The sequence below is a fragment of the Nocardia sp. NPDC055002 genome (assembly GCF_053608825.1).
The window spans coordinates 1-57,671 of sequence record NZ_JBSGWE010000009.1 but is presented as its reverse complement, the minus strand read 5'-3'; the positions used below and the strand labels follow the sequence as shown (position 1 = coordinate 57,671).

Annotated in this window: 48 protein-coding genes (1 of these 48 running past the window's edge); 23 read left to right on the top strand and 25 right to left on the bottom strand. The window is 68.7% G+C overall.

Annotation, left to right across the window (positions count from 1 at the left end):
* A protein-coding gene (gene ileS, locus ACWF99_RS28965; protein WP_452537933.1) for an isoleucine--tRNA ligase crosses the window boundary here: on the top strand, window positions 1–2,351 show its 3' portion. The gene continues 784 nt to the left of window position 1, outside the view; 2,351 of the gene's 3,135 nt are visible here — the last part of the coding sequence; the start codon falls outside the window, past its left edge; the stop codon is at window positions 2,349–2,351.
* Between the two features lie 60 nt (window positions 2,352–2,411).
* On the opposite strand, the gene ACWF99_RS28960 is transcribed toward ileS, so the two are convergent.
* Window positions 2,412–2,825 carry an organic hydroperoxide resistance protein gene (locus tag ACWF99_RS28960; protein ID WP_378636713.1) on the bottom strand — a complete coding sequence of 138 codons (414 nt, stop codon included), beginning with the start codon at window positions 2,823–2,825 and terminating at the stop codon, window positions 2,412–2,414.
* Between the two features lie 110 nt (window positions 2,826–2,935).
* Here ACWF99_RS28960 and ACWF99_RS28955 point away from each other — a divergent pair, with 110 nt between their 5' ends.
* Window positions 2,936–3,469, top strand: coding sequence for a TetR/AcrR family transcriptional regulator (locus tag ACWF99_RS28955; RefSeq protein WP_378636714.1), 534 nt, complete (start codon window positions 2,936–2,938; stop codon window positions 3,467–3,469).
* A gap of 317 nt (window positions 3,470–3,786) precedes the next feature.
* Window positions 3,787–4,302 (top strand): NlpC/P60 family protein, encoded by a 516-nt coding sequence (locus ACWF99_RS28950; RefSeq protein WP_378636717.1) that lies wholly within the window; start codon window positions 3,787–3,789, stop codon window positions 4,300–4,302.
* On the opposite strand, the gene ACWF99_RS28945 is transcribed toward ACWF99_RS28950, so the two are convergent.
* Complete coding sequence (locus tag ACWF99_RS28945) at window positions 4,299–5,180, bottom strand: UTP--glucose-1-phosphate uridylyltransferase (protein ID WP_056816413.1); 882 nt, start codon at window positions 5,178–5,180, stop codon at window positions 4,299–4,301. The genes ACWF99_RS28950 and ACWF99_RS28945 overlap by 4 nt on opposite strands.
* Window positions 5,181–5,357: 177 nt before the next feature.
* Between ACWF99_RS28945 and ACWF99_RS28940 the strand changes: the two genes are divergently transcribed.
* From ACWF99_RS28940 to ACWF99_RS28930, 3 genes are all read left to right on the top strand, one after another.
* Window positions 5,358–6,656: a DNA polymerase IV gene (locus ACWF99_RS28940; protein ID WP_378636840.1), complete on the top strand. Its 1,299-nt coding sequence runs from the start codon at window positions 5,358–5,360 to the stop codon at window positions 6,654–6,656.
* A gap of 59 nt (window positions 6,657–6,715) precedes the next feature.
* Window positions 6,716–7,213 carry a hypothetical protein gene (locus tag ACWF99_RS28935; RefSeq protein ID WP_378636720.1) on the top strand — a complete coding sequence of 166 codons (498 nt, stop codon included), beginning with the start codon at window positions 6,716–6,718 and terminating at the stop codon, window positions 7,211–7,213.
* A gap of 105 nt (window positions 7,214–7,318) precedes the next feature.
* Window positions 7,319–10,555: an arabinosyltransferase domain-containing protein gene (locus ACWF99_RS28930; protein ID WP_452537932.1), complete on the top strand. Its 3,237-nt coding sequence runs from the start codon at window positions 7,319–7,321 to the stop codon at window positions 10,553–10,555.
* A 90-nt stretch (window positions 10,556–10,645) separates the two neighbouring features.
* On the opposite strand, the gene ACWF99_RS28925 is transcribed toward ACWF99_RS28930, so the two are convergent.
* Together ACWF99_RS28925 and rarD are read right to left on the bottom strand one after the other, a co-directional pair.
* On the bottom strand, window positions 10,646–11,575 hold the full coding sequence (locus ACWF99_RS28925) for an ADP-ribosylglycohydrolase family protein (RefSeq protein WP_378636724.1): 930 nt from the start codon (window positions 11,573–11,575) through the stop codon (window positions 10,646–10,648).
* Between the two features lie 122 nt (window positions 11,576–11,697).
* Entirely contained in the window at window positions 11,698–12,615 is a 918-nt protein-coding gene (gene rarD, locus ACWF99_RS28920) for an EamA family transporter RarD (protein ID WP_378660504.1), read from the bottom strand.
* Between the two features lie 34 nt (window positions 12,616–12,649).
* On the opposite strand from rarD, the gene ACWF99_RS28915 reads away from it, so the two are divergent.
* The gene (locus tag ACWF99_RS28915) at window positions 12,650–15,073 is read left to right on the top strand and encodes a cation-translocating P-type ATPase (protein ID WP_378636728.1); all 2,424 of its coding nucleotides are present in this window, start codon (window positions 12,650–12,652) and stop codon (window positions 15,071–15,073) included.
* A gap of 124 nt (window positions 15,074–15,197) precedes the next feature.
* Window positions 15,198–15,371, top strand: a complete 174-nt coding sequence (locus ACWF99_RS28910) for a hypothetical protein (RefSeq protein ID WP_452537931.1) — start codon at window positions 15,198–15,200, stop codon at window positions 15,369–15,371.
* A gap of 34 nt (window positions 15,372–15,405) precedes the next feature.
* On the opposite strand, the gene ACWF99_RS28905 is transcribed toward ACWF99_RS28910, so the two are convergent.
* The 3 genes from ACWF99_RS28905 to lspA all read right to left on the bottom strand — a co-directional run bounded on the left by ACWF99_RS28905 (window position 15,406) and on the right by lspA (window position 17,766).
* Entirely contained in the window at window positions 15,406–16,107 is a 702-nt protein-coding gene (locus ACWF99_RS28905; RefSeq protein WP_452537930.1) for a hypothetical protein, read from the bottom strand.
* Between the two features lie 118 nt (window positions 16,108–16,225).
* Window positions 16,226–17,152: an RluA family pseudouridine synthase gene (locus ACWF99_RS28900; protein ID WP_062988582.1), complete on the bottom strand. Its 927-nt coding sequence runs from the start codon at window positions 17,150–17,152 to the stop codon at window positions 16,226–16,228.
* Complete coding sequence (gene lspA / locus ACWF99_RS28895) at window positions 17,149–17,766, bottom strand: signal peptidase II (RefSeq protein ID WP_378636736.1); 618 nt, start codon at window positions 17,764–17,766, stop codon at window positions 17,149–17,151. The genes ACWF99_RS28900 and lspA overlap by 4 nt, the downstream gene beginning before the upstream one ends.
* Window positions 17,767–17,914: 148 nt before the next feature.
* On the opposite strand from lspA, the gene ACWF99_RS28890 reads away from it, so the two are divergent.
* The gene (locus tag ACWF99_RS28890; protein ID WP_378636737.1) at window positions 17,915–18,805 is read left to right on the top strand and encodes a hypothetical protein; all 891 of its coding nucleotides are present in this window, start codon (window positions 17,915–17,917) and stop codon (window positions 18,803–18,805) included.
* A complete protein-coding gene (locus tag ACWF99_RS28885; RefSeq protein ID WP_452537991.1) occupies window positions 18,805–19,518 on the top strand; it encodes a hypothetical protein in 714 nt (237 codons plus the stop codon). The genes ACWF99_RS28890 and ACWF99_RS28885 overlap by 1 nt, the downstream gene beginning before the upstream one ends.
* Before the next feature lie 13 nt (window positions 19,519–19,531).
* Here ACWF99_RS28885 and ACWF99_RS28880 read toward each other — a convergent pair whose 3' ends face one another.
* On the bottom strand, window positions 19,532–20,380 hold the full coding sequence (locus tag ACWF99_RS28880; RefSeq protein WP_452537929.1) for a TIGR03619 family F420-dependent LLM class oxidoreductase: 849 nt from the start codon (window positions 20,378–20,380) through the stop codon (window positions 19,532–19,534).
* Window positions 20,381–20,571: 191 nt separating this feature from the next.
* Between ACWF99_RS28880 and ACWF99_RS28875 the strand changes: the two genes are divergently transcribed.
* Window positions 20,572–21,039: a VOC family protein gene (locus tag ACWF99_RS28875; protein WP_378636744.1), complete on the top strand. Its 468-nt coding sequence runs from the start codon at window positions 20,572–20,574 to the stop codon at window positions 21,037–21,039.
* A gap of 49 nt (window positions 21,040–21,088) precedes the next feature.
* Here the strand turns inward: ACWF99_RS28875 and ACWF99_RS28870 are convergent, their stop codons facing one another.
* Window positions 21,089–21,511 carry a QcrA and Rieske domain-containing protein gene (locus ACWF99_RS28870; protein ID WP_378636746.1) on the bottom strand — a complete coding sequence of 141 codons (423 nt, stop codon included), beginning with the start codon at window positions 21,509–21,511 and terminating at the stop codon, window positions 21,089–21,091.
* Window positions 21,512–21,707: 196 nt separating this feature from the next.
* Between ACWF99_RS28870 and ACWF99_RS28865 the strand changes: the two genes are divergently transcribed.
* Window positions 21,708–22,691 (top strand): NAD(P)-dependent alcohol dehydrogenase, encoded by a 984-nt coding sequence (locus tag ACWF99_RS28865; protein WP_452537928.1) that lies wholly within the window; start codon window positions 21,708–21,710, stop codon window positions 22,689–22,691.
* Window positions 22,692–22,693: 2 nt separating this feature from the next.
* Here ACWF99_RS28865 and ACWF99_RS28860 read toward each other — a convergent pair whose 3' ends face one another.
* The 8 genes from ACWF99_RS28860 to ACWF99_RS28825 all read right to left on the bottom strand — a co-directional run bounded on the left by ACWF99_RS28860 (window position 22,694) and on the right by ACWF99_RS28825 (window position 31,742).
* Entirely contained in the window at window positions 22,694–23,314 is a 621-nt protein-coding gene (locus tag ACWF99_RS28860; protein WP_378636751.1) for an LON peptidase substrate-binding domain-containing protein, read from the bottom strand.
* Between the two features lie 121 nt (window positions 23,315–23,435).
* Entirely contained in the window at window positions 23,436–25,340 is a 1,905-nt protein-coding gene (gene acs, locus ACWF99_RS28855) for an acetate--CoA ligase (protein WP_452537927.1), read from the bottom strand.
* A 77-nt stretch (window positions 25,341–25,417) separates the two neighbouring features.
* Window positions 25,418–27,055, bottom strand: a complete 1,638-nt coding sequence (locus tag ACWF99_RS28850; protein WP_378636756.1) for a solute symporter family protein — start codon at window positions 27,053–27,055, stop codon at window positions 25,418–25,420.
* Window positions 27,052–27,405, bottom strand: coding sequence for a DUF485 domain-containing protein (locus ACWF99_RS28845; RefSeq protein WP_378636758.1), 354 nt, complete (start codon window positions 27,403–27,405; stop codon window positions 27,052–27,054). Before ACWF99_RS28845 ends, ACWF99_RS28850 begins: the two co-directional genes overlap by 4 nt.
* A 152-nt stretch (window positions 27,406–27,557) precedes the next feature.
* Window positions 27,558–29,312, bottom strand: a complete 1,755-nt coding sequence (locus ACWF99_RS28840; RefSeq protein WP_378636760.1) for a sodium/solute symporter — start codon at window positions 29,310–29,312, stop codon at window positions 27,558–27,560.
* A gap of 31 nt (window positions 29,313–29,343) precedes the next feature.
* Window positions 29,344–29,709: a hypothetical protein gene (locus ACWF99_RS28835; protein ID WP_378636762.1), complete on the bottom strand. Its 366-nt coding sequence runs from the start codon at window positions 29,707–29,709 to the stop codon at window positions 29,344–29,346.
* Window positions 29,706–30,503, bottom strand: coding sequence for a LytR/AlgR family response regulator transcription factor (locus ACWF99_RS28830; RefSeq protein ID WP_378636765.1), 798 nt, complete (start codon window positions 30,501–30,503; stop codon window positions 29,706–29,708). The genes ACWF99_RS28835 and ACWF99_RS28830 overlap by 4 nt, the downstream gene beginning before the upstream one ends.
* A gap of 60 nt (window positions 30,504–30,563) precedes the next feature.
* The gene (locus ACWF99_RS28825) at window positions 30,564–31,742 is read right to left on the bottom strand and encodes a sensor histidine kinase (protein ID WP_378636767.1); all 1,179 of its coding nucleotides are present in this window, start codon (window positions 31,740–31,742) and stop codon (window positions 30,564–30,566) included.
* A 219-nt stretch (window positions 31,743–31,961) separates the two neighbouring features.
* Between ACWF99_RS28825 and dnaE the strand changes: the two genes are divergently transcribed.
* Complete coding sequence (gene dnaE / locus ACWF99_RS28820; protein WP_452537926.1) at window positions 31,962–35,507, top strand: DNA polymerase III subunit alpha; 3,546 nt, start codon at window positions 31,962–31,964, stop codon at window positions 35,505–35,507.
* Between the two features lie 56 nt (window positions 35,508–35,563).
* Here dnaE and ACWF99_RS28815 read toward each other — a convergent pair whose 3' ends face one another.
* Together ACWF99_RS28815 and ACWF99_RS28810 are read right to left on the bottom strand one after the other, a co-directional pair.
* Window positions 35,564–36,760: a Cmx/CmrA family chloramphenicol efflux MFS transporter gene (locus ACWF99_RS28815; protein WP_452537925.1), complete on the bottom strand. Its 1,197-nt coding sequence runs from the start codon at window positions 36,758–36,760 to the stop codon at window positions 35,564–35,566.
* Between the two features lie 83 nt (window positions 36,761–36,843).
* On the bottom strand, window positions 36,844–37,416 hold the full coding sequence (locus tag ACWF99_RS28810; protein WP_378636773.1) for a TetR/AcrR family transcriptional regulator: 573 nt from the start codon (window positions 37,414–37,416) through the stop codon (window positions 36,844–36,846).
* 130 nt (window positions 37,417–37,546) lie between these two features.
* On the opposite strand from ACWF99_RS28810, the gene ACWF99_RS28805 reads away from it, so the two are divergent.
* The 3 genes from ACWF99_RS28805 (at window position 37,547) to ACWF99_RS28795 (ending at window position 42,595) form a co-directional block, all read left to right on the top strand.
* The gene (locus ACWF99_RS28805) at window positions 37,547–39,472 is read left to right on the top strand and encodes a hypothetical protein (RefSeq protein WP_452537924.1); all 1,926 of its coding nucleotides are present in this window, start codon (window positions 37,547–37,549) and stop codon (window positions 39,470–39,472) included.
* A gap of 45 nt (window positions 39,473–39,517) precedes the next feature.
* Window positions 39,518–41,269, top strand: coding sequence for a malto-oligosyltrehalose trehalohydrolase (treZ, locus tag ACWF99_RS28800; protein WP_452537923.1), 1,752 nt, complete (start codon window positions 39,518–39,520; stop codon window positions 41,267–41,269).
* A 75-nt stretch (window positions 41,270–41,344) separates the two neighbouring features.
* Complete coding sequence (locus ACWF99_RS28795; RefSeq protein ID WP_452537922.1) at window positions 41,345–42,595, top strand: serine hydrolase domain-containing protein; 1,251 nt, start codon at window positions 41,345–41,347, stop codon at window positions 42,593–42,595.
* Between the two features lie 16 nt (window positions 42,596–42,611).
* Here the strand turns inward: ACWF99_RS28795 and ilvA are convergent, their stop codons facing one another.
* Window positions 42,612–43,964 carry a threonine ammonia-lyase IlvA gene (gene ilvA / locus ACWF99_RS28790; RefSeq protein WP_452537921.1) on the bottom strand — a complete coding sequence of 451 codons (1,353 nt, stop codon included), beginning with the start codon at window positions 43,962–43,964 and terminating at the stop codon, window positions 42,612–42,614.
* Window positions 43,965–44,052: 88 nt separating this feature from the next.
* Window positions 44,053–44,487: a nitroreductase family deazaflavin-dependent oxidoreductase gene (locus tag ACWF99_RS28785; RefSeq protein ID WP_378636786.1), complete on the bottom strand. Its 435-nt coding sequence runs from the start codon at window positions 44,485–44,487 to the stop codon at window positions 44,053–44,055.
* Between the two features lie 97 nt (window positions 44,488–44,584).
* On the opposite strand from ACWF99_RS28785, the gene ACWF99_RS28780 reads away from it, so the two are divergent.
* Window positions 44,585–44,800: a hypothetical protein gene (locus ACWF99_RS28780; RefSeq protein ID WP_378636789.1), complete on the top strand. Its 216-nt coding sequence runs from the start codon at window positions 44,585–44,587 to the stop codon at window positions 44,798–44,800.
* A gap of 40 nt (window positions 44,801–44,840) precedes the next feature.
* Here ACWF99_RS28780 and ACWF99_RS28775 read toward each other — a convergent pair whose 3' ends face one another.
* Window positions 44,841–47,675: a helix-turn-helix transcriptional regulator gene (locus tag ACWF99_RS28775; RefSeq protein WP_452537920.1), complete on the bottom strand. Its 2,835-nt coding sequence runs from the start codon at window positions 47,673–47,675 to the stop codon at window positions 44,841–44,843.
* A 158-nt stretch (window positions 47,676–47,833) separates the two neighbouring features.
* Here ACWF99_RS28775 and ACWF99_RS28770 point away from each other — a divergent pair, with 158 nt between their 5' ends.
* On the top strand, window positions 47,834–48,190 hold the full coding sequence (locus ACWF99_RS28770; RefSeq protein WP_378636793.1) for a nuclear transport factor 2 family protein: 357 nt from the start codon (window positions 47,834–47,836) through the stop codon (window positions 48,188–48,190).
* Window positions 48,191–48,216: 26 nt separating this feature from the next.
* Window positions 48,217–48,636, top strand: a complete 420-nt coding sequence (locus ACWF99_RS28765; RefSeq protein WP_378636795.1) for a hypothetical protein — start codon at window positions 48,217–48,219, stop codon at window positions 48,634–48,636.
* Between the two features lie 83 nt (window positions 48,637–48,719).
* Here the strand turns inward: ACWF99_RS28765 and treY are convergent, their stop codons facing one another.
* The 3 genes from treY to ACWF99_RS28750 form a co-directional block, all read right to left on the bottom strand.
* Entirely contained in the window at window positions 48,720–51,107 is a 2,388-nt protein-coding gene (gene treY / locus ACWF99_RS28760) for a malto-oligosyltrehalose synthase (RefSeq protein WP_378636841.1), read from the bottom strand.
* Window positions 51,108–51,155: 48 nt separating this feature from the next.
* The gene (gene glgX, locus ACWF99_RS28755; RefSeq protein WP_452537919.1) at window positions 51,156–53,258 is read right to left on the bottom strand and encodes a glycogen debranching protein GlgX; all 2,103 of its coding nucleotides are present in this window, start codon (window positions 53,256–53,258) and stop codon (window positions 51,156–51,158) included.
* Window positions 53,259–53,325: 67 nt separating this feature from the next.
* Complete coding sequence (locus ACWF99_RS28750) at window positions 53,326–53,871, bottom strand: cupin domain-containing protein (protein ID WP_378636800.1); 546 nt, start codon at window positions 53,869–53,871, stop codon at window positions 53,326–53,328.
* Between the two features lie 29 nt (window positions 53,872–53,900).
* Between ACWF99_RS28750 and ACWF99_RS28745 the strand changes: the two genes are divergently transcribed.
* From ACWF99_RS28745 to bioD, 4 genes are read left to right on the top strand one after another with little or no spacing between them, the layout of a single operon-like run.
* Window positions 53,901–54,368, top strand: a complete 468-nt coding sequence (locus ACWF99_RS28745) for a MarR family winged helix-turn-helix transcriptional regulator (protein WP_452537918.1) — start codon at window positions 53,901–53,903, stop codon at window positions 54,366–54,368.
* A 60-nt stretch (window positions 54,369–54,428) separates the two neighbouring features.
* Window positions 54,429–55,706, top strand: a complete 1,278-nt coding sequence (locus ACWF99_RS28740; RefSeq protein WP_452537917.1) for an adenosylmethionine--8-amino-7-oxononanoate transaminase — start codon at window positions 54,429–54,431, stop codon at window positions 55,704–55,706.
* A complete protein-coding gene (locus ACWF99_RS28735; RefSeq protein ID WP_452537916.1) occupies window positions 55,703–56,902 on the top strand; it encodes an 8-amino-7-oxononanoate synthase in 1,200 nt (399 codons plus the stop codon). Before ACWF99_RS28740 ends, ACWF99_RS28735 begins: the two co-directional genes overlap by 4 nt.
* Entirely contained in the window at window positions 56,899–57,579 is a 681-nt protein-coding gene (gene bioD, locus ACWF99_RS28730; RefSeq protein WP_452537915.1) for a dethiobiotin synthase, read from the top strand. The genes ACWF99_RS28735 and bioD overlap by 4 nt, the downstream gene beginning before the upstream one ends.
* Window positions 57,580–57,671: the final 92 nt, after the last annotated feature.

The following is a 57,671-nucleotide window of genomic DNA, read 5'->3' as shown; positions in this document are numbered from 1 at the left end:
ACCCCGACGTGCGCTATGTGCACGTGCGCGGCGCCGACGACAAGCGCTACCTGCTCGCCGCCGAACGTCTGTCGCACTACAGCCGCGAACTGGGCGAGGAGCCGGAGGTGCTCGGCGAGTACGACGGTGCGGCCCTGGCCGACCTGTCCTACGCCCCGCCGTTCGACTTCTTCGTCGGCCACCCGAACTCGCACCGCGTGCTCACCGCCGACTACGTCACCACCGACTCCGGCACCGGCATCGTCCACCTCGCACCGGCTTTCGGTGAAGAGGACATGGACGTGGCCTCGGCCAACGGCATCGAGATCGTCCAGCCACTGGACCCGGCGGGCAAGTTCACCTCGATGGTGCCGCCGTACGAGGGTCTGATGGTCTTCGACGCCAACCCGGTGATCATCAAGGACCTCAAGGCCGCCGGAAAGCTGTTGCGGCACGAGACGATCGAGCACTCGTACCCGCACAGCTGGCGCTCCGGTCAGCCGCTGATCTATATGGCCGTGCCGTCCTGGTTCGTCGCGGTCACCAAGTTCCGCGACCGGATGGTGGAGCTGAACCAGCAGATCAGCTGGGTGCCCGAGCACATCCGCGACGGACAGTTCGGCAAGTGGCTCGAAGGCGCGCGCGACTGGAACATCAGCCGAAATCGCTACTGGGGCAGCCCGATCCCGGTCTGGGTCTCCGACGATCCGGCCTACCCGCGCGTGGACGTCTACGGTTCGCTGGACCAGCTCGAAGCCGACTTCGGCGTGCGCCCCACCGACCTGCACCGCCCGCACATCGACGACCTCACCCGGCCCAATCCCGATGACCCTACCGGGAATTCGACGATGCGCCGGGTCCCCGAGGTGCTCGACTGCTGGTTCGAGTCGGGCTCGATGCCCTACGCCCAGGTGCACTACCCGTTCGAGAACAAGGAGTGGTTCGACAGCCACTTCCCCGGCGATTTCATCGTCGAGTACAACGGGCAGACTCGCGGCTGGTTCTACACGCTGCACGTGCTCTCGACCGCGCTGTTCGACTCGCCGTCGTTCAAAACCGTGGCCGCGCACGGCATCGTGCTCGGTGAGGACGGCCTGAAGATGTCGAAGTCGAAGGGCAACTACCCCGACGTCAACGAGGTATTCGACCGCGACGGTTCCGACGCCATGCGCTGGTTCCTGATGAGCTCGCCCATCCTGCGCGGTGGCAATCTCATCGTCACCGAGCGTGGCATCCGCGAGGGCGTGAGCCATGCGATGCGGCCGCTGTGGAACGCGTGGACCTTCCTGCAGCTCTACGCCTCGAAGCCCGGTGTGTGGCGCACGGATTCGCCGAATGTGCTCGATCGCTACATCCTGGCCAAGCTCGCGGTCACCCGCGACGTGGTCACCGAGGCGCTGGAGACCTACGACATCGCCGGTGCCGCCGACGAGTTGCGTGGGTTCGCCGACGCGCTCACCAATTGGTATGTGCGCCGGTCGCGTTCGCGGTTCTGGTCCGAGGATCGCGACGCGGTCGACACCCTGCACACGGTGCTGGAAGTGGTCACCCGGCTCGCGGCGCCGCTGCTGCCGCTGATCACCGAGGTGATCTGGCGCGGGCTCACCGGCGAGCGCTCGGTGCACCTCACCGACTGGCCGACCGAGACCGAGCTGCCGCACGATCCCGACCTTGTCGCCGCTATGGACGAGGTGCGGGTCGTGTGCTCGACGGTGCTGAGCCTGCGCAAGGCGCAGAACCTGCGGGTGCGGTTGCCCCTGGCCGAGGTCACCATCGCCGCGGCCGATGCCGAGCGGCTCGCGCCGTTCACCGAGCTGATCGCCGACGAGGTCAACGTCAAGAAGGTCGACCTGACCACCGACGTCTCCGCGCACGGCAGGTTCGAGCTGGTCGTGAACGCGCGCGCCGCTGGCCCGCGCATCGGCAAGCAGGTCCAGACGGTGATCAAGGCCGTGAAGGCGGGGGAGTGGAGCGAGTCCGCCGACGGTGTCGTCACCGCCGCGGGGATCACCCTGCTGCCCGAGGAGTACACCCAGCGTCTGGTGGCCGCCGAACCCGAGTCCACCGCCGCCCTGCCCGGCAATGCCGGCCTGGTGGTGCTGAACTCGGTGGTCACCGAGGATCTGGAGGCCGAGGGCTGGGCCCGCGACCTGATCCGCGACCTGCAGGAAACCCGCAAGTCGCAGGGGCTGGAGGTGTCCGACCGGATCAGTGTGGTGCTGGACGTACCCGCCGAGCGGGCCGAGTGGGCCGCGACCCACCGCGACCTGATTGCCGGGGAAATCCTCGCCACCGCACTGACTTTCGGTGATGCCGGTGCCGATGCCGCCGAGATCACGGGCGGCGTGAAGGTGTCGGTCACGAAGGTCTAGTACTTCGAGACAGCGAAAGGGCGGGACCTGCCGGTCCCGCCCTTTTTCGCGTGAATGCGGTTACTCGACAACCAGTTCCACCGGGATGTTGCCCCGAGTGGCGTTGGAGTACGGGCACACCTGGTGGGTCGCCTCGATGAGCTGCTGCCCCTGCTCGTTGTGCAGGTGCTCGGGCAGTTCCACGCGCAGCACGACCGAGAGTCCGAACCGGCCGCCGTCGAGGGGGTTCAGGCCGACTTCGGCGGTCACCGACGCGTCGTCGGCGTCCAGCTTCATCCGCTTGGAGACCAACTGCAGCGCACTGGCGAAACAGGCCGAATAGCCCGCCGCGAAGAGTTGCTCCGGGTTGGTGCCCGCGCCGTCGCCGCCCATCGCCTTGGGGCGGGCGAGCGTCAGATCGAGCACGCCGTCGTCGGTGTAGGAACGGCCGTCGCGGCCGACCGAGGTGGCTACTGCGGTGTAGATGGGTGCCATGGTGTCCTCCTAGACAGACTTGTCTGTTCGCTTGTGTCCTCAGAGTAGACAGACCTGTCTGGTATCGTCAAGGGAAAGCGCTGAATCCCGGAAAGGACACAGGTCAGGCGATGAGTGCGGCTCGTGAACGTCTGCTCGATACGGCAACCCGGTTGTTCTATACCGAGGGTGTCCACACGGTGGGCATCGACCGGATCATCGCCGAGGCCGGCATCGCCAAGGCCACGTTCTACCGGCACTTCAAGAGCAAAGACGACCTGGTAGTCGCCTATTTGCAGCGCGAATACGCGCGCCAGCGCGAGGCGCTGGAATCGGTCGAGGGCGAAGGCTTCGCCGCGGTCACCACCATCTTCGACGCGCTCCGTGACATCAGTTGCGGCCCCGGCTTCCGTGGCTGTCCTTTCCTCAACGCCGCCGTCGAATTCACCGACCCGCAACACCCGGTCCGCCGCGTCGTCGACGACTACCGCACCTGGTTCCGTGAACTCATGGCCGAACACCTCCGCGCCGGCGGTCACTCCGCCCCCGACGACGCGGCCCGCGCCCTGCTGCTCACCCGCGACGGCGTCACCATCAGCGGCGGCGTAGGCGACAACGACACCGTGCGCGCCGGCATCGAGGCGGCGCTGAAACTCATCGGCTGATCACGTGAGAAGACGGGGAACTCGCCGGGTGCGCCCACACGGCCCGGCTACCTCCTGGCCACGCCGTCACGACCGGCGGAAGTCGGGGAGAGGCCGCACAGTCGTGCAGAATTGTGGCGTTACTGCTGATGCGCATGGAACCGCTGAGGCGACAGTGACTGCTCGTGACGTTTGTCCTGTGGAAACGGTGCCGCGCCGATGATGGCGACATCCCGGCGCGACACCGGATCAGTGGGTGGCTCACCCGGATCAGGCGATGCCGCCCGATAGCCGACCAGCCGGAAGCTCAGCTCCCGGCCGTGAGGAAGAGCGCGCACATGAAGCGAGAACTCCTGGGACGGTTGGCCTTCGGCTTCGTCGCCACCGTCACCACCACCATCGTCCTCGCTGGGCCCGCGTGGTCGCAGCCGGGCAGCTCGTCGGGCTCGGGGACGTCAGGTTCCTCGTCGGGTAGTTCCAGTGGCTCCGGCATGATTCCGCTGCCCAGCGCCACCGGCATCGGCGCGCTCACCGCCGCCATGACCCAGCTCGGCAAACCCTACGAGTGGGGCGCCATGGGGCCGCACTCCTGGGACTGCTCGGCGCTGGTCCAGTGGGCGTTCCGGCAGGTCGGCGTCACCTTGCCACGCACCACGTGGGAGCAGGCGAAGGTCGGCCTCCCGGTGACCTTCGGCGGCCTGGCACCCGGCGATGTCGTCATCCTCAACGGCGACGGCTCCCACGTCGGCATCTACGCGGGCATGGGCCAGCTGCTCGACGCCCACGACTGGGGCGTCCCGGTCGGCCTGCACCCGTTGCGCGAATTCGATATCTTCGCGATTCGCCGGTTCTAGTTCTCGTCCACCAGCTGACGCAACAGCGGGCCGTATTCGGGATGGGCCAGTGCCGAGGCGAACTGGGCCACCAGGTAGTCGGCGGGGTTGCCGGTGTCGTACCAGCGGCCCTGGATGACCTGGCCGTACACCGCGTGCTCGGCGGCGTAGTTGTTGATCGCGTCGGTCAGGTACACCTCGCCGGTCTGGTGGGTGTACCAGTTCTCGGTCTGGATGCGCAGCTCGTCGATGATGCCCGGCGTCACCACGTAGCCACCGATCGCCGCGAAGGCCGACGGCGCGTCTTCGGGCTTGGGCTTCTCCATCAGGCCGGAGATGCGCAGCAGCCCGTCGTCGAGGTCCTCACGCACCACGGGCACGCCGTAGCGCTGCGATTCGCCCGGCGACATCGGCAGCAGCGCCAACACCGGGCATCCGGTGGATTCGTAGGCGGTGATCAGCTGCTGAGCGCGCGGTACCTCGGCGACGAACACGTCGTCGGGCCACAGCACCAGCATCGGTTCGTCGCCCAGATGACGTGCGGCGTTGAGCACCGGCGTGCCGTTGCCGTACGGGCCGTGCTGGTCGAGGTAGGTGATGTGGCCCTCGCGGGAGAGCTCGCCGACCTCCTCCACGGCGTCGGCGTAGGCGGACTTGCCGTCGGCGCGCAGCTGCGCGACCAGTGCCGGATTCGGCCGGAAGTGATCCTGGATCAACGACTTGCCGCTGCTCACGACGATGGTGATGTCGGTGATCCCGGAGGCCACCAACTCACGCACGGTGTGCTCGATGACCGGTTTGTCCCCGACCGGCAGCATCTCCTTCGGCGTCGCCTTGGTCAGCGGAAGCAGCCGGGAGCCGATTCCCGCCGCCGGAATGACAGCCTTGCGGATCTTCATCTCCCGATCATCACATATTCGGCTGTGTGATCGGTGTGCGACGGCTGGCAACGGGCTCGAGGAATTGTCGGTGACCCGGCGTAGATTGCGCTCGTGAGCACTCACACTCCTGCCGCCGGGGCTCCGGCCAGGCCAGATGCGGCGGTCACCGCCCGTCGCTGGGTGCTGCACATCGATATGGACGCATTCTTCGCCTCGGTCGAACAATTGACCAGACCCACGCTGCGCGGCCGTCCGGTCCTCGTGGGTGGGGCGAGCCAGCGTGGCGTCGTCGCGGGGGCCAGCTACGAGGCTCGGGTCTACGGCGCGCGTTCGGCCATGCCGATGCACCAGGCCCGGCGGCTCATCGGCGTGTCGGCGGTGGTCGTCCCGCCGCGTGGCGCGCTGTACTCGGTGCTGAGCGGGCAGGTGTTCGACGCGTTGCGCAGCTGTGTCCCGGTGCTGGAGACGCTGTCGTTCGACGAGGCCTTCGCCGAACCGGCCGAGCTGGCGGGAGCGAGTGTCGCGCAGGTCGAGGACTACTGCGCGATGCTGCGCGCGCTCGTCCGAGCGCAGACCGGGCTCACCGCCTCGATCGGCGCGGCGACCGGGAAACAACTCGCCAAGATCGGCTCCGGTCTCGCCAAACCCGACGGGATGCGGGTCATCTCGCCCTCGGAACAGGGCGAGCTGCTCGCCTCGCTGCCGGTGCGCAAGCTGTGGGGGATCGGCCCGGTAGCCGAGTCGAGGCTGCGCAGCCTCGGCATCGAGACGGTCGGCGCGTTCGCCGCGCTGCCGGAATCGGAGGCGGTCTCGACCCTCGGGGGCAGCATGGGCGCCGCCCTGCACCGGCTCGCGCGCGGGATCGACGACCGGCCGGTCACCGAACGCGCCGAGGCCAAGCAGATCAGCGCCGAGAACACCTACGAGCGCGACATCGTCACGATGGCCGACCTGCGGGCCGCCGTCACCGCGATGGCCGCGTCGGCGCATCGCAGACTCGAACGCGACGGCCGTGCCGCCCGCACCGTGGTCCTCAAGCTCAAGAAGTCCGATATGGGCATCGTGACCAGGTCCTTCACCCTGCCGTACGCCACCGCCGACCTGACCACCCTGGCCGCGGCCGCGCAGCGTTCGGCGATCGATCCCGCGGAGCTGGGCCCGATCCGGCTCGTCGGCGTCGGGTACGGGGGATTGTCGCTGGTGCGCCAGGAATCGCTGTTCCCCGAACTGGATCAGGCGGTACCCGCCGATCTCGGCACCGTCGAGGATCCGCCGCCGCCGTCGCCGGACGAGCCGAATCTGCCTGCGGGACTGTGGTTTCCTGGCATGGATGTGCATCATCCGGAATTCGGGCACGGCTGGGTGCAGGGCGCGGGCTACGGCGTGGTGACCGTGCGTTTCGAGACCAGCTCGACAGGTCCCGGTGCGGCGCGTACCTTTCCAGCCGACGACACGGGGCTGACACGGGCCGATCCGCTCGCCAGTCTCGCGTGAAGAGTAGCCTCGGCTACCGCGATGGAACGACTCCCACCTCGAACGCAAAGGACGAGCAGTTGAAGCTTCGTACGACCGGACGTGTAGCGATCGCCGGACTGGCCGTGGTCGCCGCCCTCGGCCTGAGCGCGTGCAGCGACGACAAGGGTGACAAGCCCGCCGCCAAAGCCACCACGAGCGCGAAGGCTTCGGCTTCGGCGGCCGCGGACCTGCCCCCCGTGCCGACCGTGGAACAACTCAACCAGCAGCTCACCACCGCGCTGGATCCCTCGGTCCCCAACGACCAAAAACTGGACTTCGTGCAGGGCGGCGAGGCCGACCCCGAGCTGCCGAACCGCTTGGCCCAGGCCGCCTCGGACGCCAATGTCCAGGTGCAGGTCACCGAGGTGACCTCCTTCGGTGACAGCGTCAACGCCAAGGCCAACTTCACCGTCAACGGCCAGACCAACGTCGTCGACGTGCCGTTCGTGGCCGAAGACGGCAAGTGGAAGGTCCAGAAGTCGTGGGCCTGCGGCATGATGACCAACCTGGGCCAGACCTCGGTCGCCTGCCCCTGATCTGCCACGCTCGAGCCCCGTTCGGATGTTTCCGGGCGGGGCTTTCGCGTGTGAGTCGCGACGGTGTTTCGCCTGCTGCCGGTGGCGCGGCTACTATCGGGCCCCGTGGTAGAGACGATCGTGCGGCAGGGGCATCCGCCCAAGATTGTGTCGGAGCCGGCGCGACGTGATCGCCCGGGGTGGGCGCGCATCGTCGCGATCGTCGCGGGACTGATCGGCATTCTCAGCGCCGCGGTGATCCCGTTCCTGCCCGTGCGGGTCGACGCCGCGACGGTGTCCTGGCCCCAGCAGGGGTCGCCCGCCGCGGTCGAATCGCCGCTCGTCGCCTACGCGCCCGCCGCCCTCTCGGCGACGGTGCCGTGTGCCGCGCTGAGTTCGCTGGCCGCGACCGGCGGTGTCGCGGTCTCGACCGTGCCGCGGCAATCGGCCGATATGGAGAAGTACGGCTTCGTCGTGAAGGTGGTCGCCGACACCGCCGAACGCCCCGGCCGGGTGGACGTGGTCTCGCGCTCGACCCTGGTGTGGACGGCACCGCTCGCCGACGTGCTCGACCGGTCCTGCGCGCTGACGATCGCGATCACTCCGCAGGAATCCACGGTCACCACAACAGGTCTCGGTGCGGGCGCCGCCGTGGCCGCCGATCTGCGTCCCCAGGTCGTGGGCGTTTTCAGTGAACTCACCGGCGCCGCCCCCGCCGACCTCGCGGTGCGCGTCGATGTCGACGCCCGCTACACGTCGTCGCCGACCTGGCTCAAACTGGCCGCCATCGTGCTGTGCCTGCTGGCCACCGCGGTCTCGTTGTTCGCCCTGCACCGTCTCGACGCCCTCGACGGCCGCTCCGCGCGCCGGTTCCTGCCGCAACGCTGGTGGCGGCTGCGCCCGGTCGACTGGCTGGTGTTCGCGGTGCTGCTCGTCTGGCATTTCATCGGCGCCAACACCTCCGACGACGGCTACATCCTCGGAATGGCGAGGGGCGCGCGCAGTTCGGGCAACATGTCCAACTACTACCGCTGGTTCAGCGTCGACGAGGGCCCGTTCTACACCCCGTACGTCGACATCATCGGCTGGCTCACCCACATCTCCGCGGTCAGCCCGCTGGTCCGGCTGCCTGCCCTCGGTGCGGGCGTGCTCACCTGGTGGTTGATCAGCCGCGAAGTGCTGCCCCGCCTCGGCGTCGCGGTGCGCCGTGAACGCATCGCCACCTGGACCGCGGCCTTCGTCTTCCTGGCCTTCTGGCTGCCCTACAACAACGGGCTGCGTGCGGAATTCGTTGTCGCGCTGGGCGTTCTGGTCACCTGGGTATCGGTCGAACGAGCGATCGCGACCCGGCGGCTCGTGCCGTTCGCCGTCGCGGTGATCGTGGCCGCCTTCACCCTCACCGGCGCACCCTCGGGCCTGATCTGCCTCGGCGCGCTGGTGGCCGGTGCGCGTGTCGTCACCGCGATGATCGTGACGCGGTCGAAGTCGGTGGGCTACCTCGCGCAACTGCTGCCGATCCTGGCCGCGGGCACGGTGGTGCTCACCGTCGTCTTCGCCGACCGGACGTTCGCGGGGGTGCGGGAGATGTTCGCCGTGCACAGCGTGATCGGGCCGGGGGAGTCCTGGTTCTTCGAGTTCCTGCGTTATCAATATCTTCTGCAGCTCAATGCTGATGGCTGGCTGACCAGGCGATTCGGTGTCTTCGCGATGCTGATCGGCCTGATCGTGTGCACTGCCGTCATGCTGCGGCGCGGCGGCCATATCCCCGGCATCGCCGTCGGCCCGACTCGGCGCATGCTCGGCATCACCCTCGCCGCCATGGTGCTGATGATGTTCTCGCCCACCAAGTGGACCCACCAGTTCGGCGTGTTCGCGGGCCTGGCCACCTGTGTCGCCGCGGTGACGGCGGTCGCGGTGAGCGCGCACGTCCTGCGGCCGATGCGCAATCGCGCGCTGTTCGCCGCGGGTGTCTTCTTCGCCCTCGCCATGACCTGGGTCGGCGCCAACGGCTACTGGTACGTCTCCTCGTGGGGGATCCCCTGGTGGGACAAGCCGCCGACCGTCGCCGGATACGGCGTCTCGACCTTGTTCGTCGGTCTGACCCTGCTCGCGCTCGCCGCGGCGGCGTGGTACCACGTCCATCCGAACCTGAACCCCAAGGCCAAGGTCGGCTGGTTCGCGGGGACACCCGTTCTCGCTGTCGCCGCCGCGCTGATGGTGCTGTTCGAGGTGGCCTCGTTCGCCAAGGCCACTGTCGCCCAGTACCCCGCGTACTCCCTCGCCGGCTCCAACCTCTCTGCCGCCTTCGCCGGTGGGTGTGGGATGGCCGACGAGGTGCTCGTCGAAACAGACCCGAACGCCTCGATGCTCGCGCCGCTGTCCGGCGACCTGACCAGCACGATGAACGGCACCGACTCGACCGGCTTCCGGGCCGGCGGTGTCGCGCCGGTGCTCACCTCCGACGAGGTGGAATCGACCACCGGCCAAGCGAATTCGGTATCCGACGACCCCGACAAGCTGCGCGACGCCTCCACCTCGGCGGGCTCGGAATCACGACAGGGCTCGCTGCAGCTGCCCTTCGGTCTCGACCCCGCGACCCCGGTTCTCGGCAGCTACCGCCCCGGCACCCAGGAGCCCGCGGCGCTGACCACGGGCTGGTTCCGGCTGCCCGACGGCCCGCGCGGCCCGCTGCTGGCGATGTCGGTGGCAGGCCGGATCCGCTCGGTCGACGCCGACGGCATCGTCCACCCCGGCCAGGAACTGGCCCTCGAATACGGCACCGCCGCGGCCGACGGCACTGTCACCGTGACCGGCCAGATCGCGCCGACCGATATCGGCCCGGCGCCGATGTGGCGCAATCTGCGTGTCCCGATGGATCAGCTGCCGTCCGAGACCAGCGTGGTCCGCTTGGTCGCCGCCGACAAGGACCTCGGCCCCGACCAGTGGCTCGCGCTCACCCCGCCGCGCATGCCGCAGACCACCACGCTCAGCGCGCTGGTCGGCCGTGAGGCGCCGGTGCTGCTGGATTGGGCTGTGGGACTGCACTTCCCGTGCCAGAACCAGATGCCCACCTACAACGGCATCGCCGAACTCCCCGAATACCGCATCCTGCCCGACCGCAACGGCGCCACCATCACCAACCTCTGGCAGGGCCACGACGGTGGCGGCCCGCTCGGCTGGACCCAGCTCCTCTTCACCGCCCGCACCCTGCCGACGTACCTGAACAACGACTGGGACAGGGACTGGGGCTCCCTCGAGCAGTACCTTCCCCTCGACGCCACCGCCGGTCCCGCGAAGGTCACCGTCGACTCCGAAAACCGCTGGGGCACCTGGACCCCCGGCCCGATCATCACTGCCTGGTAGTCATACCGGTGGATAGCTGATCACCACGCTGTCAGGGGAGCATCGCCGAGTGCGGTCCGCCACCACGGTGGGGTGATCGGCTGCCCACCTTCAGCGGGAGTTGGTGGCGATGCGCAGAGCCAGATCGGGGAGGTCGGCGCCGGTGAGGCCGGGGTAGCCGTGGAGGATGGCGCGCCAGCGGGCGGGGACCGCCGAGGCGCCCCAGCGGGCGCCGAGGAGGCCCCCCGCGATGGCCGCGGTGGTGTCGGTGTCGTTTCCGGCACGGACACATGCCTCCAAGGCGAGCGGAAGGTGCTCCGGCGTCGACTGATCGGTGGTCGTGATCGCCCACCACGCGGTCTGGAGGGCGTGCACGACCCAGCCGTTGTTCGGGAAGTCGGCGGGCGTGCCCTTCTCCGCTTCGTCGAGACGGTCGGTCCAATAGGCGGACTGCGGTGAGCCGCTGACGTATTCGCGAACGCCGTCGAAATCGGCGTTCAGTACCGCATGCCGGATCGCGTAGGTCCACATCTTGCACGCCTCGACAGCGTTGTCGTCGTAGTGCGTGAGCAACCCGACCCGGCCCGCCGCCGCGACGCATTCGGCCGCGTCGTCGAGATAGGCCAGCGCGACCGGCGCGGTCCGCATCAGCGAGCCGTTGCCGCCGGTTCGGCCGGTGAGCGACATCGCCACCGCCTGCATGTCCAGTGCGGAGGAAGGTCTGGCGGACAACACGTTTCGCGTCTGGTTCCCGATGTCCGGCGGCTTCGAGTCGTACCAGGAGACGAACCCGGCCGCGACCGCGTCGAGATCGATGCCCGGCCCACTGGACGCGGCTACCGCCACGGCGACCGACATCGACGTATCGTCGGTCCACTCGCCCGGCGCCCAGTCGAATACCCCGCCGCCGATCATGTCGATCACCGTGTCCGGTCCGGGATGTGTGAACTCGTAGCCTGCCCCCAGCGCGTCGCCGGCGGCGGTACCGACCAGCACGCCGGCGACCCGATCCGAGTACCCCGCATCGTGCACAGAATCCACCCCTCTCGGGTGTGCCCACTATCCGATTGTCCGATGGGCAAGCCTACCGGTCGGCTTGTGGTCCACCGGCGATTCGTGCCGGTGTGACACCGAATCGAGCTTCGGGTGTGACACCGAACGGGCTAGTGCGTGGCCGCGTCCGCCGTCTCGGCCACCGAGAGCTGCCTGGTGCGGCGCGCACGCAGCAGGGCGTCGGTGGTGAACACCGCCAGCGCCGTCCAGATCAGGGCGAATCCGGCCCAGCGCGACACAGGCATGGGTTCGTGCATGACCGCCACCCCCCAGGCCATCTGCAGGGCGGGGGTGAGGTATTGCAGGATGCCCATGGTCGAGAGCGGGACCCGCTTGGCCGCCACGGCGAACAGCAGCAGCGGCAGCAGCGTGACGGGCCCGGTCGCCAGCATGAGACCGAAATGAGCGGGGCTGGAGGTCATCTCGCTGCGGCCGGTGGCTATCAAGACGATCAGAAAGGCCAGGGCGAACGGCACGGCGACAATCCCCTCGGCCGCGATGCCGGGGAGCGCGTCGAGCCGGATCACCTTCTTCACCAGCCCGTAGGCGGCGAACGAGCAGGCCAGGATCAGCGCGATCACCGGCGGCCTGCCGTAGTCGACGGTCAGCACCACCACCGCCAGCGCGCCCAGCCCCAACGCCACCCACTGCGCCCTGGTGAGCCGCTCCCGGAACAGCAACACGCCGATGGCGACGGTGACCAGCGGATTGATGAAGTAGCCGAGCGCGCATTCGACGATGTGCCCGGTGGTGACGCCGAAGACGTACACGCCCCAGTTCAGCGACAAGGCCGCCGAGGCCGCGGCCGCCAGGCGCCAGGTTCTGGCATCGATGCCGCGCAGGTTCCCCAGCCGTCCCGTCAGCGTGAGTACCAGCAGGACCACGACCAGCGTCCACACGATCCGCTGTGCCACCACCTCGGCGGGGGAGGCGAACGACAACAGCCCGAAGAAGGCGGCGAACGAACCCCAGATGAGGTAGGCCCCCGCCCCGAAAACGACACCGGGCGGGGATGAGCTGCGCTGCATTCATCCCATGTTACGACCGGCTAATCTGGCGAGCATGTCCATTTCCGTGCAGGAACCGGCGGCTGCCGGGCTCACCGCCGCACAGGTCGACGAGCGCCGCCGCGACGGGCGCACCAACGATGTCCCCGCCAGGGCGAGCCGGTCGGTCGGCGAGATCGTCCGCGCGAATGTGTTCACCCGCATCAATGCCATTCTCGGTGTGCTGTTCCTGCTGGTGCTGTCGACGGGCTCGATCATCGACGGCATGTTCGGGCTGCTCATCGTGGCCAACAGCGCGGTCGGCATCATCCAGGAGGTCAGGGCGAAGCGGACCCTGGACGAGCTGGCGATCGTCAGCCAGGCCAAGCCGACGGTGCGCCGCGACGGCGTCGCCCAGCAGATCTCCCCCGGCGAGGTGGTGCTCGACGATCTGATCGAGCTCGGCCCCGGCGACCAGATCGTGGTCGACGGTGAGGTCGAGGAGGCCGCCGCGCTCGAGATCGACGAATCGCTGTTGACCGGCGAGGCCGACCCGATCGACAAGGGCGTCGGCGCGCCGGTGATGTCGGGCAGTTTCGTGGTGTCGGGTTCGGGCGCCTACCGCGCGACCAAGGTCGGCAAGGACGCCTACGCGGCGAAACTGGCCGAGGAGGCCAGCAAGTTCACGCTGGTGCACTCCGAATTGCGCTCGGGCATCGACAAGATCCTGAAATTCATCACCTACCTGCTCATTCCCGCCGGCCTGCTCAGCATCTACAACCAGCTGGTCTCGAGCGGGGAATCGTGGCGCCCGGCCGTTACCGGCATGGTCGCGGCGTTGGTGCCGATGGTCCCCGAGGGCCTGGTCCTGATGACGTCGATCGCCTTCGCGGTCGGTGTGGTCCGCCTGGGTAAACGCCAGTGCCTGGTGCAGGAATTGCCCGCGATCGAGGGCCTGGCCAGGGTCGACGTGGTGTGCGCCGACAAGACCGGCACCCTCACCGAGAACGGCATGCGCCTGGCGCAGGTCGAACCGCTCGGCGCGTTCGACGAGGCGCAGGTGAAGGCCGCGCTGGCCGCGCTCGCGAGCGACGACCCGCGGCCCAATGCCAGCGTCCAGGCCATCGCCGAAGCGCTGCCCGACTCGCCCGGCTGGTCGCAGACCGCCGTCGCGCCCTTCTCCTCGGCCAAGAAGTGGAGCGGCATTTCCTATGGCGCCCACGGTGATTGGCTGCTCGGCGCCGCCGACGTGCTGCTCGACCCCGCCTCCGAGGACGCCGCCCACGCCGAGCAGCTCGGCTCGTCGGGCCTGCGCGTGCTGCTGCTGGCGCGCAGCGACCGCTCGGTCGACGCCGACGACGCGCCCGGCCGGGTCGAGCCGGCCGCGCTGGTGGTGCTCGAGCAGAAGGTGCGTCCCGACGCCAAGGCGACGCTGGAGTATTTCGCGAGCCAGCAGGTGTCGATCAAGGTGATCTCCGGCGACAACGCCGTCTCGGTCGGCGCGGTCGCCTCCTCGCTCGACCTGCCCGGCGGTGACCACGCCGTCGACGCGCGCACCCTGCCCGACGATCCGGCCGCGCTCGCCGACGTGCTCGATCACGAAACCACCTTCGGCCGGGTGCGTCCCGACCAGAAGCGCGCCATGGTCGGTGCTCTGCAATCGCGCGGGCACACCGTTGCCATGACCGGGGACGGCGTCAACGACGTGCTGGCGCTCAAGGACGCCGATATCGGTGTCGCGATGGGCGCCGGTAGCCCGGCCACCCGCGCGGTGGCGCAGATCGTGTTGCTGGACAACAAGTTCGCGACCCTGCCGTATGTGGTGGGGGAGGGGCGCCGGGTGATCGGCAATATCGAACGCGTCTCGAACCTGTTCCTCACCAAGACCGTGTACTCGGTGCTGCTGGCCTTCCTCGTCGGCATCGCAGGGGTGGGCTCGCAGATCTTCGGTTACGACCCCATCGGGTATCCGTTCCTGCCGCGTCATGTCACCATCGCGGCCTGGTTCACCATCGGCATCCCCGCGTTCGTGCTCTCGCTCGCGCCCAACAACGAGCGCGCCCGCACCGGCTTCGTCGGCCGGGTGATGCGCCTGGCCGTGCCCTCCGGCGTGGTGATCGGCGTGGCGACATTCGTGGCCTACCTCATCGCCTACGCCGGGCCGGAAGCCACCGAAACGCAGAAGGTGCAGGCGGGCACCACCGCCTTGATCACCCTGATCATGATCGCGGTGTGGGTGCTCGTGCTGGTCGCGCGACCCTATGTGTGGTGGAAGGTGGTGCTGATCGCGGTGTCCGTGCTGGCCTATGTCGCACTGTTCACGATCCCGTTCACCCGCGAGTTCTTCAAACTCGACCCGTCCAACCCGCGTCTGACGCTGGCGGCGGTGGTCTGCGGTGTGATCGGCATCGTGCTGGTCGAGCTGGCATGGTGGGTGCAGGCGCGGCGCTCGGGCGGCGCGGGCAAGCTCTTTCCCCCGGTGGGCGCGCAGGGGGCGTGACCGACCGCTGACCCGGGTCGGGTGGTTTCGAGAACCCTTGTGCCGGACGAACATTCGGTGTTGGAGTACCTTTGCCGGTTATGGAGGTATTGCTGCCGCTGTCGCACCGTCTCGGGAACACCCGGTGACCCCCGACGAATTGGATGATCTGTTCGCCGACCTCATCGGGCAGTTGGATCGGCTCGACGTCGATGCGCTGGAATTGATGGCAGCCGCGTATGACCAGGCCGGAGATGTCGACCGGGCCCGCGAGCTGTGGGTGCTGGCCGAGACACGTCGCGGCAGTGATCGGCTGTAGCCGCAGCGGCTCGACGCGATCGAGCGGCGCGGACCTACTCGGTGGGAACCGGGCCGTCGTCGGGGCTCGATGTGACGGTGTCGCTGCTGCCGGGCAGTAGGGGACTCACCGCGAACCGTCCCGCGACGGCGTCGGCCGGCAGCGCCTGCACCGCTCTGACGCCGGGTTGTGTTGCGAGGTCACGTAATTGGGTCAGGGTGCCGCGCACCACGAGGCCCGCCGTGCACGCGCAGCCCGCACGCAGGCGGCTCTCGGTGACGTGAGCGACAGCGGCGCTGCGCTCGTCGCGGAACTGCTGGGCCGCGACCAGCCCTGCCGCCGCCTCGCCGGACTTCACCGCGGGTTCGTCACCACCCGGCGTCGCGACGGTGATCACCGGTGTCTGCACCCGGTCGACCGGCACGTGCTGGATCACCCCGGAGATCCGCAAGCCGTCGGCCGCGGCCGGAAGCTGTTGGGGTGCGATGTATTCGGTGAACGACACGAGCGCCCAGTGCTGGTCGGTATCGGCACCGTCGAGGGAAGCCTTCGCGTCGACCAGGTAGTGCTCGACCTGCTCGCCGGGCGCGGGCCCCAGTCGATCGGTGGCCACCGCCGACGCGGGCGGCGGCTCACGGAAGGCGATCACCAACAGGATCACCGCGCCGACAGCGGCGATCCCGAAGATCACCGAGTTGCGCAGCGATATCCGCCGGGTGGCCGAATCATCGTCGGCGGCAGTCGATTCGGCGGGCATGTTCCCGAGATCCTCGGCGGTCGAACCCGGACCACCGTCGCGCGGCGCCTGCCCGGCCGATGAATCCCCGCGGTCGTCCGACGCCGTCTCCGGCGTTGGTTCGGACGACCGCGGGTCGTCAGGCATTGCGTAGTACGTCCAAGGCGCCCGCCAGATCGGCGGGGTACTCGCTGGTGATCTCCAGCCAGCGACCGTCGGCGGGATGGTGGAAGCCGAGCTGGCGCGCGTGCAACCACTGCCGTTCCAGGCCGAGGCGTTTGGCCAGCGTCGGGTCGGCGCCGTAGGTGAGGTCGCCGGCGCAGGGGTGGCGGACCGCGGAGAAGTGCACCCGGATCTGGTGCGTGCGGCCGGTCTCGAGGTGCACGTCGAGCAGGCTGGCCGCCTGGAACGCCTCGATGGTGTCGTAGTGGGTGACGCTGGGCCTGCCGTCGCCGGTCACCGCGAACTTCCAGGCATTGCCCCGCGCGCGCCCGATCGGCGCGTCGATGGTGCCGCTGCTCGGATCCGGGTGTCCCTGCACGAGTGCATGGTATTGCTTGTCGACCGTGCGTTCCTTGAAGGCGCGCTTGAGCATCGTATAAGCGTGTTCGGATTGTGCCACCACCATCACCCCGGAGGTGCCCACGTCGAGCCGGTGCACGATGCCCTGGCGTTCGTGCGCGCCCGAGGTGGAGATGCGGTAGCCCATCGCCGCCAGGCCGCCGACCACGGTCGGACCGGTCCAGCCGACGCCGGAGTGCGCGGCGACCCCGATCGGCTTGTCCACGGCGACGATGTCGTCGTCGGCGTAGAGAATGTTCATCCCGTCGACCGGGGCGGCCTCGACCGTGAGCTCGCGCTTGGGTTCGGGGAAGATCACTTCCAGCCACGCGCCCGCGGTCAGCCGGTCGGACTTGCCCGCGGCGACTCCGTCGATCTGCACCGAGCCGTCCTCGGTGAGCGCCACGACCGCGGTCCGCGAGAGGCCGAGCAGGCGGGCGAGTCCCGCGTCCACCCGCATCCCGTCCAGTCCGTCGGGAACGGGCATTGTCCTGGTTTCTCTCATGCGGTCTCCTCGGTGTGTTTGCGACCGCTGCGGGTGCCGTCCGGTTCGAAACCGAACACGGTGAGCGCGACCAGCAGGATCGCCCCGCACACGATGGCCGAGTCGGCGACGTTGAAGACCGGCCACCAGCCGACGGCGACGAAGTCGACCACATGGCCCTGCAGCGGGCCTGGGTATCGGAAGAGCCGGTCGACCAGGTTGCCCAGCGCGCCACCCAGGACCATGCCGAGGCCGATGGCCCACCACAGTGATCGCAGGGTGCGTCCGATCCGGATCACACCGATCACCACCGCGGCGGCGATCAGGGTGAGCAGCCAGGTCATGCCGGTCGCCATCGAGAACGCCGCGCCCGGGTTGCGGACCAGGGTGAACCGCGCGAAATCGCCGATGATCGGCACCGATTCGCCCGGGTCGATGAAGGCGACCGCGAGGCACTTGGTCAGCAGGTCGAGCCCGAACAGCACGACGGCGATGATCAGCAACGTCGTCAAACGACGGCGACCAGCGGGTTTCGCCGTCTCGGCAGTCTCGGGCACGGCAGCCGCCGACGGTGTGGCTGAGTCGTCGCCGGTCTCGGGGACAGCAGCGTTGTCGGTTGGCCGGTCTTCACTCACGCGTCCATCATTCCCTAGTGGCGATCCGGCCCGCGCCGCGGTGCCGAGGAGTCCCAGGTGTTACTCAGGAAGCGGTCGTACCCTGATGGCTGTGACGGTGTTGTCTAGATCTCGCTTACCCCGCATCGCGCGCCCCGGGGTGTTACTGGTGGCGCTCGTGCTCGGGTTCGCGACCTTCGGCGCCGGCTGCGCCGATCGCTCGGCCCCTGCCGCGGAGGTGGACGGCACCGAGCCGCTCGGCATCGGCAAGGAAGTCACCGTGCCGATCTCGGCCGCGGTCACCACGATGGTCTCGCCCGGCGAGGAGCCGCGCGATCTGCTGCGGCCGCGCTATGCCGCGGGCACCACGCAGGAGGTGACGCTGCGCACCGACTACCGGATCCAGCAGCAGGTCAACGATCAGCCCGCTCGCGACTTCTCGCCTGCCGCGCTGACCATCCCGATGACCGCGCGCACGGGCGCCGACGGCGTCGATCTCACCGTCGGTGCGGTCACCACTCCCGACCCCGCGCTCAACAAGGCGTTCACCTCCGCCGACGGTTCACACGCCGGTTTGGGGATGAGCGACTTCGGTGCGATCACCGAGCTGCGCATGGCGCCGTCGCCGGACACCCCGAACACCGCGCGGGCCGCGCTCGAACAGGCCTTCTATCAGGCTGTGTACCAGTCGATCGCGTTCCCGGACCAGCCCGTCGGCGTCGGCGCGGTGTGGACGGTGCACCAGCAGATCACCGGCGGGGTCACCCTGGACCAGATCACCACCGCCACGCTCACCAGCCGCGAGGGCGATCGGCTCACCATCGATCTCCAGGTGAATCAGACGCCCACCGACAACGTGTGGGAGTTGCCCAACGACGCCGGTGAGCTCGACATCGACGGCTACGTCATGGAAGGCGTCGGCTCGATCACCATCGATCTCGGTATGCCGCTGCCGGTTTCGGGTTCCATCGAGATCGGTGGGCAGCAGACCTACCGCGACGCGCGCAGTGTGAGCACCCTGGTGCAGACGCAGTCGACCCGCGTCTCCTGGACGGAATGATGCGGGTGGATTCGCTGCGCGTAGGCGCGGCTGTTTCGGCGTGTGTCGGGTTGGTCGGCGTTGCGGGCTGTGGGTCCGACGATTCGGTGGACTCGCCGGGATCGGGTCCGTTCTCCGCCGCCGTCACGGCCGCACCGGGAACCGGGGCTGTGATCCGCGATGCGGCGCAGTTGTCGGCCGGTCTGCTCGCCGCTACCGATCTGCCCGGTGATTTCGCGGTCGTACCGTCGCGCGGTGAGTCCGACGAGCCCGCGGTGCCGCCCGCGGCGCTGACGGATCCGCCGGACTGCGGACGGCTGCTCTCGCCGATCGCGCAGCAGTGGCCGGGGTCGGCTGCCGCCGCGTCGGTGCAGTTCGCGGGGCCCAGCTTCGCCACCATCGACATCGACGCCGCCAGCTACCCGGACGCGGCGCTGGTGCCGGCCTTCGACGCGCTCCAGGCGCAGCCCCGGCGCTGCACCAGCTACTCCGGCGACGACGCGGGCGTGCGGATCGAGTACCGAACCAGCGCGCTCGCGCAGCCGGCCGCGGGCGATGCGGGCTCGGCGTTCACCCTGACCGCCACGAGCGAGGGGCTCACCCTGACGTCGGCGACATCGCTTGTCCAAGTGGGGAACACGCTGGTTCAGGTCGTCGTCACGGCGCCGGAAGTCGTCGATCCCGGTGTGCTCGCCGATCTCACCGCGGCGCAAGTGCGCAAACTCCGCGGCTGAGACCGGCTCGGGTTCACGCCGAGACGGCGAGTTTCCCGCCGAGGTGCCCGAGGTAGCCACGGACCTCGTCGGCACTCTTGTCGGGAAGCCCGAAGACCACCTCGGTGACGCCCTGATCGGCCCAGCTCGCGAGCTGCTCGGCGTTGTGACGACCGGCCAGCGCGATCACCCGTGGGGTGCCGTCGCGGCCCGCTTCCTTCCAGACCCGGTGCAGGAGATCGACTTTGGCGCCCAGGTCGCCTTCGGTCGGGGTGGTGATCCAACCGTCCGCGTTGGCGGCCAGCCATCCGAACGATTTCTCGGTACCGCCCGCTCCGAGCAGCACCGGAACCCCGGCGCGCACCGGCTTCGGCCAGGACCAGCTCGGGCCGAACTTCACGAAGTCGCCGGCGAATTCGGCCTCCTCCTGCGACCACAGTGCCCGCATCGCGTCGAGGTTCTCGCGCAACACCGTGCGTCGCTTGTTCGCCGGAACGCCGTGATGGGCGAGTTCGTCGGTGTTCCAGCCGAATCCCACACCCAGCTCCACCCGCCCACCGGACAGGTGATCGAGCGAGGCGATGGTCTTGGCGAGGGTGATCGGGTGGTGTTCGGCGGGCAGCGCGACCGCTGTCGACAGGGTGATCCGCTCGGTGACCGCGGCGGCGGTGGCCAGCGCGACCCACGGGTCGAGCGTGCGCAGATACCGGTCGTCGGGTAGCGAGGAGTCGCCGGTCTGCGGATGGGCCGCGGCCCGCACGACCGGGATATGGGTGTGCTCGGGGACGTAGAACGCGTCGAATCCGGCGTCCTCGGCGGCCTTGGCCGCATCGGCGGGCGCGATGCCCCGGTCACTGGTGAACAAGACAACCCCGTAGCGCACGTCCCGGCCCTCCGACTTCGGCAGCAAAACTGAAACAGGTTCTAAACCTGAGACAAGTTCTACAGGAGTAAAACGAGTTCTACTAGTCCTGATCTCAGCGGATGGCCGAAACGGCGACGCCCTTTTCCCGATCAGGCGAGGGGAATACGCTGGTGGTCGTCCGAGCATCACTCTCGACACGGAGGTATCCGATGTCTGATGTTTCCCCTTTTCCCGAAGGCTATCCGCGGATCTGTCCCGGCCTGGCGTGCGTGGGAGCGGCCGCCGCGATCGACTTCTACACCGCGGTCTTCGGCGCCACCGTGCGCATGAAGATGGACGGCCCCGGCGGCACCATCGTCCACAGTGAACTGCTCGTCGGCGATTCGGTGCTGATGGTGGGCGATCCGGTCCCCGAGATCGGCTTCAGTGACCCGAAGGCCGTCGGCGGTTCGCCGGTGAACCTGATGGTCTACGTCGCCGACGCCGACGCCGCCTTCGGCGCGGCCCTCGACGCGGGCGCTACCGCCATCACTCCCATGACCGACCAGTTCTACGGCGACCGCAGCGGCGCCTTCGAGGACCCGTGGGGTCACCGCTGGACCGTGGCCACCCACATCGAGGACGTCTCGCCGGAGGAAATGGAACGGCGCATGTCCGACATGATGAACGCGGGCTGATCGGCACGCCGCACCGTGCGCGAAGGCCGCGGTGCGGGCGCGCCGCGCGTTACGCGGGAACGATCGAGTTCCCCTCGACGCGAACAGGTTTGGCGGGCAGCGGCGCGGTCGCCGGGCCGCCGCGTACCGCGCCGTCGAGCTCGAATCGGCTGCCGTGGCACGGGCAGTTGATCGTGCCTCTGGCCACGGTGGCGACCTTGCATCCAGCGTGCGTGCAGGTCGATGACAGCCCGACGAAAGTGCCCGCGGTCGGCTGCGTGACGACGGTGTCGCCGACGATCACCCCACCACCCACCGGAACATCGGCCACCGTGGTCAGCGCACCCGCCGGCGCCCCCGGTTCGGGTGGAGCAGCGGCTGCCGACTCGGTGTTGTCGTCGCCACCGCACGCGGTCAACGTCGCCGCGGCGGCCAAGGCGCCGGCACCCACCACGACGGTGCGGCGGTTCAGCGAGAAATCGTTGATGGTCATCGGTCGTTCTCCGCTTCCGTTGATGAGGCTGCCGGCCCGCTTCTCACGCCCACCGGCTCCTTCCCTGTCAACGGCCCACACTCCCTCCCGGTTCGACCGATTCCGATGTCGAGCCGGTGACCCGGCGTGAAATCTCCGGACGTATCGGGGGATTCCCTGATGTGGGTGGGCGGTCAGGGCGCCTAGCGTTCTCGGTGTGCGGGCGATTGTGCAGCAGGTATACGGGTCATCGGCGATGTTGGCGACCGCGGAGGTCGGGCGGCCATCGGCGGGAGCGGGGGAGGTGCTGGTCCGCGTTCACGCCGCGTCGGTGAATGCGCGGGATTGGCATGTGATGCGGGGAGATCCGAAGATCGCGCGGTGGATGGATCGGTCGGTCTTCGGCCGCCGGGGACCGGCGAATCCGGTGCAGGGCGGTGATTTCGCGGGCACGGTCGAACAGGTGGGGGACGGTGTCACGGATCTGGCGGTGGGCGACGAAGTCTTCGGGGAGGCGGTCAGCGGTGCGTTCGCGGAATACGTCGCGGTGCCCCGGGGGCTGCTCGACCGGAAGCCGGCGAACCTGAGTTTCGAGGAGGCGGCGGCGGTGCCGTTGGCCGCCAATACCGCCCTGACCTGCCTGCGTCACGTCGTCGACGGCGAGCGGGTGCTGATCATCGGCGCGTCCGGTGGCGTCGGCACTTTCGCGGTCCAGATCGCCCGGGCACGGGGTGCGCGGGTCAGCGCGGTGTGCAGCACGCGCAACGTCGAGGCGGCGCGCGCACTCGGCGCCGAACACGTCGTCGACTACACCCGCGATACTCTGACCGGCCGCTACGACACTGTCCTCGACCTGGCCGGAACGCGGACGCTGCGGGAACTGCTCCGACTGGTCGAACCCACCGGCACGCTGGTCCTGTCCGGTGGCGGCAACTTCGACGGCGGCAGCTGGTTCGGCCCGGTCGGCCTGCTCGCGCGCGGTCAGCTGGCTCGACCGTTCGTGAAACCGGCCATCCGTGCTCCGCTGGCGCAGCAGACGCCGGAGTCGCTCACCGAGCTCCGCGAACTGATCGAGTCGGGTCTGCTCCGCCCGGCCATCGACCGGACCTACCCACTGGCGGATACGCCCGCCGCCATCGAGTACATGGAGACCGAACACGCCCGCGCGAAGATCGTGATCACCATCGCGCCGGCGGGCTGACGTCACAGCAGGCGGAACTCCATCATCGCGATCGCGTCGTCGACGGAGGCGGACAGGGTCTTCAGCCGACTGTGCGCGTTCGGCGCGGACAGGGCCGCCTGGCGATCGGTCGGGCCGATCGGCAGGCGAGCCGCGAGCTCGTAGGACCGCGTGGTCGGATCGTCGGACAGATCGTCCAGCGAGGCGGACGGCGGCGGACGGCGGATGCCGTTGCGTCGCGCGAACTGCGCCGTGAGAGTGTGCAGGCGGTCCGCGCGTTCACGCAAACCCGCCAGCAACGCGCTGTCGTCGGTGCCGGGGTCGTCCGGCCATGTTTCGGCTTCCGCCTGCGGATACGGCGCGTCGACGAGCCACTTCTCGATGCGAATGCGGTCGGTTCCCTTGCAGCGCAGCCGGTATCGCGAGCCGGGCAGTTCGATGACCTCGGTGATCCGGGCGACGGTGCCCACCTCCGTACGTACCTCACCGCCGCCCACTTCGTGCCCGCGCGCGATCAGCACGACACCGAATTCCGGCTCCCGCCGACCGTTCATGCAGTCCTCGACCAGCGCCACGTACCGCGGCTCGAAGATCTGCAACGACAACGACTCACCGGGTAGCAGCACCGCTCCCAGCGGGAACATAGGTATCTCCACCGTCCCAGCATGCCCGGTGTCGCGCCTACTGTGTCCATCCGGCGCGCTCACGCTGTGTCCTTTCGGCAGGTTCGGGTCCGGCCCACGGTGACATGGGCCAGCCGTTGCTTCACGCGGTGGCGATCGACTCGAATACCGTCGGATCGACCAGTGTCGAGGTGTCACCGAGCTCTCGGCCCTCGGCGACATCGCGCAACAGCCTGCGCATGATCTTGCCGCTGCGGGTCTTGGGCAGCTCCGGCACGATGTGGATCTCGCGCGGCCTCGCGATCGGACTGATCTCGAGCGACACCGCCGCCTCGAGCTCGGACACGAGCGCGTCGGCCGTGGCCGCCGATCCGGTGAGGATGACGAAGGCGACGATTCCCTGCCCGGTCGTCTCGTCGGAGGCACCGACCACCGCGGCCTCGGCGACGGCCGGGTGCCCGACCAGCGCGGATTCCACCTCGGCGGTGGAGATGCGATGACCGGACACATTCATGACGTCGTCGACGCGCCCCAGGATCCACAGATCACCGTCGGCATCGAGCTTGGCCCCGTCTCCGGCGAAGTACCAGCCGTCGGAAGCGAAACGCTGCCAATAGGTTTCGCGGTAGCGGTCCATGTCGTTCCAGATGCCGCGCAGCATCGACGGCCACGGTTGATCGAGGACGAGCAGCCCGGATTCATCGGGCCCCAGTGGCGTGCCGTCGTCGTCTACGACCTTGGCGGAGATCCCCGGCAGCGGGCCCATCGCGGCGCCGGGCTTGGTGTCGGTGACGCCGGGCAGCGGCGCGATCATGATGGCGCCGGTCTCGGTCTGCCACCAGGTGTCGACGATCGGAGTCTTGTTCGCGCCGAAGACTTCCCGGTACCAGCGCCAGGCTTCGGGGTTGATGGGTTCGCCGACGGAGCCGAGCAGTCGCAGCGTGCTCAGATCGTGGGCGTCGGGGATTTCGCGCCCCCACTTCATGAACGTGCGGATCAACGTCGGCGCGGTGTAATAGATGGTGACGCCGTACTTCTCGATGATCTCGAAATGACGATTCTGGTCGGGGAAATTCGGCGTGCCCTCGTACACGATCTGCGTCGCGCGGTTGGCGAGCGGCCCGTAGACGATGTAGCTGTGCCCGGTGACCCAGCCGATGTCGGCGGTGCACCAGTAGATGTCGTGTCCCGCTTTGTGGTCGAACACGTTGTGGTGGGTATAGGCGGTTTGGGTGAGGTAGCCGCCGGTCGTGTGCAGGATGCCCTTGGGCTTTCCGGTGGTGCCGGAGGTGTAGAGGATGAACAGTGGATGCTCGGCGGGGAAGGCCTGTGCCTCGTGCGAAGGTGAAGCGACAGCGACGGTTTCATCCCACCACAGATCGCGCACCTCGGTCCACGGCACGTCCAGGCCGACCCGGCGCACCACCAGCACATGCTCGACGCTCGACGGATCCGAACCCAGCGCCTCGTCGACGGCGTACTTCAGCGCGGCGGGCTTGCCGCGACGCCACTGCCCGTCGGTGGTCACGATCAGCTTGGCCTCGGCGTCGTCGACCCGCTGGCGCAGCGCCGTGGGGGAGAACCCGGCGAACACCACCGAGTGGGTGAGACCGAGCCGCGCGCACGCCAGCATCGTCACGATCGCTTCGGGCACCATCGGCATGTAGATCGCGACGCGATCGCCCGCCGCGAGTCCTAGCGCGGTGAAAGTGTTCGCGGCCCGGCACACCTCATCGAGCAACTCCGCGTAGGTGATCGCGCGGGAGTCGCCGGGTTCGCCCTCCCAGTGGATGGCGACCTGGTCGCCGTGCCCGTCGATGACGTGGCGGTCGAGGCAGTTGTAGGCGACATTGAGCTCGCCGTCGCCGAACCAGCGCGCGACCGGCGCGTCGGTCCAGTCGAGTACCTCGGTGAAGGGCTTGTGCCAGTGCAGCCGGTTGGCCTGCTCTGCCCAGAAACCGTCGCGGTCGGTGCGCGCCCGCTCGTACAGCGTGGCATCGGCATTGGCCTGCGCGACGAACTCCGGGGCGGGCGGGTAACTGGTCACAAGAATCTCTCCTTCGAAAAGCATGGGGGTACAACCCGTGCCGGTGGGGCGAACCACCGGCACGGGCAGGGTGGGCGTCAGTGCGAGATCGCCTTCTCCGCACCGACGCCGGTCAGGGACCGGACTTCCATCTCCGCGGCCTTGGCCTGGTCGACCTGCTCGCCACGGCCACCCAGGAAGGTGCCGAGTACACCGAGCGCGAACGCCAGCGGAATGGACACGATGCCCGGGTTGGACAGCGGGAACCAGTCGAAATCCGCATCCTTGATCATCGCGGTCTTGTTGCCCGATACCGCGGGCGAGAACACGATGAGCACGATGGTCGAGATCAGGCCGCCGTACATCGACCACAGCGCGCCGGTGGTGTTGAAGCGCTTCCAGAACAGCGAATACAGGATTGTCGGCAGGTTCGCCGCCGCCGCCACCGCGAACGCCAGCGCCACCAGGAACGCGATGTTCTGGCCGTTGGCGAGGATGCCGAGACCGATCGCGAGCACACCGATCACCACGGCGGTGATCCGCGAGACCCGCACCTGCTTGACCTCGTCGACCTTGCCCTTCTTGATCACACTGGCGTAGATGTCGTGGGCGAACGAGGCCGATGCGGTGATGGTGAGTCCGGCCACGACCGCGAGGATCGTCGCGAACGCGACCGCCGAGATCACCCCGAGCAGGATCACCCCGCCGAGTTCGAACGCCAGCAGCGGCGCCGCCGAGTTCTGGCCACCCGCCGCGGCGAGGATCTTGTCCGGGCCCACGATGGCCGCCGCGCCGTAACCGAGCACCAGGGTGAACAGGTAGAAGGCGCCGATCAGGCCGATCGCCCACACCACCGAGCGCCGAGCCTCTTTCGCGGTCGGGACCGTGTAGAAGCGCATCAGCACGTGCGGCAGACCCGCGGTGCCGAGTACCAGTGCCAGGCCCAGCGACAGGAAGTTCAGCTTCGACATCTCGCTGCCGCCGTATTGCGCGCCGGGAGCGAGCACATCGCGGGCGGCGACCGCCTTGCTGGTGGACTCGCTCACCGATTCCTGTGCGGCACCGAGGATGTCGGAGAAATTGAACCCGTATTTCGACAGCACCATCACCGTCATCAGACCGGCACCGGCGATCAGCAGCACCGCCTTGATGATCTGTACCCAGGTGGTGCCCTTCATGCCACCGACCAGCACATACACGATCATCAGCACACCGACGGCCGCGATGACGATGGATTGCCCGGTGCGGCTGGAGATATCGAGCAGCAGCGCGACCAGGCCGCCGGCGCCCGCCATCTGCGCGAGCAGATAGAACAGCGAGACGGTGAGGGTGGTCAGCGCGGCCGCGGTGCGCACCGGGCCTTCCTTCAGCCGGAAGCTGAGTACGTCGGCCATGGTGAATTTGCCGGTGTTGCGCAGCATTTCGGCCACCAGCAGCAGCGCGACGAGCCAGGCGACGAGGAACCCGATCGAATACAGGAACCCGTCGTAGCCGTAGACGGCGATCGCGCCCGCGATGCCGAGGAAGCTCGCGGCCGACAGGTAGTCACCGGCGATGGCGATGCCGTTCTGCGGGCCGGAGAAGCCGCGTCCGCCGGTGAAATAGTCCGCGGCGCTGGCGTTGTTGCGGCTGGCCCGGATCACCACGACCATGGTGACCGCGACGAACAGCAGGAAAATGGCGATATTGGCGATGGGATTGCCCACCGTCGAAGACGCGGCAAGGGTGACGCTCATGCCTGGCCCCCTTCGAGTTCGTCGCGGATGGCCGCGGCGCGCGGGTCCAGTTCACGGTTGGCGAATCGGACATAGAGCCCGGTGATGAGGAACGTGGAGACGAACTGCCCGAGGCCGAGCAGCAGGCCCACGTTGATGTTGCCGAAGACCTTCTGCGCCATGAAGTCGTGCGCGTACGCGCCGAGCAGCACATAGCTCAGGTACCACACCAGGAACAGCGCGGTCATCGGGAAGATGAAGCGGCGCAGCCGGTTTCGCAGATCTTGGAACTGCGGACTCGCTTGTACCGCGAGCCATTCGTCGGCACTCGGCGTGCGCGGATCTGGCGCCTCGGTGTCGGTTTGGGTCATGCCGGTCGTCCTAGCGTGAAGGGGGGTCGTGCGTGGAGATGACGGTAGGTCCCCGGACGCGAGCGCATGGTGGTGTGGTGTGGGTCACTCGGTGAAGGTGGCCGCCCGTGCGGTGAGCGGTCGGTGTGGTGCGACGAACGGTCGGTGCGAGATCACCGGCGAGTGGCGGTTTCGGGGTCGCGATCCGCACTCATCCCGAGCCGTTCGGGGGCGTGCATGCGCAGGAACACCCCCGCCACCGCCCGGGGATCCTGACCCGTGGTGGCGAGGCTGACCAGGATGGTCACCGCGAAGGCCAGCGGTACGCTCACCGCGCCCGGATAGTCGACGATCGCGGCGGGCCACCCGTTCGCCAGGTCGGGGGAGACGCCACCGAGCACCGCCAGCACGGTCGCTCCGCCGGCGGTGACGCCGCCGGTGAGCATGCCCGCGGCTGCACCGGTCGCGGTGAGTCCGCGCCACCAGATGCCGAGCACGAGCAGCGGGCACAGCGTCGACGCGGCCACCGAGAAGGCCAGGGCGACGGTGCGCGACAGATCCAGGGACGCCACGGTGACCGCGAGGGTCAGCGGGACCAGGCCCGCGACCAGGGCGGCGAGGCGGAAGTCCCGGATCCGGCCGCGCAGCACGTCGGTACTGAGCACACCCGCCAAGCTGACCAGCAGCCCCGACGAGGTGGACAGGAATGCCGCGATCGCCCCGGCGGCCGCCAGCGCGGCCAGCAGTTGTCCGCCGAGTCCGCCGAGCACCGCGCCTGGTAGCAGCACCACCGCCGCGTCGGAGGCGCCGGTGATCAGCAATTGGGGCACGTAGAGGCGGGCGAAGACGCCGAGCAGGATCGGGAACAGGTAGAAGACGCCGACCAGCCCGATCACGGTGAGTGCGGTCCGCCGCGCGGACGGGCCGTCACGATTGGTATAGAAGCGAACGAGCACATGCGGCAGTCCCATGGTGCCGAGGAAGGTCGCCACGATCAGCGAGAACACCTGGTACTGCGGATGTTGTCCGCCGAAGCCGCCGCCGGGCGCCACCCAGCTCGCGCCGTCGGCCGGTGCTCCGGCCACCACCGGAACGGCCGAGCCCGGCGCGAGGACCAGTTCGCTGCCTTCGGTGAGGGTGTGATCGCCCGGTGTCAGCACCACCGGTCCCGCGCTGGGTTGCCCGTCGAGTGTTCCGGTGATCGTGACCTGTTGTGAAACATCCAGGTGCACGACGACATCGGTGGAGATGTCGACGGTGGTGCGCGCGTCGACCGTGGGCGGTACCGGGGTGGCGACCGGTCGTTCGTCGGCGAGGAAATGCATTCCGAGCACCAGCGCGGGCACCGCCACCGCCGTCAACTTCAGCCAGTACTGGAATGCCTGCACCAAGGTCACAGAGCGCATTCCGCCGCCGATCACATTCGCCGATACGATCGCGCCGACCGAGACCGCACCTACCCAGGCGGGTACTCCGAGCAGAATGTGCAGCGTGAGTCCGGCTCCCTGGAACTGCGGAATCAGATACACCGCGCAGACCAAGACGACGAGACCGGCGGCCATGCGCCGCAATCGAATCGAACCCAACCGGAATTCGGCGAAGTCCGGCACGGTGTAGGCGCCGGATCGGCGCAGCGGCGCGGCCACGAACATCAGCAGGCCCAGATAACCAGCGGTGAAACCCACCGGATACCACAGGGCGTCCGCGCCGTATTTGGCGATCAATCCGGCGACACCGAGAAAGGAAGCGGCGGAGAGGTATTCACCGGAGATCGCTGCGGCGTTCCACCGCGAGCCCACGGTGCGTGAAGCGACAAGGAAATCGGAAGTCGTGCGGGACAGGCGCACTCCGTAGAACCCGATGCCGACAGTGGCGAGCGCCGCCAGCAGCAGTGCGGCGACGGTGAGCGCGGGAGTGCCGGGGTTCATAGGGTCAGCGTCTGTTCGCGCGGCATGTGTGTCAGTCCCCGGCCAGTTCCAGGAAGTCGTCTTCGTTGCGCTGGGCGAGGCGAACATAGGACCACCCCACCGCATAGAGCACCGGGAACGCGACCACGCCGAGGATCAGCCACGGCACCCGAATGCCGAGGACCGCGGCCTCGGCGATCGCGTCGATGCGAAACAGCACCGGCAGCGCGCCGAACCCGACCGCCACCACCAGCCCGAGCCGCAAGGCCAGACCCAGCTGCGCCCGGATCAGCCCACCGATCAGCGCCGCGCCCAGGTCGGTCTGCTCGACCACCTCCGTGCGAGTGCGCACCTGACGCGCACCCCGCCGCTGCGCCAGCACCACGCGTTCACGCGGCGGTCGCTGCGGACCCGTCACCGCTGTGACCAGTTCTGCCGTGGCCCGTGCACCAGCCGCTGCTTGAGTTCGCGCACCTGCCGTCGGCTCACCGGCAATTCCACCGCGCCCGCCGCCCCCTCGGCCCGCAGACACACCACCGTCGCGTTCCCCGCGCTGCGCAACCCGGTCACCAATCGCAAGGCCACCAGATATGACCGATGCACCCGCAGAAAACCGGCATCCTCCCATCGTGATTCCAACGCCGACAGCGGAATTCGCACCAGATGCGACCCACTTCCGGTATGTAACCGTGCGTAATCCCCATCCGCTTCGACCCACGCCACATCAGCCCGGTTCACCAAGGTGGTCACCCCGCCGAGCTCCACCGGAATCACCTCGCTCGGATGCGCGGACTCCGCCACGACCGTCGCGGGCACCGAGATGCGTCCCGCCAGAATCCGCCGCACCGCCTCACCCAATCGAGCTCCGCGCAAGGGCTTCAACAGATAATCCACCGCCCCCAAATCGAAGGCGGCCACCGCGTGATCATCGTGGGCGGTCACGAACACCACCGCGGGCGGCTCCGCGAATTCCGACAGGATTCCCGCCAATTCCATCCCCGTGAGACCTGGCATATCGATATCGAGGAATACCGCGTCGATGGGATGTGCCCGCAACAACCGCAATGCCCCGGTCGCCTCACCGGCCCGATAGATCTCACCGACCCCCGCCTGCGTGCTCAGCAGATACACGAGCTCGTCCAGCGCCGGTTTCTCATCATCGACGGCGAGCACCCGCAGAGCGGTCGAGGGTTCATCGGTGTTCCAAGTCACAACCCATCCATCGTAACCGGCACCCTCGGCGGCGGTGTCGAACGCCGCCCACGCGAGGAGTCAGGCGCGGATACCGGCGCGGAACTTCGGGACGCGCATGCTGACTTTCGTTCCCGCACCGGGTGCGGTTTCCACGACCAGGCCGTAGTCGTTGCCGAAGGCGGCGCGGAGGCGGTCGTCGACGTTGGCGAGGCCCACGTGGGCTGCCTCGCCGGTGCGGGCCGGGCCGGAGCCGGTGTCGACCGCGTCGAGGGCGCCGGAGCGCAGGAGGTCGGGGTCCATGCCGATGCCGTCGTCTTCGACACTGATCAGGCAGTCGGTGCCCGCGTCGGTGGCGACGATGCTCAGCTGGCCGCCTCGGCCGCCGCCGGCGAGGCCGTGCCGGACCGCGTTCTCGACGAGTGGCTGCAAGGCGAGGAAGGGCAGCACGACACCGAGAACTTCCGGTGCGATGCGCAGACGCACGTCGAGCGCGTCGCCGAAGCGGGCCTGTTCCAATGCCAGATATCGCTCGATATTGCGCAGTTCGTCGGCGAGCACGGTGAATTCGCCCGCGGCGCGGAAGGAATAGCGGGTGAAGTCGGCGAATTCGAGGATCAGTTCGCGGGCCCGATCCGGGTCGGTGCGGACGAACGAGGCGATCGTGTTCAGCGCGTTGTAGATGAAATGCGGGCTGATCTGGGCTCGCAGCGCCCGCAGTTCGGCCCGGTCGACCCGAGCCCTCGACGCATCCAGCTCGGCGAGTTCCAACTGCCCACACGCGTAGCGCGCCACCTCCGCGACCGCCCCGAGCATGCCCGGCCCCGGCGTCCCGGTCGTCACCATGCCGAGCACACCCACCGCCGCCCCCGTGTCGATCGGCAACGGCTGCGCGATCAACGTGTGCTCGTCACCGGTGACCAGCACCGGCCGCTCGTCGGCGACGGCCCGCCGCGCCGCCTCGGCGAACGAGGCGAACATCCCGGTATGCGGACCGTCCCACGCCAGCAGTGTCCCCTCGGCATCGGCCACGCCCAGCGCCTCGGCGCCCGCGAGAGCCCGCAGGTGTGGCGCCGCTTCACTCGCGGACTCCTCGGTCAGCCCACGTCGCAACGGCACGGCTGCCAGCGACGCGGTGTGCAGCGCTTGGTGCACAGCCCGCTGGGCGGGTGTGGTGACCACCCGCTGCGTGCGCCGCCACACCAGCAACGCCACGACCAGCAGGGCGAGGGCCGCAGCGGCCACGATGAAGGGGGTCATCGAGTCGGCCGATCGGAGTGCACCGATCGATTATGTCGGTGTGGGTGCCGGAATCGGATCAGGTCGCCTTCTTCTCGAGATCGAGTGCCCGTCGGTGACGTTCACCACGACACGCCGCCTCTCGCCCAGGCGCGCTTCGTAGCCTGCCGAATGTGTCGGACCCCCGTGCATAGAATGCCAAGGCCAACCCCCGCCGACTCTATGGGAGGAAGGACCGTCTTGGCTCCGTCCGGATCGTTCGTTCACCTGCACAACCACACCGAGTACTCGATGCTCGATGGAGCGGCGAAGATCTCGCCGCTGTTCGCGGAGGCGGATCGGTTGGGCATGACCGCGGTCGGCATGACCGACCACGGCAACATGTACGGCGCCTCGGAGTTCTACAACTCGGCCAAGAAGGCGGGCATCAAGCCGATCATCGGCATCGAGGCCTACATCGCACCGGGCTCGCGCTTCGACACCAAGCGTGTGAAGTGGGGCGATCCGGGCCAGAAGGGCGACGATGTCTCGGGCTCGGGTGCCTACACCCACATGACCATGGTCGCCGAGAACGCGACCGGCCTGCGCAACCTGTTCAAGCTGTCGAGCCTGGCCTCCATCGAGGGCCAGCTGGGCAAGTGGGCCCGCATGGACGAGGAGATCATCGCCCAGCACGCCGAGGGCATCATCGCGACGACCGGCTGCCCGTCGGGCGAGGTGCAGACCCGGCTGCGTCTGGGCCACGATCGCGAAGCGCTCGAAGCCGCCGCGAAGTGGCAGGAGATCTTCGGCGCCGACAACTTCTTCCTCGAGGTGATGGACCACGGTCTGTCCATCGAGCGCCGGGTCCGCGAGGGCCTGATCGATATCAGCAAGCAGCTCGGCATCCCGCCGATCGCCACCAACGACTGCCACTACGTCACCAAGGACCAGTCGGTCAACCACGAAGCGCTGCTGTGCATTCAGACCGGCAAGACGCTCTCGGACCCGACCCGCTTCAAGTTCGACGGTGACGGTTACTACCTCAAGTCCGCCGCGGAGATGCGCGCCATCTGGGACGCCGAAGTCCCCGGCGCGTGTGACAACACCGAGCTCATCGGCGAGCGCGTCCAGCCCTACGACGACGTATGGGCCCACCGCGACCGGATGCCGATCTTCCCGGTGCCCGAAGGCCACGACCAGGCCAGCTGGTTGCGCAAGGAAGTCCTCGACGGTCTCGATCGCCGCTTCCCGGACGGTCCCTCGCGCGAATATCTCGACCGCGCCGACTTCGAACTCAAAGTCATCTGCGAAATGGGTTTCCCGGCTTACTTCCTCGTCGTCGGTGACCTGATCAAGCACGCGCTCGAGGTCGGCATCCGCGTCGGCCCAGGCCGTGGTTCGGCGGCAGGCTCGCTGGTCGCCTACGCGATGGGCATCACCAATATCGACCCCATCCCGCACGGCCTGCTGTTCGAGCGATTCCTCAACCCCGAGCGCGTGTCGATGCCCGATATCGATATCGACTTCGATGATCGCCGCCGCGGTGAGATGGTCCGCTACGCCACCGAGAAGTGGGGCAGCGACCGTGTTGCCCAGGTGATCACCTTCGGCACCATCAAGACCAAGGCCGCGATCAAGGACTCCGCGCGAGTCCTGTTCGGCCAGCCCGGTTTCGCCATTGCCGACCAGATCACCAAGGCGCTGCCGCCGCCGATCATGGCCAAGGACATCTCGGTCGCCGGCATCACCGATCCCGACCACGAGCGGTACAAGGAAGCCACCGAAGTTCGCGAACTCATCGCGAGCAACCCCGATGTCGCCAAGATCTACGAAACGGCGCGCGGTCTGGAAGGCCTGATCCGCAACGCCGGCGTGCACGCCTGCGCGGTCATCATGTCCTCGGAGCCGCTCACCGACGCGATCCCGGTGTGGAAGCGCGCCCAGGACGGCGCGATCATCACCGGCTGGGACTACCCGTCGTGCGAGGCCATCGGTCTGCTGAAGATGGACTTCCTGGGTCTGCGCAACCTCACCGTCATCGGTGATGCCCTGGAGAACATCAAGGCCAACCGCGGCATCGATCTGGACATGGACAACCTGCCGCTCGACGACCCGGCCACCTACGAACTGCTCGCCCGCGGCGACACCCTGGGCGTGTTCCAGCTCGACGGCAGCGCCATGCGCGACCTGCTGCGCCGCATGCAGCCCACCGGCTTCGGCGATATCGTCGCCGTCCTCGCGCTGTACCGCCCCGGCCCGATGGGCATGAACGCGCACAACGACTACGCCGACCGCAAGAACAACCGGCAAGAAGTCAAACCGATCCACCCCGAACTCGAAGAGCCACTGAAAGAGATCCTGGCCGACACCTTCGGCCTGATCGTCTATCAGGAACAGATCATGCAGATCGCGCAGAAGGTGGCCGGGTACTCGCTCGGCCAAGCCGATATCCTGCGCCGCGCCATGGGTAAGAAGAAGCTGTCCGTCCTGGAAGAGGCCTACGCCGGCTTCCGCGACGGCATGCTCGCCAACGACTTCTCCGAGCCGGCCATCAAGGCGCTGTGGGACACGATCCTCCCGTTCGCCGGGTACGCGTTCAACAAATCACACGCCGCGGGCTACGGCCTCGTCTCCTTCTGGACCGCCTACCTCAAGGCCAACTATCCGGCCGAGTACATGGCGGGTCTGCTCACCTCGGTCGGTGACGACAAGGACAAAGCCGCCATCTACCTGTCGGATTGCCGCAAGATGGGTATCACGGTGCTGCCGCCCGATGTCAACGAATCGGAGCTGAACTTCGCCTCCGTCGGCACCGACATCCGCTTCGGCCTCGGCGCGGTCCGCAACGTCGGTACCAACGTGGTCGGCTCGATCATCACCGCGCGTAAGGAGAAGTCGAAGTTCACCGACTTCTCCGACTACCTGAACAAGATCGACGCGATCGCCTGCTCCAAGAAGGTCACCGAATCCCTCATCAAGGCAGGCGGATTCGACTCACTCGGGCACCCGCGCAAGGGCCTGCTGCTGATCCACTCCGACGCGATCGACGCGGTGATGTCGACCAAGAAGGCCGAGGCGATCGGCCAGTTCGACCTGTTCGGCGGTCTCGACGACGGCGACGACTCGATGGCGTCGGTGTTCAATGTCAAAGTCCCCGAGGACGAATGGGAGACCAAGCACAAGCTCGCCCTCGAACGGGAGATGCTGGGCCTCTACGTGTCCGGCCACCCGCTCAACGGTGTCGAGCACGTGCTGGCCGCCCAGGTCGATACCCCCATCCCGGCGATTCTGGAAGGCGACGTCAAGGACGGTGCGCAGGTGACCATCGGCGGCATCCTCGCCTCGGTGAACCGCCGGATCAACAAGAACGGGCTGGCCTGGGCCTCGGCGCAATTGGAAGACCTCACCGGTGGCGTGGAGGTGCTGTTCTTCCCGCAGTCGTACTCGGTGTACGGCATGGATGTGGTCGAAGACGCCGTGGTGCTGGTGAAGGCCCGCGTCTCGGTGCGTGACGACCGCATCTCCCTGATCGCCAACGACCTCGTCGTCCCCGACCTCTCGGCCATCGGCGTGGCCAAGCCGGTGGCGGTGGTCATGACGACCCGGATGTGCACGCCCGACAAGCTCGGTGAGCTGAAGAAGGTTCTCACCCGGCACCAGGGCACCTCGGATGTCTTCATCCGCCACGTCGGCGCCCGTGAGAAGACCACCATGCTCAAACTCGACGACGCCTGGCGAGTGTCGCCGTCCTCCGCGCTGATGGGGGACCTGAAAGCGCTGCTCGGCCCGGGCTGCCTCGGCTGAGCCCCGAAACGTCGAAACCACCCGTATCTGCCGCGGGTGGTTTCGACGTCTCGCGGTTACGGGTAGGTGAGCGCGGGCACTCGCGGCTCGGAAGTGGCAGCGGCCGTGCGAGGTTCACGTTCCAGCCGATGGGACAGCCCGACGGTGGCGAGCATGGCCAGACCGAGCCCGGCGCCGATCCAGCCGACCGAGGTGAAGCCGAGTCCCGCGCCGATGGCCAGCCCGCCCAGCCAGGGACCGACGGTGATCCCGACGTTGAACGCTGAGTAGTTGGTCGCCGCGGCCAGTGTGGGGGCGCCGTCGGCCAGCGTGAAGACGCGGGTGTTCAGGGCCGGGTTCGTGGCGAAGCCGAAAGCGCCGAGCAGCAACACGAGCACGATCATCGGGGCAGGGGAGTGTGCGGTGACCGCGATCGCGGCCGCGACCACCGTCATCCCGGCTGCCCCTACGTACAGCGTGCGGAACGGGTGCGCGTCGGCGAATCGACCGCCGATCGTGATGCCGATCAATCCGCCGACGCCGTACAGACCCAGCACGGCGGGGACCCATGCCACCGAGATGCCGGTGGTGTCGGCCAGCATCGCGCCGAGATAGGCGAAGGTGACGAACGCCGACCCCGTCGACAGCGCGGTGGCGCCGTAGGACACCCACAGCCGGGGGTTCGCCATCACCCGCAATTCGCTGCGCAGCGCGGGGACCGCGGCGGGTCGACCGCCGGGAATCTTCGTGAACACACCGATCATCGTCAGAGCGGACAGCCCGGCGACCGCCCAGAAGGCCGCGCGCCAGCCCAGATGCTGGCCGATGACGGTGCCCGCGGGTACCCCGAATATCGTGGCGATGGTGAGTCCACCCGCGACGATGCTCATCGCCCGTCCGCGTAGCTGTGGGGCTACCAGACTCACCGCGGTCGCCGCCGCCAGCGCCCAGAATCCCGCGTAGACGAAGGCGCTCACCACGCGGGTCCCGAAGATCACCCAGTAGTCGCTGCTCAGCGCGCCCACGACATGGGCCGCAACGAAGATCGCGAGAAAGGCCAGCAGCGCGTCACGGCGTGGCCAGCGCAGCGTCACCACGGCCAGCAGCGGCGCGCCGACCAGCATGCCGAGTGCGAAGGCCGAGATGAGCAGTCCCGCACTGGGAATGGAGACGCCCAGGTCGGCGGCCATTTCGGGGAGGAGACCGGCCAGCATCAGCTCGGAGGTGCCCTGGGCGAAGATGGACAAGCCCAGGATGTAGACAGCGGTCGGCATGACAACCTCTCGTACGTCGAAATATTTTGGATCAATCAGTTCAAAATATGGGCATGGTGAAAGACGGTGTGGGCCGGTGGAACTCAGAGGCAGCGCATCGCGGTATCGGCGATCGCGGTGAGGGTGGCGCGATCGGCGCCGCCGCGTGCCGCGACGCGCATGCCGCTGATGGTGGCGGTCAGGAACTGGGCGATGGCGCGTGCGTCCCGATCGGCGGCGAATTCGCCTGCGCGCTGGCCACTTTCGACAGTCGCCGTGAGCGCGTCGAGACGGCGCTCGCCGTCGGTGTCCAGGAGTTCGCGGGCAGCGGCATCGTGCGGGGCGAGTTCGACGATCGAGTTCACCACGAGGCAGCCCGCTGGTTCGGTATCGGGCGCCTCGGCGGTCCGGCGCAGGATGTCGGCGATCCGCTCCCTGGCTGGTGCGTCGCTGCCGAGGATGTCGAAGAGGGGGGTGTTCTTCGTGGTCATGTAGTGACGCAGAGCGCGATCGAACAGGTCGCGCTTGCTGGTGAAGGTGTTGTAGATGCTGCTGCGGCCCAAACCTGTCGCGGCGCAGAGGTCCTGGGTGGAGGTCGCCTCGTAACCGGCGGACCAGAATGCCCGCATCGCGGCGTCCACGGCGCGGTGCTCGTCGAATTCCTTGGGTCTGGCCATGTCGACGACCGTAGCACGTTTTGAACAGTTCAGTCCAAAACTGGGCTGTGGGTGGACACAGCCCCTCGGTGACTCCCCTGTGGTGGGTCGTGATGGCCGCCCCGCGAACTACGGGCTAGCGTCGAGAGACGTGACGTCCGTGCCGCTGCTCGACTCGCCACCGCACTCCCGTGACCCGTCGCGGCCGGTGCCGTGGCGGATGACCGGGCGGACGGTGCTGCTCGTCGCGGCGGCGCTGATCGTGGCGCAGCTGGTTCTGCGCGGCTGGGTGGCCGCGTCCGGATTCTTCTACTGGGACGATTTCCTGCTGATCGGCCGGGTGAGCAGCCAGCCGGTGCTCTCGACGGAATTGCTGTTCACCAGTCACGACGGGCACGTCATGCCGTTGGCGTTCGTGCTGACCTGGCTGGTCACCGAGGTGGCGCCGTTGAATTGGGCAGCCGCTGTCGTGGTGCTGACCGGGTTGCAGTTGCTCGCTTCGCTGGCGGTGCTGCGACTGTTGATCGTGCTGCTCGGGGTCCGCACCCGCCTGCTCGGACCCCTGGCGTTCTACCTGTTCGTCCCGCTGACGGTGCCCGCGTTCGCCTGGTGGTCGGCGGCGGTGAACGCGCTGCCGTTGCAGCTCGCGCTGGCATGGGTGAGCGCGGACGCGGTGCGGCTGGTGCGAACCGGGCGGCGTCGATATGCGGTGTCGGGGGCTGTGGTGTTCGCGGTGGCGTTGCTGTTCTTCGAGAAATCGGTGGTCGTGCTGCCGGTGGCTTTCGCGGTGGCAGTGCTGGCCGCGCACGTGACGGGTCGATCCGTGCGGGCAGCCGCTCGGCGTGGGGGCGCGCTGTGGGCGGCGGGCGGCGCGGTGCTGCTGACGTGGTCGGCGGGTTTTCTGCTCGTCATCCAACGCCCGAGGGGACTCTCGGCTCCCGAACATCCCGGGTCCCTGTGGAGCCGCGCGCTGTCCGACGGGTTGGTACCCGCGCTGTTCGGCGGTCCATGGCGCTGGGAACGCTGGCAACCCGCCACCCCGTGGGCGGACTCGCCGAGCTTGCTGGTCACGCTGAGCTGGCTGTCGCTGATCCTGTTCGCGGCGTGGACGATTCGTACCCGCTGCCGGGTCGGTGCGATCTGGGTGAGCGCCGCCGGATACGCGGTCCTGACCATCGCGCCCGTCGTCCTCCTGCGTGACGGCCCGAGTACCGCAGGTCTGCTCCTCCAATCGGTGCGCTACTTCGCCGATTTCGCCGTCATCGCGACCGTCGCGCTCGCGTTGATCACGCTGGCACCCCGTCGGCACCGGTGGAGTTCTGTATTCGGATCGAACGAGCCTGCACACCAGCGAATTCCGGCCGGCGTAGATCCGGCACGTGCGCGCACCGTCAGCGGATCGGCTCCGGTCGAGGTGGGACGCGATGGTCGAGCTCGGCAGATAGTGGGTGTCTCGGCGATCGTCGTGTTCCTCGCGAGCAGTGTGTACTCGACGATCACCTTCACCGAATCCTGGGAACCGAGCCCGGCCCGCACCTACGTGAGCGGCGTGCGAGCCGCGCTCCCCGGCGCCGCCGACGCGCCGCTGCTGCCCCAAGAGGTTCCGTGGAACGTCTTGAACCCGTTGGCCTTCCCCGAGAACATGACCGACCGTGTCTTCGCCCCGATCTCGACCCCCACCACCTTCGCCCTCTCGACTCCGCGCCTGCGAATGATCACCGACGAGGGCGCCGTCGTCCCCGCGCAGGTCTGGTGGAACCGTGCCATCGTCGAGGGCCCCGAACCCCGCTGCGGGTACCGGGTGCACGGCACCACCGGCGCCAACCTCCCCCTCGACGGCCCCATGCAGATCCGCGACTGGACCGCCCAGGTGAACTACAACGCCGAACGTGACGGCCGGATCGCGCTGTCCTTCGAGGGCGAGACCGAGACGATCGCCGACGTGCGCGCGGGCTTGAACACCGTGTACATCCGGCTGCTCGGAGGCGGCGACACCCTGCGGATCAGATCCCTCGACGAGCGGCAGTCGCTGTGTGTCGGCGCCGGACCGGTCGGGGTCGCCGCACACGCGCGGTGAATCGTTGATCGAGCACACCGGCGCGGGGCATGCGATGCTGGGCCGATGAGGCAGTTTCGGGTGTGGGCGCCGGAGGCGGGGGCGGTGCGGCTGCAACTGGACGGGGTCGAGCACCCGATGCGAAGAAGCGGCGGCGGCAATTGGTCGGTCCGCGTCGACGCAGGTCAGGGTTCCCGTTACGGATTCCTGATCGACGACGACCCGATGGTGTTGCCCGACCCACGCTCGGCCCGCCAGCCCGACGGCGTGCACGAAACCTCCGCTGTCCACGACCTGGACGAGACGGTCTGGACCGACCGGAACTGGACCGGCAGACCCTTGGCCGGCTCGGTGTTCTACGAACTCCACATCGGCACCTTCACCCCCGAAGGAACCTTCGACGCGGCGATCGAGCACCTCGACCATCTCGTGACACTGGGCGTCACCACCGTCGAACTCATGCCGGTGAACGCCTTCGACGGCACCCACAACTGGGGCTACGACGGCGTCGGATGGTACGCGGTACAGGAAAGCTACGGCGGTCCCGACGGCCTGCAACGCTTCGTCGACGCCTGCCACGCCCGTGGCCTCGCGGTCTGCCTCGACGTGGTCTACAACCACCTCGGCCCGTGCGGCAACTACCTGCCGCGCTTCGGCCCCTACCTCACCGCGGGCCGCAACACCTGGGGTCAGAGCCTCAACCTCGACGGGCCCGGCTCCGACGCGGTCCGCGCCTACATCATCGACAACGCCCTGCGCTGGCTGCGCGAATTCCACCTCGACGCCTTGCGCATCGATGCCGTCCACGCGCTGGTCGACCGCACCGCCACCCACCTGCTCGACGAGCTCGTCGTCGAAACCACCGCGTTGGCAGCACATCTGGGCCGACCGCTCAGCTTGATCGCGGAGAGCGACCTCAACGACTCCCGCCTGATCACCCCGCGCGCGGCAGGCGGCTACGGGCTCACCGGCCAGTGGAACGACGACCTGCACCACGCCGTGCACACCGCCGTCTCCGGCGAAAGGCAGGGCTACTACGCCGATTTCGGCTCACTGGCCTGCCTCACGCAGACACTCACCCACGGCTTCTTCCATGCCGGGACCTACTCCAGCTTCCGGGGCCGCACTCACGGCGCGCCGCTGCGTCGCGACCTCATCCCCGGCAGCGCGCTGTTCGGCTACACCTGCAATCACGATCAGATCGGCAATCGCGCGATCGGTGATCGGCCCAGCGCCTACCTCACCCCCGGTCAACTCGCGGTGAAGGCGGCGCTGGTGCTGCTCTCGGCGAGCACGCCGATGCTGTTCATGGGGGAGGAGTGGGGCGCGCGCACCCCGTTCCAGTTCTTCACCTCCCACACCGACCCGGTCGTCGCCGCGGCCACCGCCGCCGGGCGCCGGGCCGAATTCGCCGAGCACGGCTGGTCCAGCGACGAGGTGCCCGACCCGCAGGACCCGGACACCTTCACCCGCTCCAAGCTCGACTGGACCGAGGTCGGTCGCGAACCGCATGCCCGGTTGCTCGCCTGCTACCGCGGCCTGCTCGCCCTGCGCAAGTCGCGGCCCGAGTTCGCCGATCCATGGCTGGAACGGGTGTGGGCCGACTATGACGAAGCACAGCGTTGGTTCATCCTGCGTCGTGGCCGAATCTCGGTGGTGTGCAACCTCGCCGAGGACGAAGTCGTGATCCCGGTGCACGGTCGGGTGCTGCTGGCCTGGTCACCTGCCACCGAAAGCGGTGCGGGAACACTGATTTCGGGCCACAGTTTCGCCGTGCTCGAGGAAGGTGACGGCGCGGGGACGGTGGTCACCGAGTGATGACGCCGGGCTACGGGTCGGCCACAGTCCGAAACGCGGCGTTGCCGAATGGGCATAACGCCGTATAGTCGGATGATGAGCAACGACGCTTACGGGCAGGAAAGCACTGCCTTACCGGCCGGTGTCGGGGGTTATGCCCCGGCCGGATTCGGTCCCCTGGTGCGCGCTTTCGCCACCTTGATCGGCCATCGCCGCGACGCAGGCGGGGCACTCGCCATCTATCGGCACGGTGAACCACTCGCCCATTTCTGGACCGGTAGTGCGGGTGACCGGCCGTGGACCGCCGATACCGGCGCGATCGTGTTCTCCGCGACCAAGGGCGTCACTGCCACCGTCATCCACCGGCTCGCCGATCGCGGACTGATCGACTACCAGGCGCCGGTCGCCGAATACTGGCCGCGTTTCGCCGCGCACGGCAAGGGCGCGATCACCGTCGCCGACGTGCTCACCCACCGCTCCGGGCTGTCGTCGCTGTCCTCGGTCGCCACCACCGCCGCAGAAGCCCTCGATCACGAGTTGATGGAGGACCGCCTGGCCATGGCCACCCCGGACCGGATGCTCGGCACCCCCACCTATCACGCGCTGACCTACGGCTGGCTGCTCGCGGGCCTGGCCAGGGGCGTGACCGGCCGGAGCATGAGCGAGCTGATCCGCACCGAGGTCACCGATCCGCTCGGGATCGACGGCATCCACCTCGGTCGCCCCGCCGCGGACTCGTCGACCGAATACGCCCGGCTGGCCGGCGCGCACATGAGCTTCGCCGCGCATCCCATCGCCGCCAGTTTCCTCGCCAATGTCGGATTCCGGCTGCCCGGACCGCTCGGCGCGGCCGCCCGCTGCCTGTTCGTGCCCGGCCTCGACGGCATCCTCGACGGTGACGACCCCACGATCCTGAACACCGAGATGCCCGCGGGAAACGGCGTCGCGACCGCCGCCGGACTGGCGAAGATGTACGCGGCGCTGGCCGACGGCGTCACCGTCGACGGCACGCCGTACCTGCAGCAGAGCACGCACGCCGCGATCCGCCGGGTGCAGAGCTACCGGCTCGACCACGCGCTGTTCTACCTGCCGATGATGTGGCACCTGGGCTACCACTCGTTGCCCGTCCCCGGCGCGCGGCACGGCTTCGGCCATATCGGGCTCGGCGGTTCGTTCGGCTGGGTCGACCCGCAGTCGGGTCTCTCGGTGGCCTACGTGCACAACCGTCTCGACCAGATTCTGCTGCCCTACGACCAGCTCGCCATGGGCTGGTTGCTGCCGCTGGTCGTGTCGAGCGTGCGCGCGAGTCGCACGTCCGGACACCGCGAGGACCGCGCGGCGGCGTGACCGCCGCGCGGCGAACCTACGTCAGGTAGCGATAGGCGGGGGAGCCCGGTTCCAGGCGTTCGGCCTGGATCGGGGACTCCTCGATGCGGTGCATCAGCGACGACAGGTTGTCGGTAGCACCGAGCTCGATGCCGACCAGCGCGGCCCCGGTATCCCGGTTGTTGCGCTTGACGTACTCGAACATGGTGATGTCGTCGTCGGGGCCGAGGACATCGTCGAGGAAGCGGCGCAGCGCACCGGGCTCCTGCGGGAAGTCGACCAGGAAGTAGTGCTTGAGACCGCGGTGCACCAGTGAGCGCTCGATGATCTCGCCGTAGCGCGACACATCGTTGTTGCCGCCCGAGACCAGCACCACGACCGTGCTGTCGGGCGCGATGTCGATCTCGGCCAAGGCCGCGGTGGCCAGCGCGCCCGCGGGCTCGGCGATGATGCCTTCGCTCTGGTAGAGGTCGAGCATCGCGGTGCAGATAGCGCCCTCGTCGACCAGCATCACCCGGAAAGCCGCTGTTCCGGTGGAGGATCCGGGTGTGGTGAGCAGGGGCAGCGAGGCATGCGAGACCATCCGGCCGCCGAACGACGCGGCCGCCCGGTAGGGCAGTTCGCCGATGCGGCGCACGGCGGCGCCGTCGACGAACGGGTCGATCTCGGGCAGCGTCACCGGTGCGCCGGCGACCAGCGCGGCGGTCAGCGAGGCCGCGCCCGCGGGTTCGACGGCCAGCAGGCCGGTGTGCGGTGCGCGTTCGCGCAGGTAGGTGCCGATGCCGGCGAGGCAGCCGCCGCCGCCGACCGGGACGATCACCAGGTCGGGGGCCGTGCCGAGCTGGTCGAGGAACTCCGCGGCGATAGTGCCCTGACCCGCGGCGGTGCGCGGGTCGTCGAACGGCGGCACCATGGTGGCGCCGGTGCGGGCGACATCGTCGGCGGCGGCCGCGGCCGCGGCGTCGTAGGTTTCGCCGACGGCGATCAGCTCGACGAACTCGCCGCCGTGCACGCGGATGCGGTCGCGCTTCTGCTTGGGGGTGGTGGTCGGCACATAGATGCGCCCGCGTACACCCATCGCCCGGCAGGCGAACGCCACGCCCTGCGCGTGATTGCCCGCGCTGGCGGTCACCACACCGGCCGCGCGCTCGGCGGCGGTGAGCTGCACCATCAGGTTGTAGGCGCCGCGCAGCTTGTAGGAGCGAACCGCGGTGAGGTCTTCGCGCTTGAGGTACACCTGCGCACCGGTGCTCGCCGACAGCCGCGCGCTGTACTGCAGCGGAGTCGGCTCGATGATGTCGGAAATTCGCTTGGCGGCGGCGTCGATCTCGTCCGCGGTGAGCGGCGGACGGATTACGGACACTTCGGCGACGTCAGCGATGGGGGACACCCGGACAATGCTACCGAGGCGGTTCGCGCGCTCGGCGAGCGGAACCACCCGCCGGGGCGACCGCGGCGGGTGGGCTCGGACCTGCGGTTCAGCGCGGTGTGAGGACGAAGACCGGGATCACGCGATCGGTCTTCTTCGTGTACTCGTCGTAGTCTGGCCACACGGCGACCGCGCGCTCCCACCACCGCGCTCGCTCGTCGCCGACGACCTCGCGTGCGGTGTAGTCCTTGGTGGTGGTGCCGTCGCGCAGTTCGACGTGCGGATCGGCCTTGATGTTGTGGTACCAGACGGGATTCTTCGGCGCCCCGCCCAGCGACGCGACGACGGCATACTCGCCGTCGTGCTCGACCCGCATCAGCGGCGTCTTGCGCAGCTTGCCGGTCTTGGCGCCCTTGGTGGTGAGCAGGATGACGGGCTTGCCCTGCAACGAGGTGCCCTCGGCGCCGCCGGAGTTCTCGTAGGTCTCGGCCTGTTCGCGTGCCCAGTCCGAAGTGCTCGGTGCGTACTCTCCTGTGAGTGGCATGACCTGCACAACGAACCATCGCCCTGTGATGTTCCCGATAGAGCCACTCGAACAAGTTCGGTGGACCGAACTTCGATGTACGCCTATCCTGGTCTGCATGGCAGTGCTCACCTCATCGGCAGCATCCGCGACCGTCGACATCGCGGGTAGCGCTTGGCCGGTCTACAAGCTCGAGGCGCTCGCCGCCGCGCTCGTGGTCGCCGCGCTGTTGCTGCTGATCATCGGGTCGCCGCAGGTCGCGGTTCTGGCGGCCGCCGCCGTGGCCGCCGTCCGCTGGACCGTCGGCGCCACCCGCACCGCGTCGCGCAACTGATTCGGGCACCGGGCCAGGGTCGTTCTCCCCGGATGGCGGATCATTCCGTCAGGTCGAGCGAACTCAACTCACCGCGCGACAGCACGCCCAGCTTCGGATACGCCTTGTAGAGGTGATGGCCGACGGTGCGGTGGCTCAGGAACAGCCGTGCCGCGATCTCCCGATTCGACAATCCCTGCGCGGCCAGCCGCACGATCTGTGATTCCTGCGGGGTGAGCAGGCTCAGCGGGCCGCCGCTCGCACGCGTACCGGTTCCGACACCGAGCGCGCCCAGTTCGGTGCGCGCGCGTTCGCTCCACGGTGCCGCGCCGAGCCGATCGAACAGCTCTGTCGCCTGTTCCAGCTGGGTCCGCGCGTCGACCTTGCGCTTGTCGCGGCGCAGCCACTCGCCGTAGAGCAGCCGAGTGCGGGCTTCGTCGAACGGCCGGTTGGCGGCGAGCGCGGCCACGAAGTGCTGTTCGGCCGCCGAGCCGTCGGCCAGCAACGCGCGTCCACGGGCCGCCAGCGCTGCGATCCAGTCCTGCTCGGCCCGCTGCGACCAGGCGGTGAGCCGATCCAGCGCCTCGGCAGCGCGGTCGGTCGCGCCGAGCCGAACCGCCACCTCGATCTGATCCGGGAGTGTGCGCAGCCCGATGACGTGGTGTCGCGCCGGTTCGATCGTCATATGCGCGAGCTCGGTCCCTGCCTGCTCCAGCCTTCCTTCGCCGAGTGCCAGCAGCGCCACGGCCGCGTGCGCCCACGACGCACCGACCGCGCCCGGCCCGCCGAACTCCTCGGCCGCCGCACGCTCGGCATGGTCTCGACACGATGTCGAATCACCCTGTAGCGCGGCGAGATACGCGAGAAATGCGTGGATCTGACTGATCCACTGCGCCTGCCCGATGTCCTGTGCGATCCGCAGCCCTTCCTCGGCCGCGATCCGGCCCTCCCTCGGTCGCCCGCCGAACAACAACCCCTCGGATCGGAAGAACAGCAGCGGCGCCAGCAACCCGATCCGCCCCTGCTCCCTGCATTCCCTGATCAACTCGCCTGCCAGTTCCTCGACCTGCTCGTCCTGCCCGACGACCAAACCGCTGCCACACAGCTGCACGAGGTCGGCCGGACTGTCCGCCCCGCCGGTCCGGGCGGCGGCCGCCGCGTCCCGCAGGTCGGCGACCCGCTGACCTGTCACCGACCCGGTCAGATATCGCGCGATCGGCGTCGCCGGGTCTTCCTCCACCAGTCGCAGCGTCGCCAGGACATCGGCGACCTCGTCGAGCTCGTCGGGTCCGAGGTACCACGCGGTGTGCACGGCCTTGGTCAGGATCCGAGACGCGCCACGGGGATCGGATGCGCGCATCGCGACGGCCGCTGACATCAACCGCCGATGCGCGGAACCCGGTTTGCCGCCCGCGAATTCGGCCTGCGCCCGTACCAGGTCCAGCCGCAGCTCGAACGCGGCTCCGCCTTCCTCGGGCGCGGTGGCCTGCTCGCCACTCCCGGCGACCACCCCGGCAGAGCTGACAGGCCCTCGTTCGCCAGGCCGCGCCGCCTGCTCCGTCGGGCCGCCGGTTGCTCGGCCGCCGGGGGCAGCCTCGCCCGCCGGCTTCCGGACCTCGCTCGACAGCGACGCGGCTCGCTCGGCCAGTCGCTCCGCGCGGTCGGTGAGGCCGGCCTCCGTCGCGGACTCGGCGGCGAGGACGAGTCTGCGCACGCGCGCGCTCGCGTCGATGCTCAGCGCGGCCGCGCGATCGTAGGCGGTCACGGCGGCATGGAGGCCGTGGCGGCGCCGGGCACGGTCGGCCGTGTGCTCGAGTGCGGTGGCGGTGTTCTCGTCGGGACCTGTTGCGGCGCTGGCGAGATGCCATGCCCGCAGGTCCGCGGTGTCGTCGCCGCTCAGTGCGTCGGCCAGGGCGCGGTGGGCAGCGAGTCGGTCGGTGAGCGCGGCGCCTTGGTACACCGCCGACCGCAGCAGTGGGTGGTGCCAGGTCAGCACCTGACCGTCGGTGCCGATCATGCCCGCGTCCTGGGCGGGTTGCAGATCCGGCAGTGACGCACCGAGACCGGCCGCGGCACGCAGGATCGGCGCCAGGTCCGCGGCACCGGCCGCCGCCGCGACCAGAAGCACGGTCCGCGTCGCCGCGGGCAAGCGGGTGACGCGGCCGTGGAAGGCCAGCTGTAACCGCTGCGTCAACGGCAACGGATTCGCGTCATCGACACTGCCGTCGCCGACTACTGCCGGAAGTTCCAGCAGCGCGAGGGGATTACCGCCCGACTCGGCGAGCAATCGATACCGAACGGCCGGACTCAGCGGGGTTGTACCGGCATCGAGCAGTGCCGCCGACGCATCGGGACGTAGACCGGACAGGGCGAGTTCTGTCAGCCCGGGCGCGGGAAAGTCCTGCGGTCCCGAGCGCGTCGCGAACAGCATCACCACCCCTTCGGCCTGGAGCCTGCGCGCCGCGAACAGCAGTGCCTCCGCGCTGGCCCGGTCCAGCCAATGCGCGTCGTCGATCAGGCACAGCAGCGGCCCGTTGGCTGCTTCCTCCGCGAGCAGGGTCAGTACCGCCAGCCCGATCAGCATCCGATCGGCGGGCGCGCCCTCGCCCAGCCCGAACGCCGCCTCGAGTGCGTCACGCTGCCGCGACGGCAGTTGGCGCACCAGCTCCATGCCTGGCCGGACCAGCAGATGCAGTGCCGCGAAGGGCAATTCGGCCTCGGACTCGATGCCCGCGCTACGCACTGTCGGAACACCTTGCGCTGCCGCGTAATCCAGCAGCGCCGTCTTCCCGATTCCGGCCTCGCCGCGCACCACCAGGGCCCCGCTTCGCCCCGCGCGTGCCCCGCCGAGCAGGTCATCGATCCTGGCCTGTTCGGCATCGCGTCCGTGCAGCATGGGCTCCACCGTATCGCCGTACCGGTACCGCGGGCAGTCGCGCCGGGAAAAGTACCTATACGCGACTGATTCGACCGACCCCCCGCACGCCATAACGTTGTGTCCATCGCAGGAACAACCAGCGAAACACCAGCTCACAGCCTATTTCGGAGGTCGAGATGAACACCGTCGTCGCACAGTACCTGGAAGCGTGGAACACCCGCGAGCCCGCCGCCCGCCGCTCCGCCGTCGCCCGTCTGTTCACCCCGCAGGCCCGCTACGTCGACCCGCTGGTCGCGGTCACCGGCCACGCCGAACTCGAGGCCGCGATCGCCGGTGTCCAGGCTCAGTTCCCCGACTGGACATTCACCCTGGCCGGTCCCGTCGACGCCCATCACGACCAGGTCCGCTTCACCTGGGGTCTCGGCCCCGCCGACGCCCCTGCCGTGGTGATCGGCTTCGACGTCGCCGTCCTCACCGACGGCCGCATCGACAGCGTCTACGGCTTCCTCGACCAGGTCCCCGCCACCACCTAACCCTCTCGCAGCCAAGGAGATCCGCCATGACCACCACCGCTCCGTCCCGTCTGTCCGCGTTGTTCGCCTCCGGCGAGAACCTGCTGCGGCTGTCGCTGCGCCTCGACGCCGTCGTCACCACCGCCAACGGCCTGGCCTACCTGGCACTGGCGCAACCGCTGGAACGGCTACTCGGACTCGATGCCGGTGTCGGCCTCGCGATCGGCGCCTTCCTCACCGCCTACGGCCTGGCCGTCGCGATCGTCAGCCGATCGGCACCGGTCAACCGGGCCGCGGCGTCGGCGGTGGCGACGGGCAACACCGCCTGGGTCGTGGCCAGTCTCGCCGCGCTGTCGACCGGTGCGCTCGGTCTCACCACGGTGGGCGCGGTATGGGCGGTGCTGCAGTCGGTGACCGTCGGCGGATTCGCCGCGCTGCAGTATCTGGGACTACGTCGTAGTCACTGAGCTGGACACGAAGGACCGACTCACGCAGTGTCGGTCCCTCGCCGGCGCGCGCCTTCGGGCTCGCGTGTGCTGCCCTCGTGCTGTCAGCGCACCAGCAACGCGACAGGAAGTCGAGCGAACAGCTTGTCCACCCGCGCACTACCCGCGAAGGTGTTTCCGGTGAGCCGATCGGTCCAGTTGCCCTGCGGCAGCGGCAAAGTGGTGTCCAGCCAGCCCGCGGTGCCGAGCCCGACCGAATGCCGGGTCGCCGCCACGATCACCTCCGGGGCTTCGCCCGCGGGCCCCCGCCCGTAGGCGATGAACCGATGCGCGTGCTCACCGATGGCATAGAGCGGCCGGTACATCCCGCCGACGAAGCACTCCGGCCGCTCCCGGCGCAACCACAGCGCATAGGCGACCACCCACATCTTCGCCGCACCGGTGGTGTCCAGAGTCGGTGTGTCGGTGAGTGACTGGAGCATCCCGACCCGGGTGGCGAAGTTCACCGGCCGCCGGTTGTCGGGGTCGACGAGGGAGTCTTCCCACAACTCGGTGCCCTGATAGATATCGGGAATCCCCGGCGCGCCCAGCTGCAAGAGCTTCTGCGACACCGCGTCCGACCACGCGTGCGGCGCGAGCTCGTGGGCCAGATCGCCGATGCCGGTACCGACCGGCCCATCGATCACCGCGTCGAGCCAGCCGTGCACGGCCGATTCGAACGCCGCGTCCGGCTCCTCCCAGGAAGTCTTCGTGCCCGCCTCGCGAATCGACTTCTCCGCGAACATGTGCAGCCGGTCCCGCAGCCCCGGCACCGACGAAGCGGGCCGCCCGTCGGCGGGCCACACCCCGAACATGTTCTGCAACAGGAACAACGCGGTGGCCCCGTCGGGCGCGGGGGTGGTCTCCAGCCAGCCTCGAACCCGCTGCGACCAGACATCGGCGACCTGTGACAGCACCCCGATCCGGGCACGCACGTCCTCCCCGCGTTTGGTGTCGTGGGTCGAGATCGTCGTCATGGTCGCGGGCCAGCGCTGCGCGCGTTCACTGTTGGACAGGTGGAAGTCGTTGACGGAGTGGCCGAATCGGGCCGGATTGCCGCCCACCTCCTGTAGCGACACCAGCCGCGCACCCTGATAGAACATCGTGTCCTCGACCGACTTGGCGGTGATCGCCCCACACACCTGCGAGAACCTCGTCGCCGCCTCACCCCCCACCGACAGCGCGGTCACCAGGACCGACAGCGGCGCCGTCAGCTCGGCGTTGCGCTTCTCCACCTCCGCCACGACCGCGGCCGTCATCCCGGCCAGCGGTGCGTAATCCACCCGGTACACCGGCATGAAAGCCAGTACCTCGATGGTCGCGTTGCTCACCGCGAGGGTGTCGAAACTGCCCGCGTTGCCGTCGCGTTTGATCGCGGCGACCAATCGCCGGATCTCCGGCGCGAGAATGGTTTCGGCGACGGCCCGCTTGATCCGATGCTCGGTTTCACCGAACCACGCCCGGTCGCTGCCGTGCCCCGCGACGTGCTGGGACAGTTCGGTCAGCGTCGCCTCGCCCGCCGGATCGATCAGCACCCCACCGAGATCGGCGAGCGCGTCGTAGCCGGTGGTGCCGTCGACCGGCAGCGTCGCGTCCAACGGCTCACGGTTGGCGAGGATCTTCTCGACGAGCAGGAGCCGTTGCGGCCCGATCAGCCTGCGCAACCGGGTCAGATACGCGCTCGGATACGACAAGCCGTCCGGATGATCGACGCGAACGCCGTCGATCAGATCGTGTTCGCACCAGGCCGCCAGCTCCCGGTGCGTCGCCTCGAACACCTCCGGGTCTTCCTGCCGGATCGCGGCCAGACTGTTCACCGCGAAGAACCGCCGATACGTGCACACCCCGGCTTTCCAGCTCACCAGCCGGTAGTGCTGGCGGTCGTGGATGCGCAGTGCGTTGTCGCCGTCGGTGCCCGCCGCGATCGGGAATCGCAGATCGTGCAATGCCAGCATCGGTTCCGCGCCGGACCGGTCGACGGTGAGCGCGGCCGGGTCGTTCTCGTTCTGCAGGACCGGCAGCGCCAACCGCCCGCCCGCGCCGTTGCCCGAACTCCAGTCGATGTCGAAATACTTGGCGTACTGCGACTTCTGGCCGTTGCGCAGCACATCCCACCACCACCGATTCTGCCGCGGATCGGCGACGCCCACATGGTTGGGCACCAGGTCGACGATCAATCCCATACCCCGGCTTCGCACTTCGTCGGAGAGCGCTTTGAGGCCGGTCGGCCCGCCGAGCGCGGCGGAGACCGTGGTGGGGTCGGTGACGTCGTAACCGTGTGTCGACCCGTGCGTCGCGGTGAGGATCGGCGACAGGTACAGGTGCGAGATGCCCAGCTGCTGCAGGTATTCGGCGATGGCGCGGGCATCGGCGAAGGTGAGCGCGTCGGGGCGCAGCTGCAACCGGTAGGTGCTGCGCACCGTGCCCGCCCGGACGGGCGCGCGATGCAGCATGGTCAGCGGGTCGGTCACATAGGTCTCGGTCATCGTCTCGCTCGGCGGCTAGGTGGTTCGGCGCAATACGAGCAGGCAGCGGCTGGCGACCGGCAGCGTCGCCGCCGCGGCGTACACCGCGTCGGCCGCGCCGGTCGGGGTCGAACAATCCAGGGCGAGCGACCACTGCGCGCCGAACTCCGGTCCGGGCAGGACGAAATCGATCGCTTCGTCGTGCGCATTGAAGCACAGCAGGAACGAGTCGTCGGTGATGCGCTCACCCCGTGGACCCGGTTCGGCGATGCCGTCACCGTCGAGCAGCACCGCCAGTGATTTCCCGAAGCCGCTGTCCCAGTCGTCGTTGGTCATCTCGGTGCCCGCGGGCGCGAACCAGGCGATCTCGCGCCGGTGGCCCTGATCGTCGCTCGGCCCGGCGGCCAGGAAGCGGCGACGCCGGAAGATCGGATGTTCGGTGCGCAAGGTGATCACCGTGCGGGTGAACTCGAGCAGGTCGGCATTCGATTCCGCCAGCGACCAGTCCATCCACGCCAGCGGCGAATCCTGGCAGTACACATTGTTGTTGCCGAGCTGCGTGCGTCCGATCTCGTCACCATGGGCGAGCATCGGCGTGCCCTGACTCAGAATCAGCGTGGCCAGCAGATTGCGTTGCTGACGTGCACGCAGCGCGAGGACCCGGGGATCGTCGGTCTCGCCTTCGACACCACAGTTCCACGATCGGTTGTGGCTTTCCCCGTCCCGATTGCCCTCACCGTTGGCGTCGTTGTGTTTCTCGTTGTAGGACACCAGGTCGCGCAGCGTGAAGCCGTCGTGCGCGGTGACGAAGTTGATGCTGGCACCGGGCCGCCGGCCCGTCGACTCGTACAGATCCGACGATCCGGTGAGCCGAGAGGCGAACTCGCCCAATGTCGCGGGCTCCCCACGCCAGTAGTCACGGACTGTGTCCCGGTATTTGCCGTTCCACTCGGTCCACAGACTGGGGAAGTTGCCGACCTGGTAGCCGCCCTCGCCCACGTCCCACGGTTCGGCGATGAGCTTGACCTGACTCACCACCGGATCCTGGTGTACCAGGTCGAAGAACGCGGAAAGCCGGTCCACATCGTGCAATTCGCGTGCCAGGGTGGCGGCGAGGTCGAAGCGGAAGCCGTCGACGTGCATGTCCAGAATCCAGTACCGCAGCGAATCCATGATCAGTTGCAGCGTGTGCGGATGCCGGACATTGAGGCTGTTGCCGGTGCCGGTGTAGTCCTTGTAGTGCTCGGGGTCGGCCTCGTCGAGCCGGTAGTACGCGGCGTTGTCGATCCCGCGCAGGCTCAGTATCGGCCCGTTGTGGTTGCCCTCGCCGGTGTGGTTGTAGACGACGTCGAGAATCACCTCGATGCCCTCGGCGTGCATCGCGCGCACCATCGCCTTGAACTCCGCGACCGCGCCGTCGCCGCGCGGCCGGGCCGAATACTGGTTGTGCGGTGCGAGATAGCCGATGCTGTTGTAGCCCCAGTAGTTGCGCAATCCCTGATCGGTGAGCACGTGATCGTGGAAGAACTGGTGTACCGGCATGAGCTCGATCGCGGTGACGCCCAGCGACTTCAGATGCCCGATGATCGCCGGATGCGCCAGGCCCGCGTAGGTGCCGCGCAGATCCTCCGGGATATCCGGGTGCGTCATCGTCAGGCCCTTGACGTGCGCCTCGTAGATCACCGTCTCGTGGTACGGCCGGTTCGGCGGGCGATCGGGGCCCCAGTCGAAGAACGGGTTGATCACCACCCCGGTCATCGTGTTGCCCAGCGAATCAAGCCCGTAGGTGTAAAGCGAGGGATCGTTGACGAATTCGCCGTCGAACGCCTTCCCGTACGGGTCGAGCAGCAGTTTGCTGGGGTCGCAGCGCAATCCGCGCTCCGGATCGTACGGACCGTGGACCCGAAAGCCGTACCGCTGCCCCGGGGTGACGGAGGGCAGGTAGGCGTGCCAGACGTAACCGTCGACTTCGTCGAGGTCGACGCGGGTCTCGGAGCCGTCCTTGGCGATCAGGCAGAGCTCGACCTCGGTGGCGACTTCGGAGAACACCGAGAAGTTGGTGCCGCCGCCGTCGTAGGTCGCGCCGAGCGGATACGCGGTGCCCGGCCACACCTCGGGTCGGTCGTTCGGGCTCGACATGCTACGACAGTAATGGAACCCCGGGCCCCACCGCGCACGATGTGACCGGCCGCTCGCTGACCGCCGCTCAGGCCGATGCGGTCGCGAGCAGCCGCCGCGCGTAGCCCGTGCGCCGCGCGAGCCCGGCCAGTCCGCCGAAGATCAGCCGTTGCAGGAATGCGGGCGGACCGGCGAGATAGCCGTCCTGGTACTCCCACAGCAGCCCGAGGGCGAGCGGATTGCGGGGGAGCTTGCTCGTGGTCGTCTTGTTCGCGTTGTCGAGGCCGCTCCAGAACGCGAACATCTCCCAGTGCCGCAGCGGCGGACGGATCACGTGGTCCATCACGGTGTCGCCGGCTTCGTTCCAGAACTCGTGCACCACGCGCGGGGGAGCGGTGACCGTGTCGCCGGGCTTCGCGACGATCTCTTCGCCGCCGATCCGGAAGCGCACCTGACCGGTGCGAATGGTCCAGGTTTCGCTGATCTCCGGATGCCGGTGCGGGCCCGCTTCCCGGCCGACGTGCGGCAGTACATGTTCGAGTCGTAGATAGGCGCCCTGCGCGTCGGCGCCACGATCGACGAGCGTGACCCGATGCCCGTTGCGAAAGGTGAGGACGGAACCGATGGCAGCCATGATCCAGATATAAAGGTAACCTTCCTAATATGTCAATGGCTGAGCGGTCCTCCTTGCTGAAACTGCTGGTCCAGGCGGCCGATGCCTACGAGCGCGCGCTGAACCCCGCGCTGCGCGCCGGGCTCGGAACCGACCTGCGCCCAGCGCACTACGCGGTGTTCCGATACCTCGCACCGGAAGGCTCCCGGGTGACCGCGCTGGCCGAGGCCGCCGGGATGACCCAGCAGTCGATGGGGGAGCTGGTCACCCACTTGGAGAAGTGCGGATACGTGCGGCGCACGCCCGATCCCGCGGACGGGCGCGCGCGGCTGGTGGTCGCCACCGCAGCCGGTCGGGAGGCGGTGGCGCTGGCCGGGCAGCACATCCAGCGAATCGAACGGGTGGTCGCCGCCGAGCTGGGTGCGGAATCGCTCGCCGTGGTCCGCGATGCCCTCGCTCGGCTGCCCGCCGCGATCGCGATTCACGCCGACACCCGGTCCGCCGACGACGGCGAGTGATAACTTGAACAGTGTTCAAGGCTGTCGTCTCGGCAGCACCGGGCGACGACGAGGAAACCTGTGGACCTGACCCCCGAGCAGATCACCGCCCTCGATGCCGAACACGTCTGGCATCCCTACGGCGGATTCCCCGCGACCACCGAGCCGCTGGTCGTGGCGGGTGCGGCAGGAACGCGACTCACTCTCGCCGACGGCCGTGAACTCGTCGACGGGATGAGCTCGTGGTGGGCGGCTGTCCACGGCTACTGCCACCCGGTCCTCGACGCTGCCCTGCTCGCGCAATCCCAGCGCATGAGTCACGTGATGTTCGGCGGGCTCACCCACGAACCGGCCACCCGGCTGACCCAACTGCTGGTCGAACTCACGCCCGCCGGTCTCGACAAGGTCTTCCTCTGCGACTCCGGTTCCGTATCGGTCGAGGTCGCGACCAAGATGTGCCTGCAGTACTGGCGCGGCGCCGGGCGCCCGGCGAAGAACCGGCTGCTCACCTGGCGCGGGGGATACCACGGCGACACCTTCACCCCGATGAGCGTCTGCGACCCCGATGGCGGCATGCACTCACTGTGGACCGACGTCCTCACCGAGCAGGTCTTCGTCCCCGCGCCGCCACGAGAGTTCGAACCCGGCTACGTCGCCGAACTCGAACGCGCCGTCGCCACCCATCGCGACGAACTGGCCGCGGTGATCGTCGAACCGGTCGTCCAGGGCGCGGGCGGCATGCGCTGGCACGATCCGCGCTACCTCACCGAACTGCGCCGGATCTGCGACGACAACGACGTGCTGCTCGTCTTCGACGAGATCGCCACCGGGTTCGGCCGCACCGGCGAGCTGTTCGCCGCCGATCACGCGGGCGTCGCACCCGATGTGATGTGCGTCGGCAAGGCGCTGACCGGCGGCTACCTCACCCTGGCGGCGGCACTGTGCACCGCGCGGATCGCCGAGACCATCAGCGCGGCACACGGCGGACTGATGCACGGGCCGACCTTCATGGGCAACCCGCTGGCCTGCGCCGTCGCGGTCGCCTCGATCGAGTTGCTGCGCTCGCGGGACTGGCGAGGCGAGGTGTCCAGGATCGAGTCGGAGTTGCGGGCCGGCCTCGCGCCGCTGGCCGAGCTGCCCGGCGTCGCCGAAGTCCGCGTGCTCGGCGCGATCGGCGTCGTCGAACTCGACGAACCCGTCGATATGCGCGCCGCGACCGATGCCGCCGTCGACGCGGGCGCCTGGCTGCGCCCGTTCCGCAACCTGGTCTACACGATGCCCCCGTTCATCAGTACCAGCGCCGACATCGCCACCATCACCGAGGCCGTGGGCGCGGCGGTGAAGGCCTCGATCGCATGAGCTCGACCGTCCTGAACGCTGTTCAAGTATGCTGCTCAACTGTGAGTACGGATCCGTTGAGGTGGTTGGACGAGCGTGCGGCCGAACGGGTCGACGCGGGGCTACGCAGGCACCTGCGCGAGCGCGTCGCCGAGTCGTCCGCGATCGACCTCGCCTCCAATGACTACTTGGGCCTGCACCGGCACCCCGAGGTCGTCGAGGGCGCGATCGAGGCGGTGCGTCGCTGGGGAGCAGGCTCCACGGGCTCTCGCTTGGTCACCGGCACGACCACCGAGCACGCACTCCTCGAACTCGAACTGGCCGAATTCGTCGGCGCCGAAACAGGATTGGTCTTCGCGACTGGCTACGCCGCCAACCTCGGCGTGGTCACCGCGCTGGCCGGGCGCGGCACCCTCGTGGTCTCCGACGCGGGCTCGCACGCCTCCCTGGTCGACGCGTGCAGGCTTTCTCGCGCCAGAGTCGCGATCGCTGCGCACCGCGATGTCGCCGCGATCGAACGATTGCTCGCCGAGCGCACCGAAGAGCGCGCGCTGGTGCTCACCGATTCGGTCTTCAGCGCCGACGGCGATCTCGCACCACTGGCCGACCTGCACCGCGTCACCCGTGCGAACGGCGCGATCCTGATCGTCGACGAAGCGCACGGACTCGGGGTCCGTGGCGAGGGCGGACGTGGGCTCGTGCACGAGCTGGGCTTGGCGGGCGAACCGGACCTCGTGATCACCGCGACGTTGTCGAAGGCATTCGCCGCCCAGGGCGGCGTCGTCCTGGCCGATGCCAGAATCCGTGCCCACCTCATCGATGCCGCGCGCACCTTCATCTTCGACACCGGCCTGGCTCCCGCCGCGGTCGGTGCTGCCCGCGCCGCGCTGGCGCTGCTGCGCCGCGACCCGTCGATGGCCACCCGCGTTCTCGACCGGGCCGCCGACATCGCCCGGATCGCCGGGGTCTGCGAACCCGACTCCGCGGTTGTTTCCGTCGTCCTCGGCGAAGCGCAAGTCGCCTTCGATGCCGCGCAGGCATGCCGCGCCCGCGGCCTCGACGTCGGCTGCTTCCGCCCGCCGTCGGTACCCGAAGGCACCTCACGGCTGCGCCTCACCGCCCGCGCCGACCTGACTTCCGCCGAGCTCGAGACGATCGCCGAGGTCCTCGGCGATGTTCTCGCGTCGGCCCGCGGCAAGGAATCGGTGACGGCATGACTGTCCTGCTGATCAGTGGCACCTCGACCGACGTCGGCAAAACCGTCGTCACCGCCGCACTGGCCGCGGCCGCGCGGGCCGCGGGGCGCACCGTCGCTGTCTGCAAGCCCGCGCAGACCGGCATCGCCCCGGGCGAACCCGGCGACCTCGCCGAGGTCGCCCGCCTGACCGGGGTGACCCGCACCCTCGAGCTCGCTCGCTACCCGGAACCACTCGCTCCCGACACCGCCGCGCGCCGCGCGGCCATGCCACTGCTGACCCTGAGCGACACCGTCGCCGCCGTCGAATCGCTGGCCGATGCCGACCTTGTGCTGGTCGAAGGCGCGGGCGGACTGCTGGTGCGGATGGGCGAGTTCACCCTGCTCGACCTCGCCCAGAAGATCGGTGCACCGGTATTGGTCGTCGCCGCAGCCGGCCTGGGCACCCTCAACCACAGCGAACTCACCACCCGGACCCTCGCCGCGGCAGGTGTTCCCTGCGCCGGCTTGGTGATCGGCTCCTGGCCGATCGATCCCGACCTCGCCTCCCGGTGCAATCGCGACGACCTTCCGCGGGTCACCGAGACCCCGATAGTCGGCGCGATCCCCGCCGGCGCTGGACAGTGGGACCGCCACCGCTTCACCGCGGCCGCACCGAGCTGGTTCACCGCCGGTCCGCTGTTTGGAAACCACCCTTGACCAGCCGATTTGACTTCGTGTTGGTCGGCACGTAACTTTATTCGAGTCAGAGCGACACGGACACCGACTCAGCCACTGGCTGGGACACGAGG

Coding starts and splice junctions, on each gene's coding strand:
- ACWF99_RS28815 (WP_452537925.1), bottom strand. CDS start 36,760: ATGCCGACCGCTGTCTACATCCTGGGCTTGTCCATCTTCGCCCAGGGC.
- ACWF99_RS28750 (WP_378636800.1), bottom strand. CDS start 53,871: ATGGCTGCCATCGGTTCCGTCCTCACCTTTCGCAACGGGCATCGGGTC.
- ACWF99_RS28955 (WP_378636714.1), top strand. CDS start 2,936: ATGAGTGCGGCTCGTGAACGTCTGCTCGATACGGCAACCCGGTTGTTC.
- ACWF99_RS28860 (WP_378636751.1), bottom strand. CDS start 23,314: ATGTTCCCGCTGGGAGCGGTGCTGCTACCCGGTGAGTCGTTGTCGTTG.
- ACWF99_RS28735 (WP_452537916.1), top strand. CDS start 55,703: ATGAGCTCGACCGTCCTGAACGCTGTTCAAGTATGCTGCTCAACTGTG.
- ACWF99_RS28940 (WP_378636840.1), top strand. CDS start 5,358: ATGGACGCATTCTTCGCCTCGGTCGAACAATTGACCAGACCCACGCTG.
- ACWF99_RS28745 (WP_452537918.1), top strand. CDS start 53,901: ATGTCAATGGCTGAGCGGTCCTCCTTGCTGAAACTGCTGGTCCAGGCG.
- ACWF99_RS28885 (WP_452537991.1), top strand. CDS start 18,805: ATGCGGGTGGATTCGCTGCGCGTAGGCGCGGCTGTTTCGGCGTGTGTC.
- bioD (WP_452537915.1), top strand. CDS start 56,899: ATGACTGTCCTGCTGATCAGTGGCACCTCGACCGACGTCGGCAAAACC.
- ACWF99_RS28840 (WP_378636760.1), bottom strand. CDS start 29,312: ATGAACCCCGGCACTCCCGCGCTCACCGTCGCCGCACTGCTGCTGGCG.
- ACWF99_RS28795 (WP_452537922.1), top strand. CDS start 41,345: ATGAGCAACGACGCTTACGGGCAGGAAAGCACTGCCTTACCGGCCGGT.
- glgX (WP_452537919.1), bottom strand. CDS start 53,258: ATGTCGAGCCCGAACGACCGACCCGAGGTGTGGCCGGGCACCGCGTAT.
- ACWF99_RS28960 (WP_378636713.1), bottom strand. CDS start 2,825: ATGGCACCCATCTACACCGCAGTAGCCACCTCGGTCGGCCGCGACGGC.
- treZ (WP_452537923.1), top strand. CDS start 39,518: ATGAGGCAGTTTCGGGTGTGGGCGCCGGAGGCGGGGGCGGTGCGGCTG.
- ACWF99_RS28905 (WP_452537930.1), bottom strand. CDS start 16,107: ATGCCCGCCGAATCGACTGCCGCCGACGATGATTCGGCCACCCGGCGG.
- ACWF99_RS28780 (WP_378636789.1), top strand. CDS start 44,585: ATGGCAGTGCTCACCTCATCGGCAGCATCCGCGACCGTCGACATCGCG.
- ACWF99_RS28850 (WP_378636756.1), bottom strand. CDS start 27,055: ATGAGCGTCACCCTTGCCGCGTCTTCGACGGTGGGCAATCCCATCGCC.
- ACWF99_RS28770 (WP_378636793.1), top strand. CDS start 47,834: ATGAACACCGTCGTCGCACAGTACCTGGAAGCGTGGAACACCCGCGAG.
- ACWF99_RS28900 (WP_062988582.1), bottom strand. CDS start 17,152: ATGAGAGAAACCAGGACAATGCCCGTTCCCGACGGACTGGACGGGATG.
- ACWF99_RS28945 (WP_056816413.1), bottom strand. CDS start 5,180: ATGAAGATCCGCAAGGCTGTCATTCCGGCGGCGGGAATCGGCTCCCGG.
- treY (WP_378636841.1), bottom strand. CDS start 51,107: ATGCTGCATCGCGCGCCCGTCCGGGCGGGCACGGTGCGCAGCACCTAC.
- ACWF99_RS28825 (WP_378636767.1), bottom strand. CDS start 31,742: ATGACCCCCTTCATCGTGGCCGCTGCGGCCCTCGCCCTGCTGGTCGTG.
- ACWF99_RS28845 (WP_378636758.1), bottom strand. CDS start 27,405: ATGACCCAAACCGACACCGAGGCGCCAGATCCGCGCACGCCGAGTGCC.
- ACWF99_RS28915 (WP_378636728.1), top strand. CDS start 12,650: ATGTCCATTTCCGTGCAGGAACCGGCGGCTGCCGGGCTCACCGCCGCA.
- ACWF99_RS28810 (WP_378636773.1), bottom strand. CDS start 37,416: ATGGCCAGACCCAAGGAATTCGACGAGCACCGCGCCGTGGACGCCGCG.
- rarD (WP_378660504.1), bottom strand. CDS start 12,615: ATGCAGCGCAGCTCATCCCCGCCCGGTGTCGTTTTCGGGGCGGGGGCC.
- ACWF99_RS28785 (WP_378636786.1), bottom strand. CDS start 44,487: ATGCCACTCACAGGAGAGTACGCACCGAGCACTTCGGACTGGGCACGC.
- ACWF99_RS28765 (WP_378636795.1), top strand. CDS start 48,217: ATGACCACCACCGCTCCGTCCCGTCTGTCCGCGTTGTTCGCCTCCGGC.
- ACWF99_RS28950 (WP_378636717.1), top strand. CDS start 3,787: ATGAAGCGAGAACTCCTGGGACGGTTGGCCTTCGGCTTCGTCGCCACC.
- ACWF99_RS28875 (WP_378636744.1), top strand. CDS start 20,572: ATGTCTGATGTTTCCCCTTTTCCCGAAGGCTATCCGCGGATCTGTCCC.
- ACWF99_RS28870 (WP_378636746.1), bottom strand. CDS start 21,511: ATGACCATCAACGATTTCTCGCTGAACCGCCGCACCGTCGTGGTGGGT.
- ACWF99_RS28775 (WP_452537920.1), bottom strand. CDS start 47,675: ATGCTGCACGGACGCGATGCCGAACAGGCCAGGATCGATGACCTGCTC.